Origin of the sequence: Citrobacter werkmanii, from assembly GCF_008693645.1 — a bacterium.
Lineage (GTDB): Bacteria > Pseudomonadota > Gammaproteobacteria > Enterobacterales > Enterobacteriaceae > Citrobacter > Citrobacter werkmanii.
Window position 1 is genome coordinate 346029 of record NZ_CP044101.1, and the last position, 55700, is coordinate 401728.

Annotated in this window: 60 protein-coding genes (2 of these 60 cut by a window edge); 23 read left to right on the forward strand and 37 right to left on the reverse strand. The window is 52.1% G+C overall.

Annotated elements, in window-relative coordinates:
- Positions 1-547, reverse strand: partial view of an alpha/beta hydrolase gene (locus tag FOB24_RS02345; RefSeq protein WP_150344467.1) — the 5' portion only. 362 nt of this gene lie to the left of the window's left edge; only the first 547 of its 909 coding nucleotides appear in the window; the start codon lies at positions 545-547; the stop codon falls past the left edge of the window.
- Between the two features lie 203 nt (positions 548-750).
- Here FOB24_RS02345 and FOB24_RS02350 point away from each other — a divergent pair, with 203 nt between their 5' ends.
- Together FOB24_RS02350 and FOB24_RS02355 are read left to right on the forward strand one after the other, a co-directional pair.
- Complete coding sequence (locus FOB24_RS02350; protein WP_001523745.1) at positions 751-993, forward strand: ribbon-helix-helix domain-containing protein; 243 nt, start codon at positions 751-753, stop codon at positions 991-993.
- Positions 993-1367 (forward strand): type II toxin-antitoxin system VapC family toxin, encoded by a 375-nt coding sequence (locus tag FOB24_RS02355; RefSeq protein ID WP_085049711.1) that lies wholly within the window; start codon positions 993-995, stop codon positions 1365-1367. Before FOB24_RS02350 ends, FOB24_RS02355 begins: the two co-directional genes overlap by 1 nt.
- Positions 1368-1403: 36 nt before the next feature.
- On the opposite strand, the gene fdhE is transcribed toward FOB24_RS02355, so the two are convergent.
- Genes fdhE through fdnG form a run of 4 tightly spaced genes read right to left on the reverse strand, consistent with a single transcriptional unit; the run spans position 1404 to position 6927 of the window.
- Positions 1404-2333 carry a formate dehydrogenase accessory protein FdhE gene (gene fdhE / locus FOB24_RS02360; RefSeq protein WP_006686145.1) on the reverse strand — a complete coding sequence of 310 codons (930 nt, stop codon included), beginning with the start codon at positions 2331-2333 and terminating at the stop codon, positions 1404-1406.
- A complete protein-coding gene (fdoI, locus tag FOB24_RS02365; RefSeq protein WP_038635897.1) occupies positions 2330-2965 on the reverse strand; it encodes a formate dehydrogenase cytochrome b556 subunit in 636 nt (211 codons plus the stop codon). Before fdoI ends, fdhE begins: the two co-directional genes overlap by 4 nt.
- On the reverse strand, positions 2962-3864 hold the full coding sequence (gene fdoH, locus FOB24_RS02370) for a formate dehydrogenase O subunit beta (RefSeq protein ID WP_003028691.1): 903 nt from the start codon (positions 3862-3864) through the stop codon (positions 2962-2964). Before fdoH ends, fdoI begins: the two co-directional genes overlap by 4 nt.
- A gap of 12 nt (positions 3865-3876) precedes the next feature.
- Positions 3877-6927, reverse strand: coding sequence for a formate dehydrogenase-N subunit alpha (fdnG, locus tag FOB24_RS02375; protein ID WP_137350704.1), 3051 nt, complete (start codon positions 6925-6927; stop codon positions 3877-3879).
- 194 nt (positions 6928-7121) lie between these two features.
- Here fdnG and fdhD point away from each other — a divergent pair, with 194 nt between their 5' ends.
- Positions 7122-7958, forward strand: coding sequence for a formate dehydrogenase accessory sulfurtransferase FdhD (gene fdhD, locus FOB24_RS02380; RefSeq protein ID WP_110496328.1), 837 nt, complete (start codon positions 7122-7124; stop codon positions 7956-7958).
- On the opposite strand, the gene FOB24_RS02385 is transcribed toward fdhD, so the two are convergent.
- Both FOB24_RS02385 and FOB24_RS02390 read right to left on the reverse strand, forming a co-directional pair.
- Positions 7925-8431 carry a YgjV family protein gene (locus FOB24_RS02385; protein WP_085049713.1) on the reverse strand — a complete coding sequence of 169 codons (507 nt, stop codon included), beginning with the start codon at positions 8429-8431 and terminating at the stop codon, positions 7925-7927. The genes fdhD and FOB24_RS02385 overlap by 34 nt on opposite strands.
- 58 nt (positions 8432-8489) lie before the next feature.
- Positions 8490-9011, reverse strand: coding sequence for a Crp/Fnr family transcriptional regulator (locus tag FOB24_RS02390; RefSeq protein WP_150344468.1), 522 nt, complete (start codon positions 9009-9011; stop codon positions 8490-8492).
- A 129-nt stretch (positions 9012-9140) separates the two neighbouring features.
- On the opposite strand from FOB24_RS02390, the gene FOB24_RS02395 reads away from it, so the two are divergent.
- Complete coding sequence (locus FOB24_RS02395; protein WP_038635907.1) at positions 9141-9353, forward strand: YdgH/BhsA/McbA family protein; 213 nt, start codon at positions 9141-9143, stop codon at positions 9351-9353.
- A 42-nt stretch (positions 9354-9395) separates the two neighbouring features.
- On the opposite strand, the gene FOB24_RS02400 is transcribed toward FOB24_RS02395, so the two are convergent.
- On the reverse strand, positions 9396-9719 hold the full coding sequence (locus FOB24_RS02400; RefSeq protein WP_038635909.1) for an AzlD domain-containing protein: 324 nt from the start codon (positions 9717-9719) through the stop codon (positions 9396-9398).
- Positions 9719-10378: an AzlC family ABC transporter permease gene (locus FOB24_RS02405; protein ID WP_038635911.1), complete on the reverse strand. Its 660-nt coding sequence runs from the start codon at positions 10376-10378 to the stop codon at positions 9719-9721. Before FOB24_RS02405 ends, FOB24_RS02400 begins: the two co-directional genes overlap by 1 nt.
- 101 nt (positions 10379-10479) lie before the next feature.
- On the opposite strand from FOB24_RS02405, the gene FOB24_RS02410 reads away from it, so the two are divergent.
- Complete coding sequence (locus tag FOB24_RS02410; RefSeq protein ID WP_003825255.1) at positions 10480-11028, forward strand: helix-turn-helix domain-containing protein; 549 nt, start codon at positions 10480-10482, stop codon at positions 11026-11028.
- 57 nt (positions 11029-11085) lie between these two features.
- On the opposite strand, the gene rhaM is transcribed toward FOB24_RS02410, so the two are convergent.
- From rhaM to rhaB, 5 genes are all read right to left on the reverse strand, one after another.
- Positions 11086-11400 (reverse strand): L-rhamnose mutarotase, encoded by a 315-nt coding sequence (gene rhaM / locus FOB24_RS02415; RefSeq protein WP_087856650.1) that lies wholly within the window; start codon positions 11398-11400, stop codon positions 11086-11088.
- Positions 11397-12545 carry a lactaldehyde reductase gene (fucO, locus tag FOB24_RS02420; protein ID WP_038635920.1) on the reverse strand — a complete coding sequence of 383 codons (1149 nt, stop codon included), beginning with the start codon at positions 12543-12545 and terminating at the stop codon, positions 11397-11399. The genes rhaM and fucO overlap by 4 nt, the downstream gene beginning before the upstream one ends.
- Before the next feature lie 11 nt (positions 12546-12556).
- On the reverse strand, positions 12557-13381 hold the full coding sequence (gene rhaD / locus FOB24_RS02425; protein ID WP_137347092.1) for a rhamnulose-1-phosphate aldolase: 825 nt from the start codon (positions 13379-13381) through the stop codon (positions 12557-12559).
- A gap of 143 nt (positions 13382-13524) precedes the next feature.
- Entirely contained in the window at positions 13525-14784 is a 1260-nt protein-coding gene (gene rhaA, locus FOB24_RS02430; protein WP_150344469.1) for an L-rhamnose isomerase, read from the reverse strand.
- A complete protein-coding gene (rhaB, locus tag FOB24_RS02435) occupies positions 14781-16250 on the reverse strand; it encodes a rhamnulokinase (RefSeq protein WP_150344470.1) in 1470 nt (489 codons plus the stop codon). Before rhaB ends, rhaA begins: the two co-directional genes overlap by 4 nt.
- Positions 16251-16550: 300 nt before the next feature.
- On the opposite strand from rhaB, the gene rhaS reads away from it, so the two are divergent.
- Together rhaS and rhaR are read left to right on the forward strand one after the other, a co-directional pair.
- Positions 16551-17399, forward strand: a complete 849-nt coding sequence (gene rhaS / locus FOB24_RS02440) for an HTH-type transcriptional activator RhaS (protein WP_038635932.1) — start codon at positions 16551-16553, stop codon at positions 17397-17399.
- Between the two features lie 79 nt (positions 17400-17478).
- On the forward strand, positions 17479-18327 hold the full coding sequence (rhaR, locus tag FOB24_RS02445) for an HTH-type transcriptional activator RhaR (protein WP_069324871.1): 849 nt from the start codon (positions 17479-17481) through the stop codon (positions 18325-18327).
- Here the strand turns inward: rhaR and rhaT are convergent.
- Positions 18324-19358: an L-rhamnose/proton symporter RhaT gene (rhaT, locus tag FOB24_RS02450; protein WP_042313441.1), complete on the reverse strand. Its 1035-nt coding sequence runs from the start codon at positions 19356-19358 to the stop codon at positions 18324-18326. The genes rhaR and rhaT overlap by 4 nt on opposite strands.
- Before the next feature lie 288 nt (positions 19359-19646).
- On the opposite strand from rhaT, the gene sodA reads away from it, so the two are divergent.
- Complete coding sequence (gene sodA / locus FOB24_RS02455; protein WP_038635943.1) at positions 19647-20267, forward strand: superoxide dismutase [Mn]; 621 nt, start codon at positions 19647-19649, stop codon at positions 20265-20267.
- 236 nt (positions 20268-20503) lie between these two features.
- A complete protein-coding gene (gene kdgT, locus FOB24_RS02460; RefSeq protein WP_038635946.1) occupies positions 20504-21487 on the forward strand; it encodes a 2-keto-3-deoxygluconate transporter in 984 nt (327 codons plus the stop codon).
- A 41-nt stretch (positions 21488-21528) separates the two neighbouring features.
- On the opposite strand, the gene FOB24_RS02465 is transcribed toward kdgT, so the two are convergent.
- A complete protein-coding gene (locus FOB24_RS02465) occupies positions 21529-22425 on the reverse strand; it encodes a dihydrodipicolinate synthase family protein (protein WP_085049718.1) in 897 nt (298 codons plus the stop codon).
- A 152-nt stretch (positions 22426-22577) separates the two neighbouring features.
- Here FOB24_RS02465 and yiiM point away from each other — a divergent pair, with 152 nt between their 5' ends.
- The 4 genes from yiiM to FOB24_RS02485 all read left to right on the forward strand — a co-directional run bounded on the left by yiiM (position 22578) and on the right by FOB24_RS02485 (position 26507).
- Positions 22578-23252, forward strand: coding sequence for a 6-hydroxyaminopurine reductase (gene yiiM, locus FOB24_RS02470; RefSeq protein WP_150344471.1), 675 nt, complete (start codon positions 22578-22580; stop codon positions 23250-23252).
- Positions 23253-23470: 218 nt separating this feature from the next.
- On the forward strand, positions 23471-24175 hold the full coding sequence (locus FOB24_RS02475) for a GntR family transcriptional regulator (RefSeq protein ID WP_060683053.1): 705 nt from the start codon (positions 23471-23473) through the stop codon (positions 24173-24175).
- 7 nt (positions 24176-24182) lie between these two features.
- Positions 24183-25139 (forward strand): sugar phosphate isomerase/epimerase family protein, encoded by a 957-nt coding sequence (locus tag FOB24_RS02480; RefSeq protein ID WP_060683767.1) that lies wholly within the window; start codon positions 24183-24185, stop codon positions 25137-25139.
- 117 nt (positions 25140-25256) lie between these two features.
- On the forward strand, positions 25257-26507 hold the full coding sequence (locus tag FOB24_RS02485) for an MFS transporter (protein ID WP_087856673.1): 1251 nt from the start codon (positions 25257-25259) through the stop codon (positions 26505-26507).
- 40 nt (positions 26508-26547) lie between these two features.
- Here FOB24_RS02485 and cpxA read toward each other — a convergent pair whose 3' ends face one another.
- Positions 26548-27921, reverse strand: a complete 1374-nt coding sequence (gene cpxA, locus FOB24_RS02490; RefSeq protein WP_042313425.1) for an envelope stress sensor histidine kinase CpxA — start codon at positions 27919-27921, stop codon at positions 26548-26550.
- Positions 27918-28616: an envelope stress response regulator transcription factor CpxR gene (cpxR, locus tag FOB24_RS02495; protein WP_038635960.1), complete on the reverse strand. Its 699-nt coding sequence runs from the start codon at positions 28614-28616 to the stop codon at positions 27918-27920. Before cpxR ends, cpxA begins: the two co-directional genes overlap by 4 nt.
- 150 nt (positions 28617-28766) lie before the next feature.
- On the opposite strand from cpxR, the gene cpxP reads away from it, so the two are divergent.
- On the forward strand, positions 28767-29267 hold the full coding sequence (gene cpxP, locus FOB24_RS02500) for a cell-envelope stress modulator CpxP (RefSeq protein WP_069324867.1): 501 nt from the start codon (positions 28767-28769) through the stop codon (positions 29265-29267).
- Between the two features lie 123 nt (positions 29268-29390).
- On the opposite strand, the gene FOB24_RS02505 is transcribed toward cpxP, so the two are convergent.
- A complete protein-coding gene (locus FOB24_RS02505) occupies positions 29391-29849 on the reverse strand; it encodes a DUF3757 domain-containing protein (protein ID WP_150344472.1) in 459 nt (152 codons plus the stop codon).
- Positions 29850-30174: 325 nt separating this feature from the next.
- Here FOB24_RS02505 and fieF point away from each other — a divergent pair, with 325 nt between their 5' ends.
- The 6 genes from fieF to FOB24_RS02535 all read left to right on the forward strand — a co-directional run bounded on the left by fieF (position 30175) and on the right by FOB24_RS02535 (position 37238).
- Positions 30175-31077: a CDF family cation-efflux transporter FieF gene (fieF, locus tag FOB24_RS02510; protein ID WP_038635968.1), complete on the forward strand. Its 903-nt coding sequence runs from the start codon at positions 30175-30177 to the stop codon at positions 31075-31077.
- Between the two features lie 185 nt (positions 31078-31262).
- Positions 31263-32225: a 6-phosphofructokinase gene (pfkA, locus tag FOB24_RS02515; protein WP_006686196.1), complete on the forward strand. Its 963-nt coding sequence runs from the start codon at positions 31263-31265 to the stop codon at positions 32223-32225.
- Between the two features lie 205 nt (positions 32226-32430).
- Positions 32431-33420 (forward strand): sulfate/thiosulfate ABC transporter substrate-binding protein Sbp, encoded by a 990-nt coding sequence (gene sbp / locus FOB24_RS02520; protein ID WP_085049739.1) that lies wholly within the window; start codon positions 32431-32433, stop codon positions 33418-33420.
- Positions 33421-33524: 104 nt separating this feature from the next.
- Positions 33525-34274: a CDP-diacylglycerol diphosphatase gene (locus tag FOB24_RS02525; RefSeq protein WP_038635973.1), complete on the forward strand. Its 750-nt coding sequence runs from the start codon at positions 33525-33527 to the stop codon at positions 34272-34274.
- Between the two features lie 73 nt (positions 34275-34347).
- Positions 34348-35652 (forward strand): SLC13 family permease, encoded by a 1305-nt coding sequence (locus tag FOB24_RS02530; protein WP_150344473.1) that lies wholly within the window; start codon positions 34348-34350, stop codon positions 35650-35652.
- Positions 35653-35765: 113 nt separating this feature from the next.
- A complete protein-coding gene (locus FOB24_RS02535; protein WP_038635979.1) occupies positions 35766-37238 on the forward strand; it encodes a DASS family sodium-coupled anion symporter in 1473 nt (490 codons plus the stop codon).
- A gap of 40 nt (positions 37239-37278) precedes the next feature.
- Here the strand turns inward: FOB24_RS02535 and tpiA are convergent, their stop codons facing one another.
- Positions 37279-38046 (reverse strand): triose-phosphate isomerase, encoded by a 768-nt coding sequence (tpiA, locus tag FOB24_RS02540; RefSeq protein WP_038635981.1) that lies wholly within the window; start codon positions 38044-38046, stop codon positions 37279-37281.
- A gap of 111 nt (positions 38047-38157) precedes the next feature.
- Positions 38158-38754, reverse strand: a complete 597-nt coding sequence (locus tag FOB24_RS02545; protein ID WP_150344474.1) for a YiiQ family protein — start codon at positions 38752-38754, stop codon at positions 38158-38160.
- A gap of 100 nt (positions 38755-38854) precedes the next feature.
- Between FOB24_RS02545 and FOB24_RS02550 the strand changes: the two genes are divergently transcribed.
- Complete coding sequence (locus FOB24_RS02550) at positions 38855-39283, forward strand: DUF805 domain-containing protein (RefSeq protein WP_038635986.1); 429 nt, start codon at positions 38855-38857, stop codon at positions 39281-39283.
- Positions 39284-39353: 70 nt separating this feature from the next.
- On the opposite strand, the gene fpr is transcribed toward FOB24_RS02550, so the two are convergent.
- The 4 genes from fpr to FOB24_RS02570 all read right to left on the reverse strand — a co-directional run bounded on the left by fpr (position 39354) and on the right by FOB24_RS02570 (position 43723).
- Positions 39354-40100 carry a ferredoxin--NADP(+) reductase gene (fpr, locus tag FOB24_RS02555; RefSeq protein ID WP_038635988.1) on the reverse strand — a complete coding sequence of 249 codons (747 nt, stop codon included), beginning with the start codon at positions 40098-40100 and terminating at the stop codon, positions 39354-39356.
- A 95-nt stretch (positions 40101-40195) separates the two neighbouring features.
- Positions 40196-41206 carry a class II fructose-bisphosphatase gene (gene glpX / locus FOB24_RS02560; protein WP_038635990.1) on the reverse strand — a complete coding sequence of 337 codons (1011 nt, stop codon included), beginning with the start codon at positions 41204-41206 and terminating at the stop codon, positions 40196-40198.
- 140 nt (positions 41207-41346) lie between these two features.
- Positions 41347-42855, reverse strand: coding sequence for a glycerol kinase GlpK (gene glpK, locus FOB24_RS02565; protein WP_085049741.1), 1509 nt, complete (start codon positions 42853-42855; stop codon positions 41347-41349).
- Positions 42856-42877: 22 nt separating this feature from the next.
- Entirely contained in the window at positions 42878-43723 is an 846-nt protein-coding gene (locus tag FOB24_RS02570) for an MIP/aquaporin family protein (protein WP_038635996.1), read from the reverse strand.
- Between the two features lie 428 nt (positions 43724-44151).
- Between FOB24_RS02570 and zapB the strand changes: the two genes are divergently transcribed.
- Positions 44152-44397 (forward strand): septal ring assembly protein ZapB, encoded by a 246-nt coding sequence (zapB, locus tag FOB24_RS02575; RefSeq protein WP_019077914.1) that lies wholly within the window; start codon positions 44152-44154, stop codon positions 44395-44397.
- A 206-nt stretch (positions 44398-44603) separates the two neighbouring features.
- On the opposite strand, the gene FOB24_RS02580 is transcribed toward zapB, so the two are convergent.
- From FOB24_RS02580 to rraA, 5 genes are all read right to left on the reverse strand, one after another.
- Entirely contained in the window at positions 44604-46535 is a 1932-nt protein-coding gene (locus FOB24_RS02580) for a sigma 54-interacting transcriptional regulator (protein WP_137347083.1), read from the reverse strand.
- Between the two features lie 159 nt (positions 46536-46694).
- On the reverse strand, positions 46695-47654 hold the full coding sequence (locus tag FOB24_RS02585) for a 2-keto-3-deoxygluconate permease (RefSeq protein ID WP_038636001.1): 960 nt from the start codon (positions 47652-47654) through the stop codon (positions 46695-46697).
- A gap of 86 nt (positions 47655-47740) precedes the next feature.
- Positions 47741-48904 carry a UxaA family hydrolase gene (locus tag FOB24_RS02590; RefSeq protein ID WP_085049743.1) on the reverse strand — a complete coding sequence of 388 codons (1164 nt, stop codon included), beginning with the start codon at positions 48902-48904 and terminating at the stop codon, positions 47741-47743.
- Between the two features lie 21 nt (positions 48905-48925).
- The gene (locus tag FOB24_RS02595; protein WP_038636007.1) at positions 48926-49216 is read right to left on the reverse strand and encodes a UxaA family hydrolase; all 291 of its coding nucleotides are present in this window, start codon (positions 49214-49216) and stop codon (positions 48926-48928) included.
- 227 nt (positions 49217-49443) lie between these two features.
- Entirely contained in the window at positions 49444-49929 is a 486-nt protein-coding gene (gene rraA / locus FOB24_RS02600) for a ribonuclease E activity regulator RraA (RefSeq protein ID WP_008787034.1), read from the reverse strand.
- A gap of 270 nt (positions 49930-50199) precedes the next feature.
- On the opposite strand from rraA, the gene FOB24_RS02605 reads away from it, so the two are divergent.
- Positions 50200-50550 (forward strand): Arm DNA-binding domain-containing protein, encoded by a 351-nt coding sequence (locus FOB24_RS02605; RefSeq protein ID WP_223851229.1) that lies wholly within the window; start codon positions 50200-50202, stop codon positions 50548-50550.
- 346 nt (positions 50551-50896) lie between these two features.
- Here FOB24_RS02605 and FOB24_RS02610 read toward each other — a convergent pair whose 3' ends face one another.
- The 7 genes from FOB24_RS02610 to ftsN all read right to left on the reverse strand — a co-directional run.
- Positions 50897-51397, reverse strand: coding sequence for an Hcp family type VI secretion system effector (locus FOB24_RS02610; protein ID WP_150344476.1), 501 nt, complete (start codon positions 51395-51397; stop codon positions 50897-50899).
- Positions 51398-51409: 12 nt separating this feature from the next.
- Positions 51410-51751, reverse strand: a complete 342-nt coding sequence (locus FOB24_RS24615) for a putative T6SS immunity periplasmic lipoprotein (RefSeq protein ID WP_220137863.1) — start codon at positions 51749-51751, stop codon at positions 51410-51412.
- Positions 51748-52299, reverse strand: coding sequence for a type IV secretion protein Rhs (locus FOB24_RS02620; protein ID WP_150344477.1), 552 nt, complete (start codon positions 52297-52299; stop codon positions 51748-51750). Before FOB24_RS02620 ends, FOB24_RS24615 begins: the two co-directional genes overlap by 4 nt.
- A gap of 358 nt (positions 52300-52657) precedes the next feature.
- Positions 52658-53587, reverse strand: coding sequence for a 1,4-dihydroxy-2-naphthoate polyprenyltransferase (menA, locus tag FOB24_RS02625; protein ID WP_038636012.1), 930 nt, complete (start codon positions 53585-53587; stop codon positions 52658-52660).
- Positions 53588-53654: 67 nt separating this feature from the next.
- Positions 53655-54986 carry an HslU--HslV peptidase ATPase subunit gene (gene hslU / locus FOB24_RS02630; protein WP_038636017.1) on the reverse strand — a complete coding sequence of 444 codons (1332 nt, stop codon included), beginning with the start codon at positions 54984-54986 and terminating at the stop codon, positions 53655-53657.
- 9 nt (positions 54987-54995) lie between these two features.
- A complete protein-coding gene (hslV, locus tag FOB24_RS02635; RefSeq protein ID WP_003028805.1) occupies positions 54996-55526 on the reverse strand; it encodes an ATP-dependent protease subunit HslV in 531 nt (176 codons plus the stop codon).
- Positions 55527-55617: 91 nt separating this feature from the next.
- Positions 55618-55700, reverse strand: partial view of a cell division protein FtsN gene (gene ftsN, locus FOB24_RS02640; protein WP_074458535.1) — the 3' portion only. 892 nt of this gene lie beyond the right edge of the window; the window shows 83 of its 975 coding nt (coding positions 893-975); its start codon lies off the right edge, out of view — the gene reads right to left on this strand; its stop codon occupies positions 55618-55620.

Consider the following 55700-nt stretch of genomic DNA (forward strand, 5'->3'; position numbering starts at 1 on the left):
AGGGATAGATCAGCATCAGCTGTGCAGGTTGCCATTGACGGGCGGCTTTCAGGCGTAGCGCGGTGACCAGCGCCAGATGCCCGCCCGCGCTGTCACCGGCAAGCGTAATGTTCGCGCGGTCTATCCCCAGTTTATGGGCATATTTCCAGATAGTATTGGCTCCGGCTTCGGCATCGTTATGTGCTGCCGGGAAGGTGTGCTCTGGCGCAAGGCGGTACTGCACCGCAATTACGCGACAGCCGCTGTAAAAAGCTAACTGCCTTAGCTGGTTATCGTGAGTAGCAAAACCACCGCTGACAAAGCAGCCGCCGTGATAATAGATAACACAGGGTAGCTTCCCCATGGTGTCCCGTGGCGAAACCACGCGAAACGTCATGGCATCAAGTTCAATATCTTCAACCTGGACGCAGGTTTCTGTTTCCCCTGCCAGCATCGTACTGGCGATGTAGCCTGCTCTCCGGTCATCAATATTCTGCTCGCGAGAAGAGGGGCGCCCCACCGCGATAAATTCCTCCACTAACTGCGCAATCCCGCTTTCCAGTGTCATTTTTATTCCCTTTCTCTGTATAGATATACAGTGTTATAGCCTGGTTTGGTACGAATGGAAATGGGAAAAGTGGGCTGCGTACGATTCTGGAAAGCGGCTCGCAAAAATAGAAATCGTTCGCGTAATAACTATTTTCTCGTCAGTCTCAGGTGTATGTTGTTTGAAAAATAAGCGCGAATGATATACTGGAGGTATATGTGAGTATGATGGCTGGGATGGATATGGGCAGAATTTTACTCGATTTATCAGACGACGTGATTAAACGGCTTGACGATCTCAAGGTGCAACGCAACCTACCTCGTGCAGAACTCTTGCGGGAGGCCGTTGAGCAGTATCTGGAAAGACAGGATCGGGCTGAAACCACAATTTCGAAAGCATTGGGGCTCTGGCAAGGCTGTGAGGAAGATGGTGTTGAATACCAACGTAAACTTCGTGAGGAATGGTAATGGTCAAAGGGGCTGCGCTTTTTGATACCAATATCCTCATCGACCTGTTTAGCGGGCGAAGTGAAGCAAAACTGGCGATAGAAACATGGCCGCCACAGAACGCAATCAGTCTCATTACATGGATGGAGGTGATGGTAGGCGCAAAAAAATACCATCAGGAGGCCCGTACTCGCATTGCGCTAGGCGCTTTTAACATTATTGGTGTTTCACAGGATATTGCTGAGCGAAGCGTGAATATCAGGCAAGAATACGGGATGAAATTGCCGGATGCCATTATCCTGGCTACTGCGCAGATTCATCATCTGACACTGGTTACGCGTAATACCAAAGATTTTGCAAGCATATCCGGTGTGGTCACACCGTATACGTTATAGTCCGGGCGACCAGCGTCGCCCGGCAGTACTGGGGTTTTACTCCCCTTCACCCGGGAATAAGAACGGGTTGATGGAGCTGCGGGCAAAGCCTTCTTGCTCCATGTGTGCATCCAACATCAGGGAAGCGAGGTCGTCGGCCACGGCCTCGACTTTCGGGTCTTTTTCCTGGTAGAGAATCTTCAGGTAAGTCCCGCAGTCGCCGCAGCTTTCCGCTTTAATTGCCGCCTGCTCGTTATCCAGCGACCAGTAGTTCAAATCGCGGCTCTGTTCGCAGTTGCTGCACTTCACGCGCACCACGTGCCATTCGGTTTCGCACAGGTTGCAGTGCAAATAACGTAGTCCCTGCGTTGTGCCGATTTGCACCACGCTGGAGACCGGCATCGAACCGCATACCGGACAGAACTGGCGTTGTTCGCCGTACTCAGCGCGCGCTTTGCCGGGGATCAGGCTTGCCATCTGTGCCCAGTAGAGCGACAGCGCAGCCCAAATAAACGGGGCTTTGTCGCTGCTGACGGAGGCAAAATCTGAGGCAAATAACGCGCTGGCCATCAGCTCCAGTTCCTGCTCAGAGGCTTTTTCCAGATTCTCGATTACGGCCAGTGCAGGGCCGCTCATCTCCGGCTTCAGCTCAGCAATTAGCGATTGCAGCAGTTTTTGCCAATGTTTGTCGCGTGGCAGGACGTGGATATCCAGCGGCGGCTTGCCCTGATCGTTCGCTTCTTTGATACGAGCGGTCAGATCCATCTGCAGCGGATGATCGTACAGCACCACTTCTTGTGCGTGGGCGATCAGCGCGGCAAAGCGCAGATAATCGCCCAGCGGGTTGTTTTCGGCCAGCTCGCGCAGACGTTCAGCACGGCGGTTATACAAATTTTTGAGTCTGGGGAACAATAACGGCGGAATCATATCCGCCGTGCGTTTCTCGCTCGAACCCAGCTCATCTTGCGGGATTATGCGAATACTCATTCAGATGATTTTTCCTGTTTCTGGCGGACTTCACGGTACCAGCGCGGATGATGTTTCTTCGCCCACGATTTAGTAACCCATCCCTCCACCATCGCGGTAATGGTGCCTTTCACCCAAAGGGCGGCGTAAATGTGCACCATGATAACCACAATTAACGCTACTGCGGCAAATGAATGCAGCATTAACGCGAATCGGATCACCGGGATTGAGAAAGCAGGCGCAAAATACGGACGCCAGATGATCACTCCGCTCACCAGTAACAGCACCAGGAAGATAATCGCCGCCCAGAATACGCATTTCTGGCCGAAGTTATAACGTCCCGTGTCACCTACTTCCTCGTTGACGACAATCTTACGAATATTCTTCGCCCAAAAGATATCATCCCGATTGATTAGATTGTGGTGCCAGTAACGGAAAAACATGATGATAAACGAGGCAAACATGATCACGCCGACAAACGGGTGCACAATTCGCGCCAGTTGCGGCGTGCCCATGATGTGCATCAGCCAGTTAAAAGACGGGAAGAGAAAACCCATCCCGCTCACTGCCGCCAGAATAAAGCAGAAGGCGGTTACCCAGTGGTTGATGCGTTCCGGCGCCGTGTAGCGCACGATGGTGTCACGTCGTTTCATTTGCGCACCTCGTCTTTCTCTTCATGCAGATTGTCTTCTTCCTCTTCCGCACGGTTTGGACCCACACCGACGTAGTGGAAGATACTGGCCGCAAACGTCGCTGCGAAGCCGACCGCTGCCAACGGTTTCCAGATGCCTTTCCAGAACTTCACGGTGGCGCTGATTTCCGGGTTCTCCGGCAGACCGTGGTACAGATTCGGCTTGTCGGCATGGTGCAATACGTACATCACATGCGTACCGCCAACGCCCGCTGGATCGTACAGGCCCGCGTTTTCGTAGCCACGCGTTTTCAGTTCCGCCACGCGCTCACCAGCCAGCGTTTTCATCGACTCTTTGGTGCCGAAATGAATCGCCCCGGTTGGGCAAGTTTTCACGCAGGCCGGTTCTTGCCCGACCACCACACGGTCGACGCACAGCGTACATTTGTAGACGCGGTTGTCTTCCGGGTTGAGGCGCGGCACATCGAACGGACAGCCAGCAATGCAGTAGCCGCAGCCGATGCACTGCTCGGACTGGAAGTCGACGATGCCGTTGGCATACTGAATGATTGCGCCTTCAGCCGGGCATGCCTTCAGGCAGCCTGGATCGGCGCAGTGCATACAGCCATCCTTGCGGATCAGCCACTCAAGTTTGTCGTTCTGTTCCACTTCCGAGAAGCGCATCACCGTCCAGGATTTGGCGGTCAAATCAGCCGGGTTATCGTACACCCCAACGTTGTTGCCCACTTCATCACGGATGTCGTTCCACTCGGAACACGCAACCTGACAGGCTTTACAGCCGATGCAGGTCGTGACGTCGATAAGTTTCGCCACCTCTTCCTGGTGATCCCGCGCCTGAGGCGCGGGGGTGAAACCGTTAGTGGCGGATCGACGAATGATGTCTTGCGATTGATAAGCCATAGGTCGTCTCCGTTACACCTTTTCCACGTTCACGAGGAAGGACTTAAATTCCGGCGTCTGCGTGTTCGCATCACCGACGAATGGCGTTAACGTGTTAGCGATAAAGCCTTTTTTCGCCACACCTTCGTAGCCCCAGTGAATCGGAATACCGATGGTATCGATATCCTTACCGTTGGCCTGTAGCGTACGAATACGTTTGGTCACCACTGCTTTGGCCTTGATGTAGCCGCGGTTAGAGGAAACTTTAACGGTATCGCCATGGGAGATGCCGAGCTTATTCGCCAGCTTCTCGCCAATTTCCACAAACTGCTCCGGCTGGGCGATGGCGTTTAGCAACGCATGCTTGGTCCAGTAGTGGAAGTGCTCGGTCAGACGATAGGTTGTACCGACATACGGGAACTTATCCGCTTTACCCAGCGCTTCCGCGTCACCCTTAAAGATACGCGCGGCAGGGTTAGAGATAACGTTCGGGTGCAGCGGGTTAGTGCCGAGCGGCGTTTCAAACGGCTCGTAGTGTTCCGGGAACGGTCCTTCCGCCATCTTATCAATAGCAAACAGGCGTCCCATCCCTTCCGGCTGCATGATGAACGGCCCGACGTCAGTACCCGGTGCGGCGGCGCTATAGTCTGGAATATCCATCCCGCTCCATTTCGCGCCATCCCATTTCAGGATCTGACGTTTTGGATCCCACGGATTTCCCTGCGGGTCTGCGGAAGCACGGTTATAAAGAATGCGGCGGTTAAGCGGCCATGCCCAGGCCCAACCCAGCGTATTGCCAAGGCCCGACGGGTCGGCGTTATCGCGTCGCGCCATCATATTACCTTCCGGCGTCCAGCTACCGGCAAAAATCCAGCAGCCGCTGGAGGTCGTGCCGTCATCGCGCAGTTGGGCGAACGAGCTGAGCTGTTGGCCTTTCTTGACGATTACCGCGCCGGTTGCCGGGTCGATAATATCAGCCAGCGCTTTCCCGTTGCTCTCCATCGCCACTTCTTCCGAAGCCGGTTCATGCGGTGTGGAGTAGTTCCAGGTCATGCTCAGCACCTGTTCCGGGTTCGCGCCACCTTGTTCGGCATACATCTTGCGCAGACGCAGGAAGATACCGGCGAGGATTTCGCCATCGGTTGCGGCAATCCCTGGGGCATCCGCGCCTTTCCAGTGCCACTGCAGCCAGCGACCAGAGTTGACGATCGAACCGTTCTCTTCGGCAAAGCAGGTGGACGGCAGACGGAATACTTCGGTCTGGATTTTCGACGGATCAACATCGTTCGACTCACCATGGTTCTGCCAGAAGGTGGAGGTTTCCGTGTTGAGCGGGTCGATAGTGATCAGATACTTCAGTTTGGACAGTGAAGCCACGACCTTGTTTTTGTTCGGGAATGAGGCGACCGGGTTAAAGCCCTGGCAGATATAGCCATTCACTTTGCCCTGGTTCATCATCTCGAAGTACTGCAGGACGTCGTACCCTTTATCCCACTTCGGCAGCCAGTCGAAGCCCCAGCTGTTTTCCGCTGTCGCTTTATCGCCAAAGAAGGCTTTCATCATCGAAACGAAGAATTTCGGGTAATTGCCCCAATAGTTTACCTGGCCTTCCAGCAGCGGTTTTGGCGTGTTGGCGGCAAGGTAGGTTTGCAGGTCGGTCTGTTTTTCGCTTGGCAGCGTCAGATAACCCGGCAGGCTCTGTGACAGCAGACCAAGGTCGGTCAGTCCCTGAATGTTGGAGTGACCACGCAGGGCGTTAACGCCACCGCCGGCCATGCCCATGTTGCCGAGGAGCAACTGGATCATCGCCATCGTACGGATGTTTTGCGCCCCCACGGAGTGTTGCGTCCAGCCCAGCGCGTACAGGAATGATGCGGTTTTGTCTTTGGCGCTGGTTTCTGCGATGTATTCACAGACCTTCAGGAAATCGGCCTTCGGCGTACCGCAGATATTCTCTACGACCTCCGGCGTATAGCGGGAGACGTGCTGTTTGAGCAGGTTCCATACACAGCGCGGATGTTGCAGAGTCACATCGCGTTTGGCGAAGCCGTTTTCATCCAGCTCATAGTTCCAACTGGTTTTGTCATACTTGCGTTTGTCCGCGTCGTAGCCGGTAAACAGGCCATCTTCGAAGCCATAATCCTCACGCACGATCAGACTGGCGTTGGTATAGGCCTCGGTATATTCGCGGTTGAATTTTTCGTTATTCAGCAGGTACAGCATGACGCCTGACAGGAAGGCAATGTCAGTACCGGAACGAATTGGGGCATAGAAATCAGCCACCGCTGCGGTGCGCGTAAAGCGAGGGTCAATGACAATCAGCTTGGCGCCGTTGTGAATTTTCGCTTCCATCGCCCAGCGGAACCCGACCGGGTGAGCTTCAGCGGCGTTACCGCCCATCACCACAACGAGGTTGGCGTTTTTAATGTCGACCCAGTGGTTGGTCATCGCACCGCGACCAAATGTTGGAGCAAGACTTGCTACCGTTGGTCCGTGTCAGACACGCGCCTGGTTGTCGACCGCGAGCATACCCAGCGCGCGGGAGAATTTTTGCGTCAAATAGCCGGTTTCGTTACTGGAAGCGGATGCACACAGCATCCCGGTGGAAAGCCAGCGGTTAACGGTTACGCCTTCGGCGTTTTGTGCAACGTAGTTAGCGTCGCGGTCTTCTTTCATCAGCTTAGCGATGCGGTCGAATGCTTCATCCCAGCTAATTTGCTGCCACTTATCTGAGCCTGGTGCGCGGTATTCCGGGAATTTCAAACGGCTTTCAGAGTGGATGAAGTCCACAAGACCTGCGCCTTTCGGGCACAGCGCGCCGCGGTTCACCGGGTGATCCGGGTCCCCTTCAATATGGAAGATGGATGCTTTGGCGTTTTTTGCTCCGTCACCGAGGCTGTACATTAACAGCCCACAGCCAACGGAACAGTAGGTGCAGGTGTTACGGGTTTCGCGGGTGCGCAGCAGTTTATATTGCCGTGTTTCCGCGAGCGCTACACCGGGTGCAAAGCCCAGTGCCGCTGCCGTGGTGCCTGCCATACCGCCAGCGCAGATCTTAAAGAACTGCCTTCTGCTGACCTGCATGGTTTGCTCCTTGTTTCGACATTGTCACATTCCCTTCGCATTTCTGCCATGCCAACGCGTGGGAAGTGGTTGTTATTTTTCTTTGCGGACGGGACCGCAAAGGTCCAGAATTGGGTGAATTTCCCTCCGTCCAGGAGGGATTTGTAAAGAATACCACAATGTTGGTATGCGTGTTCCAATATGGTTAAAAGAAAGTGAATAAGATTATTCAAGAAAACATTAAGAATGTGACATCTCCGACAGGATCGCGCCAATTGACGCTCTGGAAGCGCGAGGATTTGCAACATCCTCAGCCTGATGAAGTCGCTGAAGAAGTGCCTGTTGCGCTGGTCTATAACGGAATTTCACATGTGGTGATGATGGCGTCACCGAAAGATCTTGAGCATTTCGCGATGGGTTTTTCACTTTCTGAAGGCATTATTGAGTCCCCGCAAGATATTTACGGGATGGACGTGGTTCCTTCCTGCAACGGATTAGAAGTTCAGATTGAGCTATCCAGCCGCCGTTTTATGGGGTTGAAAGAGCGTCGTCGCGCACTGGCTGGTCGCACCGGTTGTGGCGTTTGCGGCGTGGAGCAGCTCAATGACATCGGCAAACCGGTCCAGCCTCTGGCATTTACCCAGACATTTGATCTGACGCTCCTCGATAACGCCTTAAGGCATCTCCATGATTACCAGCCCGTGGGGCAACTGACCGGCTGTACGCACGCGGCGGCATGGGTACAGCTTTCAGGTCATCTGGCAGGTGGACATGAAGACGTTGGGCGTCATGTCGCGCTGGATAAACTGCTGGGGCGTCGGGCGCTCGAAGGGGAAACCTGGCAACAGGGCGCGGTATTAGTTTCCAGCCGCGCCAGCTACGAGATGGTGCAGAAGTCGGCAATGTGCGGCGTGGAGATCCTGTTTGCCGTTTCTGCGGCGACAACGCTCGCTGTGGAAGTTGCCGAACGCTGTAACCTGACGCTGGTGGGTTTTTGTAAACCGGGCAGGGCGACAATCTATACGCATCCGGAGCGTCTGATCGCGAAGTGACGCCACCAGGCGGCCAGGATACTGCCTGAAAATGCCAGTTCCATTATTACGGCAACGGGCGAGCCGACAATCACATTGTTCAGTAGCCAACACAGACTGCCGCACAATGTGTATCCGCGTAGTTTCCCACTGCGTTTTTGAAACGACGCAAAGGTCATCAGCAGGCTTCCCATCAGCGGCAAAATGCTTGACAGATTTTGCCAAAGATAAACGCTACACAGCAGCGACCCCAGCATAAATCCCCACATAGCCCAGCGGTGAAACGTGACGATGGCCGTCGCGTAGCGGCATGCGGCGATGACCATTAACCCAGCCGCAGCATCTTGATCCAAAAGGGAGAAATGGATAGCGAGCAGGGAAGTGGAGGTGGTGAGCAGAGATAAGGTGATGGCCCGGCGTTGAAAATGAAAAGCGGAAATATCCAGCAAGAAGCTGATACCGGCCAGAATCTGAGAGAGAAGAAATGCGTTCATAATGTGCGCCAACCGTTGCAGAGTGGCGGGACAATACTCGACGCATTCACATAAGGCGTTAGCTTTTGTTAAGACGCTGGCGAATACGAGACAGGCTAACGGGATTAATACCGATATAGTTGGCGAGATCGCGCTGAGTGAGCTGCGACTCCCAGTCCGGGAAGTGTGTTTGTACATACCGGTAGCGCTGCTCTGGGGTATTGAGCAGCAGCATTTGCTCTTTTTTCTCTTTGTAGATCAATTGCTGAATCAGTAGCTGGGTCTTAATATCCTGATTTTCCGGCGCATCCAGCAAAGCCAAAGAAATTTCACTGGTTTCTCCTGCGGTAATCATTTGCAGACTGTAATCAGCAGGCGTTTTGGTCAGCCAGTTCAGGTACAGAAAGCAGTACTCCCCGGCAAAGTAGAACTCTTTAACCCGTTCTGAGCCATGTGGAGAGTGGTACACCGCACGTGCAACGCCATGATGCAGAAAGTATATCTTGTTTTGAGGCTCACCCTGGCGATGCAACCAGGCACCCGCAGGTTGTGGCTTTTTTCGATGGCCTGGCAACAATGTTTGCTTGTGTTCAATTGACATTTTATCACTCAAATAATTTGAATAAGACAGGCAAATCCTTCCGCTTTTAGTTGTGTGATGAGATGGCTATTATTTATCACATCAAGGCACGGTGCCTTACTCAAACAACTAAGTTAAAGGGTTTATATCATGAAAAGCATCAAAACTTTTGTCGCAGTTATCGCTCTGGCTACTTCTTTCGGTTCATTCGCTGCTCAGACTGTTACCGCAACGGGTTCTACGCTGGAAAGTGCTGAAGCAAGCATTGCCGCTCAGGCTGAACGTGCAGGCGCCAGCGATTATAAAATCACCCAGGCTTACACCGGTAACCGCGTGCACATGACCGCTGAACTGCTGAAATAAGATACCTAAGTACTGTAGAAAGAGCGCCTTTGAGGCGCTTTTTTAGTTTATGCCCGCCATCCTCAACAGCGCGGTCACCACAGCGGCGGCAACGATCACCACGATCAGCGGCATTTTGCGCCAGGCGAGAAAGACCGCGAAGCCAACCCCAAGAACACGCGCCATTCCAGCAAAGTGTTCACCTTCATAAAAGGTGGTTGCCAGCGCGACGGAAAACAGCAATACCGTTGCGGCATCAGAAAGCAGGGCCTGCGAGCGTTCCGAGAACGCTAAACGACTCCCCAGTTTTGCTCCGCCTAAACGCATTAAATACGTTCCCAGAGATAATATGGCGATACCAACGATAAACAGCGTCATGTTGCCCATTATTTTTTCCTCGTCAGTAAACCAAACAGTGAGAGCAGTACCGGCAGGCCCACCGGCGCGAAAGGTATAGATGCGAGCGACAGCGCGGCACCGCTACAGGCGCGGATCAGCGTGGTCCGATTTTTAAAGGCCGGAACCACTAACGCCAGCAAAATGGCCGGGAAAACGGCATCCAGACCGATGGTTTCCGGGGCCGGGAGCAGTTTGCCGACACCTGCGCCAATCAGCGTGCCAATCGGCCAGAAAATGGCGACGCCCAGGCCGCATAGCCAGTAGGCGGCTTTACGCTGTTCCGGTGTTTTTTGCGACAGGCCGAACACTACGCTTTCGTCGTTCATGATATGGCAACCGAGGAAACTGGCGGCCCGGGAGCCCACCAGGTCACGCACCGTGACGCCAAACGGCACGTGCCGGGCGTTCACCAGTAAACCGGCAGCCGCAGCCGCCAGGGGGTTACCGCCGCTGGCGACGATGCCGATAAACATAAACTCGGACGCGCCGGCCAGTACCGTAATAGAAAGCACAAACGGTACCCACAGCGGGAAACCGTAAGCCATCGCCAGCGAGCCATATGACATGCCGACAACGCCGACGGCCAGACAGACGAGAAATATTGCTTTCAGCGTGTCGCCTTTGAGACAGGAAAAATAATGTTTCATACCATTTTAGCCATATCGAACGAATTTCCATTATAATGAACGCAACCATTTAGCTTTACAAGTCGAACGATTTGTTCGATATAAAAAACATGGAGTCGTGAATGACCCAGCCCATCAGTATGATCGCGAAAAGCTTGGTGCGTGAACGTCAGCGCACCGGTTTGTCACTGGCAGAGATTGCCCGCCGCGCGGGGATTGCAAAATCGACGCTCTCACAGTTGGAAGCAGGAAATGGCAACCCTAGCCTGGAAACGCTGTGGTCGCTGTGTGTGGCGTTGGATATCCCTTTTGCGCGCCTGCTGGAGCCGCAGGAGCAAAAAACGCAGGTGATTCGCCGCGGCGAAGGGACAAAAGTGGTGGCGGAACAGGCCCACTACCAGGCTATTTTACTGGCCGCCTGCCCACCGGGCGCGCGGCGGGATATCTATTTGCTGCTGACGCAGCCGGGCGCGGATCGTATTTCACAGCCGCATCCACCGGGATCGGTTGAACATATTATCGTGACGCAAGGTAAGGCGATGGTGGGATTGACGGAAGCGCCGGAAGAGTTAGGTGAGGGCGACTACATTTGTTACCCCGCCGATCGGGCGCATATCTTTAAAGCGCTGGAGCCGGATACTCAGGCGATTCTGGTTTCTGAGCAGAACTAACTGCTATGTTGCGTTGTGCCGGATGCGGCGCGTTAGCGCCTTATCCGGCCTACAAGATTATTGCAGATAAAACACTTCTTTTAGCTCTGTGCTGACCGGGCTGTTGTCTGGGTTGGCTGGCATAACGTCGCGCATATGTTTCCACCAACGCTGGCAAACGTCGGTGTTGGCAACGGCATTCCAGCGCTCCTCGGACTCTATCTCAACGGTGGCGAACAGCAGATTACGCTCCTGATCAAGATAAATCGCGTAGTGATGCGCGCCGTGTTCTTTCAGTACTGATTCCAGTTCTGGCCAGATGGGATTGTGCCGACGTTGGTACTCAACGTGCGCGTCGGCGTTTACCTGCATCACAAACGCTTTGCGGATCATAACGCCTCCAGATACAACTCGCGGACTTCATCGCGGCTGGCGATGCGCGGGTTACACGGCGCGCATGGATCGGCCAACGCTTTATCTAACCAGCCTTCAATATCCTCTTTGGTCACGCCAAGCTGGCTGAAACCGGCTGGAATACCTACCCGCTTGCTCAGGGCGCGAATGGCGTTGATGGCTTCCATGCTTGCCGCTTTATCGCTCATGCCGCGGGTATCGACGCCCATCGCCTGCGCCACGCGGGCAAAGCGAGCCTCGGCGTTCGGTCGGTTAAAATTTTCGATTATCGGCAGCAGGATGGCGTTGCAGACGCCGTGCGGCAGGTTGTGGGTTGCGCCCGGCTGGTGCGCCAGCGCATGCACCAGACCAAGACCGGCGCTGTTAAATGCCATACCCGCCAGATACTGACCAAATGCCATTTGCTCACGGGCTTCGAGGTTGTGGCCATCATCGACCGCTTTCGGTAGCCACAGATTAATCAGGCGAATGGCCTCCAGCGCATTGGCGTCAGTGAGTGGGTGCGCGCCGACGGAAACATAGGCTTCCACCGCGTGAGTCAGGGCGTCCATGCCGGTTGCGGCGGTAACGGAAGCCGGGATTTCCAGCATCACGCTGGCATCATCCACGGCGATATCCGGGATGATGTTCGGGTCGATGATCACCTCTTTAACCTTGCGAGCAGAGTCGATAATCACCGCATTGCTGGTCATTTCTGCAGCAGTGCCGGCGGTGGTATTGATGGCGACCAGCGGAACGCCGGCATTTTTCACTTTGCCCACGCCGGAGTATGCGGTAGAAGGGCCTGGGTTGGCGGTCAGGATTTTCACCGCTTTAGCGGTATCGATCGGACTGCCGCCGCCGAAGGCGATAATGTAGTCACATTCTGCGCTCTGATACGTCGCAAAACCTTTCTGCACCAGCTCTTCTGTCGGGTTTGGGAACACCTCATCAAACAGGTGGTAAGACATTTGATGTTCATCCAGCGCGCTAAACAGGCTATCCAGCAGGCCCAGCTTTACCAGTTGACCATCGGTAACGATCAGCGCTTTGCCCCATTGCTTATTCGCCACGAGGTTCACCATATCGGCAATCGCTCCAGCGCCATGCAGGCTAATTTTGGGTAGTGCCAACATAAAGCTCATTACTATTCTCCTTATAATGCTAGTGCGCTTGCCAGCGGAGTCACGCCAAAACGTTTGCCGAGTGCGACCAGTTCTTCACGCGTGATGGTCTGCTTCATACCGCCCATCGAATAGATTTTGACTAAAACCTCAGCGGATTTCTCAGCGGTATCGATCAAACCGAATGCTTCATCGAGGGAGGGGCCGCTGCCGAACACACCATGGAACGGCCACAGAACAAGCGAATGCTTCTGCATTTCCTGCGCGGTCGCCTGGCCGATTTCATCCGTACCCGGCACCATCCACGGCAAAATGCCGACGCCATCCGGGAACACCACCAGGCACTCGGTGCTGCCTTCCCACAGTTTGCGGGTGATCAGCGCGGTGTTGTTTTCCAGCACATAGGTCAGGGCGATCAGGTTGGTGGCGTGGCAGTGCATGATCACGCGATCTTTGCCGTTCGTCGCTTTAATGCGTTCGCAGTGAGAGAGGAAGTGGGCTGGCAATTCGGAGGTTGGCACCGCTTCGTGGGTCAGGCCCCAAAGGATGTGATAGCCCGCACCGTCGCTGTCCACTTTCACTACGCCTAAATTTGCCGCCGGATCGAGCTGAACGTTACGGAAAAATTTACCCGAGCCGGTGACGATAAATGGCGTATTCGCCAGCAATGGCATGGGTTGACTCAGCGCAATATAGCGCGGTTTGTCGTGGAAATCGCCGCTAAATGGCGCGATGTCTGCTTCATCCAGGCGCAGCGTCAGGTTGCCGCCGTTACGTTCATCCCAGCCTTTCAGCCACGCATCGGATGTGGCTTTGATCATTCCCTGGACAAACCAGGAATGAGTAATGTTCTGCATGTTCGGTGCTCCCATTTATTGCCCGAAGATTATCGGGTCTTACGTAGGCCGGATAAGCGCAGCGCCATCCGGCAATCGTGTTTTATTTATTGCCGGATGGCGACGCGGGGCGTCTTATCCGGCCTACAGATCAGGTGTCGCTATCAGCTACGTTTGCTCAGGATCTCTTTTTCATAGGCGCGAACGCTATCCAGCCACTGGCTGCCCGCTGGCGTGTCGTGGCGCTGACAATACATTTCCCAGACGGCCTGCCACGGCAGTGATTTTTGTTCTTCCAGCAGGGCCAGACGTGCGGTGTAGTCGCCGCTGGTTTCGAGCTGACGCAGTTGCTCGGTTGGTTCTAACAGCGCGCGCAGCAGGGCTTTTTTCATATTGCGGGTGCCGATAACCCATGCCGCGATGCGGTTAATGGAAGCGTCGAAGAAGTCGAGACCGATGTGTACGCGATCAAACAGGTTGTGGCGGACGATTTCGCTGGCAATAGCCTGAGTTTCATCATCCAGCAGCACCACGTGATCGCTGTCCCAGCGCACCGGACGACTGACGTGCAGCAGCAGGCGCGGTACATACAGCATGGCGGCGGAGATTTTGTCGGAAATCACTTCAGTCGGATGGAAGTGTCCCGCATCCAGGCACAGCGCGGTCTGGCGGCTGGTGGCGTAGCCCATATAGAACTCGTTGGAGCCGACGGTGTAGCTTTCGGCGCCGATGCCAAACAGCTTGCTCTCAACGGCGTCAATATGGTGCGCCGGGTCGAGTTGCTCGCTGATCACTTCGTCCAGTGCTTCCAGCAGTCGCTGGCGCGGCGCTAAACGGTCAACGGTGATATCTTTCATACCGTCCGGGATCCAGATATTCATTACCGACGGCGTACCCAACTGTTCGCCAAAATACGCCGAGACGCGACGGCTGGCTTTGCAGTGGTCAATCCAGAACTGGCGAATGTGGTCATCGGCATGGGCCAGCGTGAAGCCGTCGGCGCTCAGCGGATGAGAAAAGCAGGACGGGTTGAAATCCAGCCCTAACTGGTTTGCTTTCGCCCACTCAACCCAGTTTTTGAAGTGTTCCGGTTTGATTTGGTCGCGGGCAACCGGCGTATCGGATTCCAGATAGATCGCATGCAGATTCAGGCGTTTTGGACCCGGTATCAGGCTCAGCGCCTGCTCCAGATCGGCACGCAGTTCGGTCGCGTTGCGCGCTTTGCCCGGATAGTTGCCGGTAGCCTGAATTCCGCCTGTGAGCGAGCCTTCCGGGTTTTCGAAACCGGCGACGTCATCGCCCTGCCAGCAGTGCATGGAGACCGGCAGACGATCGAGCTGGCGTAAGGCCGCCTCGACATCAATGCCTACTGCGGCGAAACGCAATTTTGCCAGTTCCCAGGCTTGTTCAAGTTGAGTAGTCATGCGCAAAGCTCCTTTGTCTGTCGTAGTGATTGAAACTGCGCCTGGTAGCGGGCAATTTCACTTTCCGGATTAGGAATGAAGGTGGTCAGGTCGTAGTTGGCGCGCACTACCTGACGGAAATCATCGACGTTGTTAAGCTCGTCCAGCGTCATCAACTGGATGCCGATGTTGCCGAGCGTGGAGGCCTCAATCGGCCCGGACATAACGCGAATACCGCAGGCATCCGCGCACAGCTGATTCAGTAACGCGTTCTGGCAACCGCCACCAACAATGTGCAATTGGCTAAACGCTGCACCACGCAGGTCCGCCAGCTCTTGCAGAATGTCGGCATACAGCAGCGCCAGGCTGTCGAAGATACAGCGCGCCAGTTCGGCGTTTTGCAGAGGAACAGGTTGGCCCGATTCACGACAGGCCGCCTGAATTTCCGCACTCATATCGTCGGGGTTGATAAAGCGATCGTCGTTCGGGTTTATCAGGAACTGGCAAGCCGGCAGCGCTTGCGTTTCGGTGATAAGCGTTGGCAGGTCGTCGATCTGACGCTCTTTTAATACGCGCTGGAGCAGCCATAGTCCCATGATATTTTTCAGTACCCGGTAGCGCCCTTCCGCGCCGCCTTCGTTGGTAATATTCGCCGTCAACGCCGCATCGTTGGTATACGGCGTTCTGCTCTCAAACCCCATCAGCGACCAGGTGCCGGAAGAGAGATACGCGCTGTTTTTATCGGCGAGCGGCGAAGCAATGACCGCGCTGGCCGTGTCGTGACTGGCAACCGCCACGACCGGAATTTGATTTTTCTGCGGGCAAATCCAGTGGCCAATGACGTTCCCCGGATGCGTCGGGCGACCAAACCAGGCTTTGTCTGCCCCGGTCCACGCCAGCAGCGTGTCGTCCCAGTCGTCGGTATTGATATTGACTAACTGGGTGGTGGTGGCATTGGTGTATTCCCAGTTCATTTCACCGGTCAGGCGAAAACTGAAGTAGTCGGGGATCAGCAGGGCATGCGCCACCTGCGGGAGCAATTCTGGTTGCTGTTCAACCAGCGCGCGCAACTGATACAGGGTGTTAAAGGGGAGAAATTGAATACCGCTACGCCGGTAAATCTCGTTTTTACCCGGTTGCACCATCGCCTGCGACATAATGCCTGTCGTGCGATTATCACGGTAAGAGATCGGCAGACCGACGCGCTGACCGGCGTTATCGACCAGCACGTAATCCACACCCCAGGTATCAATGCCGATGCTGTCTATCAGAATGCCTTCATCGCAGACTTTCTTCAGACCCAGACGAATGTCGTTTTCCAGGCTGTCGATGTCCCAGGTGTCAAAACCGTCCGTTTTTTGTAGGCAGTTAACGAAGCGGTGGATTTCACGCAGCGTCAGGGTGCGGTGTTTACTGTCGTAACGCGCCAGCATTACGCGCCCGCTGGATGCGCCGAGATCGACAGCGACACAATGGCGAAAAGTCATAGCGAGGTCCTTCTGAGTTTTATTGCACTCAGTCTAAGAACCCCCGATAAGACGTACCTTCTTAACAGTGACAGGCACAATTAGCGGCTGGCAACATGGCAAAGGTGAACGTGATGATGTTCACAGTTTCTACTCATGGGGCGGATTCGGGCAGATGTGACGCCTTCCGCAATTCCCGATCTTTCCCACCGTATCTTGAAGAATTGACCATGTTTACGCACTTTGGCGTCAAAAATTTAAGGTGAGGGTAGTAACCCTTAATTACTATTCAGCCATATTCGCTAAACAGGGGGAGCCGTCATGACTGTACTGCATTGCGTAGACTTTTTTCCGACAGGTAAAGCGCCAGTGGCTATTGAACCGCGGCTTCCTCAACCCGCGTTTCCTGAACATCATCATGATTTTCATGAAATTGTGGTGGTCGAGCATGGTACGGGGATCCACGTGTTCAACGGGCAACCGTATGCCATCAGCGGTGGTACGGTGTGTTTCGTCCGCGATCATGACCGGCATTTATATGAACATACTGACAATTTGTGTCTGACCAATGTCCTGTATCGCTCCCCGGATGCGTTTCAATTTTTAGCCGGGCTGAATCAGCTTTTACCTCAGGAACAGAATGGGCAGTATCCATCCCATTGGCGGGTAAACCAGGGGGTATTACAGCAGGTCCGACAGTTGGTGGGGCAAATGGAAGCGCTCGGTGAAGGAATGGATACGCCGACGGCGGCAAATCGTGAAATTCTGTTTATGCAGCTACTGGTCGTGTTGCGTAAAAGCAGCCTGATGGCAGCGGCAACCGATAACGACGCGCGGCTTAACCTTCTGATGGCGTGGCTGGAAGATAACTTTGCTGACGAGGTGTGTTGGGAGGCGCTGGCCGAAAAGTTTTCGCTCTCTTTGCGTACACTGCACCGCCAGCTTAAACAACAAACGGGATTGACGCCCCAGCGCTACCTTAACCGCCTGAGGCTTATTAAAGCGAGACATCTGCTTCGTCATAGTGAGGACAGCGTGACGGATATCGCGTATCTCTGCGGTTTCGGCGACAGTAATCACTTTTCGACGCTTTTTCGCCGGGAGTTTAATTGGTCGCCACGCGATATTCGTCAGGGGCGCGATCTCATTGCGGGAAGCAGCCTGCAGTAACGCGAAAGCTATCAACGTTTTTTACCGCCGAATCTCAGATAATCATGTTCCTTAACGCCGGATGGCAGGGAATATTGTGATGGCGAATCAGCTAATCCTTCTGACATCAGACTTTTTCGCGCATGAACAGCAGGCTGTCGCCGTGGCTGACCGTTATCCGCAGGATGTCTTTGCGGAACATACCCATGAATTTTGCGAGCTGGTCCTGGTCTGGCGCGGCAATGGTCTGCATGTTCTTAACGATCGTCCGTACCGGATAACCCGTGGCGATCTGTTTTACATTCGCGCTGAAGACAAACATTCCTACACTTCCGTAAATGACCTAGTTTTGCAAAATATCATCTACTGCCCGGAGCGGTTAACGCTGAATGTTGACTGGGAAGGGGCGATCCCCGGATTTAACGGTACGCCACGGCAGCCGCACTGGCGACTCGGCAGCGTTGGCATGACTCAGGCCAGGCAGGTGATAAGCCAGCTTGAGCATGAAAGCAATCAACGCGATGCGCAGGCTTTTAACATGGCGGAACTGCTGTTCGGGCAACTGGTGACCCTCCTTAAACGCCATCGTTATGCGACAGATACGCTCCCGGCAACGTCGAGTGAAACACTGTTGGATAAACTCATTACCGCATTAGCCGGGAGTCATGAGCATGCTTTCGAACTGGATAAATTTTGCGAGCGCGAACAGTGCAGCGAACGCGTTTTGCGCCAGCAGTTTCGCAGCCAGACCGGGATGACCATCAACCAGTATCTCCGCCAGGTGCGGGTTTGCCATGCTCAGTATCTGCTCAAGCACAGCCGGTTAATGATTAGTGAGATTTCCATGCGCTGTGGCTTTGAGGACAGTAACTACTTTTCGGTGGTGTTTACGCGGGAAACCGGGATGACGCCGAGCCAGTGGCGTCATCTCAGTACCCAGCATGCTTAGCTGGCCATTCCCAGACCAACAATGTTTGCCGCGACAATAATTACCACGCAGCCAAGACTCAGTACGCTGACCGGACGTCGACCCGCATTTTTCCACTCTTTCAATACCAGACCAACAATCCCGCCGCACAGGACATAGAAACTCATGTGCAGCATCCAGCTTACATAGTCATACTGTGCCGGAATACGCGCGTGACCCCAGGCGTAGAAGAAAAATTGCAGATACCACATCAAGCCACCGAGCGCGGAGAGTAGCACGTTGCTGATGATCAGCGGTTTTGCCAGCGAGAAGTCGGCTTTTATCGACAAGTTCTTCACTTTTGCCAGACGAATAAAGCAAAAACCCAGGTTAACCAGCGCACCACCGCCCATGATAACCACATAGCTGGGCAGAGCGACATACAGCGGGTCCACACCCAATGCGGCGGCGGCATCGTGCATCGGTTTCGCGGCGTTCATCGCAAATGACATCCCCGCGGAGAAAATGCCGCACATGACCGCCAGAACCAACCCTTTTTTCAGGTTGAACTCTTCGGCTTTGATGCCCATTTTGCGTTCTTTTAATTGACCCGCACGGGTAACAATGCCCACGCCAATCAGTGCGACCAACACGCCAAGCAGCGTCATGCGTCCGCCGGAGGTGTTGATCAGCACATCAAAGTTGCCGTTGATAATCGGGGTCATCAGCGTGCCGACAATCAGCGTAATACCTATCGCAATGCCGATACCCATCGACATACCGAGATAGCGCATGGTCAGGCCATAGTTAATGTTGCCAATCCCCCACATCGCCCCGAAAAGAAATACCGGGGCTAGTGTGGAAAGGCTGAAGGAGCTGAAGTAGGCCCAGAAATTGGGAAGTAACATAGCGCTGATAGTCCACGGAAGGATAAGCCAGGAGACGATCCCGCCTACCGACCACATCGTTTCCCATGACCAATGTTTGACCTGCTTGAACGGGGCATAGAAACAAGCTGCACTGGCTGCGCCTATCAAATGCCAAAAGATACCCATCGTAATCGCGTTACTCATGACTTAATCCTCGTTATTTTTTATCGTCGGTAATGACCCCTCCGACCTGACGAGTTTAAAAATTACGCAGGGTATTAACCTTTTAACGCTTGCCGCCATTTTGCGCATGTTGGCAATCATCACGTTAAGTGGGTGATTCGGTTCACATCTTTTACAATAAACTGATCGATTAAAACCTTGTAAAAAGTACGGCATTGATAATCATTTTCAATATCATTTAATTAACTATAATGACCCAACTGCTTACGCGGCGTTAACACTGGCCGCCCGACAACACTGGAGATGATTATGAGTTATACACTGCCATCCCTGCCGTACGCTTATGATGCCCTTGAACCGCACTTCGATAAGCAGACGATGGAAATTCACCATACCAAACACCACCAGACTTACGTAAACAACGCAAACGCTGCGCTGGAAAGTCTGCCTGAATTCGCCAGCCTGTCGGCTGAAGAGCTGATCACCAAACTGGATCAACTGCCAGCGGACAAGAAAACCGTACTGCGTAACAACGCCGGCGGCCACGCTAACCACAGCCTGTTCTGGAAAGGCCTGAAAACCGGCACTACGCTGCAGGGCGATCTGAAAGCGGCTATCGAACGTGACTTCGGCTCTGTTGACAACTTCAAAGCTGAATTTGAAAAAGCAGCGGCCACCCGTTTCGGCTCCGGCTGGGCGTGGCTGGTTCTGCAAGGTGACAAACTGGCTGTTGTTTCCACCGCTAACCAGGATTCCCCGCTGATGGGTGAAGCAATTTCTGGCGCTTCTGGCTTCCCTATCGTCGGTCTGGACGTTTGGGAACACGCTTACTACCTGAAATTCCAGAACCGTCGTCCGGACTACATTAAAGAGTTCTGGAACGTGGTGAACTGGGACGAAGCAGCAGCGCGTTTCGCCGCTAAAAAATAAGTTCTACGCTTAAATAATGCCCCTGCAAGCGCTGCTTGTGGGGGCTTTTTTGTGATCAAAATCAACATGGGAACGATGATCCATTTAAATTGAAACAATGTTTTATTGTGCGGGTGGGATCACTTTTATAATTCCTCTGAATGTCTATCTTCTGTTCATCAAGACGGGCGCATCTCAAAAGCAAGATGCAATCGCCCATAAAAATTGCCCCATTTTTATGTCTACAGGTGATGGAAATGCAGATCAAACGAACGATAGAGAGAATCCCTGGCGGGATGATGCTGGTGCCGCTTTTCCTCGGCGCGTTATGTCACACCTTTTCACCCGGCGCCGGGAAATATTTCGGCTCATTTACCAACGGTATGATCACCGGTACGGTGCCTATTCTGGCGGTCTGGTTTTTTTGTATGGGCGCGTCGATTAAGCTAAGTGCAACCGGCACCGTGCTGCGTAAATCCGGCACGCTGGTCATCACCAAAATTTTGGTGGCGTGGGTGGTGGCGGCAATTGCCTCACGCATTCTGCCGGAACACGGTGTGGAAGTCGGGTTCTTCGCCGGGTTGTCCACGTTGGCGCTGGTGGCCGCCATGGATATGACTAACGGTGGGCTGTACGCCTCGATTATGCAACAGTATGGCACCAAAGAAGAGGCCGGGGCATTTGTCCTGATGTCTCTGGAATCAGGCCCGCTGATGACCATGGTTATTCTGGGAACCGCCGGGATTGCTTCGTTTGAACCGCACGTGTTTGTGGGGGCTGTATTACCATTCCTGATTGGCTTTGCGCTGGGTAATCTGGACCCTGAACTGCGGGAGTTCTTCAGCAAAGCGGTGCAGACGCTGATCCCGTTCTTCGCCTTCGCGCTGGGTAACACCATTGATTTGAGCGTGATTGCGCAGACCGGCGTGCTGGGGATTCTGCTGGGCGTGGCGGTGATTATCATCACCGGGATCCCATTGATTATCGCCGATAAACTGATTGGCGGCGGCGATGGAACGGCGGGGATTGCCGCTTCCAGCTCAGCGGGTGCGGCGGTTGCCACGCCGGTACTGATTGCTGAAATGGTTCCGGCATTTAAACCGATGGCGCCAGCGGCAACCTCTCTGGTGGCGACCTCGGTGATTGTGACCTCCATTCTGGTACCGATTATCACGTCCATCTGGTCGAAAAAGGTCAAAGCCAGGGCGGCGGAAATTGATCTTCGTGGTACGGTGAAGTAAGCCTCTTTTGCCGGATGGTCTGCGCCATCCGGCTTAGTCAGTTAACCTTTGACGACGAACACCTCATCAATAGTCCGACATTCCCCCTCATTCAACTCTCCGCCAGCATTACGTGACACGCCGGTGCAGTAGCCAAACTTACGCGATACCACGGTTTTGATGGTGGTGACAAAATCTTCGCCAATGGCGTAGATGGACATATAGGTGCCAATCTGGTCCTGAATATCGCGAAGCATCGACAGGTCGCCCTGCTTAAACGCCTCCCGCGCGCTGACAAACAGTTCCGGCATAACGTTGTTCAACCCTGAAATAATCCCCGCCCCGCCTGCCAGCAGGTTAGGAATGTAGTATTCGTCATAACCGGACAGTACGGCAAAATCTTCCCGCACGGCGCGCGTTGTCTGAATCATACTGCGGGTATGTGACTGACAGTCGACGGTATCTTTGATGCCTGCGAAATCTGGGAACTCGGCAGCGAGAGTGGCAACCAGCTCCGGCGTTAAATCACAGCCGGTACGCGCCGGGAAATTATAGGCAAACCATTTACCGCTGAGTTTCTGTCCCAACTGGCGGAAGTAGCTCAGCAGCTGTTTCGCCGTTTGTCCGTAGTAGTAAGGCGGCAGGATCATCACGGCATCATAACCTGCGCGATACGCTTCCTGCGCCATCAACAGAACATCATTCTGGCAGGTGGATGAGACGTTGGCGACCATCTTCAGCGAGCTCATAGCCCGGGCTTCACGGATCAGCAGCAGTCGTTCTTCGAGCGTAAAAGAAGCAAACTCCCCGATGCTGCCCATCAGCAAAATCACGTCGATTTTGGCCTCGGTTAAACGTTTGAGATGCTGGCTCAGACCGTTGAGATCGATCTTGCCGTCATTATCCATTGGCGTAATGGAAGGGCACCAGACGCCAGCAAATTGCGATTGACCAGTCACGTAGTCGACTCCTTATTTGAAATGATGTTTCAAAACCAGCTTACATTGATAGCATGTGTCCCTAAGCTTCATGTGAACCGTGCTCTCATTTTGAGCGACTGGGATAAAATAAATATGGTGTAATGGGGGAAATTTATCGGGAGAGGGAACAGATGCGATATCCGGTCGATGTTTTTACAGGCAAGATTCGGGACTACACGGGAAGCCGTCCCAGCGCGATTGCTAAAGTTCAGGTCGATGGTGAGCTGATGCTGACCGAACTGGGCCTGACGGGGGATGAACAGGCGGAAACGAAAATTCACGGTGGGCCGGATCGTGCGCTGTGCCACTATCCGCGTGAACACTATCAGCACTGGAGACAAGAGTTTCCGGAGCAGGCGGAGTTATTTGTCGCGCCCGCTTTTGGCGAAAACCTCTCCACTGAGGGGCTGATGGAAGAGAATGTGTATATTGGCGACATTTTCCAGTGGGGAGACGCGCTGATTCAGGTCACCCAGCCGCGCTCGCCGTGCTTTAAGCTGAATTTCCATTTTGGCATTAGTGATATGGCCAGCCAGATGCAGAATGCGGGCAAGACGGGCTGGCTATGCAGCGTCATCGCTCCCGGTCAGGTTTCGACGGACGCGCCGTTGATCCTGGCGTCACGCGTCAGCGACGTCAGCGTGCGCGAGGCGATTGCCATTGCCTGGCATATGCCGTTTGATGACTCGCAGTATCGCCGTTTACTGTCGGCTGCCGGGTTATCGAAGAGCTGGACCAGAACGATGCAAAAGCGCCGTTTAAGCGGCAAGATCGAAGATAATTCCCGCCGTTTGTGGGGGAAATAACGCTCACCTTAAGCTTGCGATTAAATCAGGTGTCGCCACCTGATTTATCGTCCTCATGGTTCATCTCCTCACGTACTAAAACCTGCCTGTCGCGCCATGTGTCCAGGCCATTCTTGATACCTGGCCCACAAAAAGAAACGATGCGTTGAAAAAAAACTTGAGTATTTCGTGCACTCAAATATCTTAGCTTCAAATTGGTTTAAACCAGATTGAGTGAGATGAAAAAGAAAAACAATGTTGATGTGCTCAGAGAGCGCTTTGAAAGCTGGTTAAACGAGAATAATTTGCCAGCGGGCTCCAAATTGCCTTCGGAGAGAGAGCTATGTGAGCTGCTGGATGCAAAGCGCATGACCTTACGTCAGGTTCTGATCGAGCTGGAGATTGATGCACGTATTTTCCGCAAGAACCGTAGCGGGTGGTTTATTTCATCGAAGCGATTCATTTATAACCCGAAATCACTTTCCAGCTTTAATGCCGAGGCCTGTGCCCAGGGGCGTAAACCTTTTTGGGATTATTTGACCAAGGAAACGATTGAGACGGTTCCGCACCATGTTGAGGATGTTTTTCTCTCCTCCGGCGATCGCTATTTAGTTACCGGCTGGTGTGGTCTTGATTCGCATAAAGTGTTTTATCATGAATCCTATATTGATGCCGATGTTGCGCCAGGATTCATAAACAAACTTGGCAATCAGTCTTTTGCCAGCGTCTGGGAAGATGCGTTTGGTCATGTATTAAATATCAAAGAAATGATTTTTAAACCGGTCAACATGCCGGAAGTGGCCTGTAAAGAACTGGGCGTTGCGCCAAATACTTATGGAATTTTAGTAGAAAAACATCGGGCAACCCGAGATAAAAAAGTGGTTCAGGTTGATTTTGAATACTGGCGACTTGAATCAGTGGAACTTGTTATTCGTGATGAATGAGAAAACTATGGGAAAATATAACCAGGAACTTCTCGCTGAACGCGCGAGAAATATACCGCTGTACCTACATGCTTATGCCTTTCATCTGAATATGCGCTATGAGAGAGTCCTTCCTGGCGATCTTCTGGATATTGCATATCAGCAAAAATTAAAAGGTGTAAAAATACATGTTGAGGATGGTGAATCCCAGTCACTGCAGAAACTAAACGATCGACAGTTACACGATTTTAAAGAAAAGGCCAAAAAATATAATTTGGATGTGCATATCGAAACGAGCGCATCAGACAAGGCGACGTTGACTGATGCGATCCGTATTGCCGTGGCAACTGGCGCAACGTCAGTTCGTTTCTACCCGCGCTATGAAGGGCATCTCAACGATGTTATGGCGAAGATCGCCAATGATATTGCGTGGTTGTCTCAGTATGATGATTGCGGCCTAAGCTTTACCATCGAACAGCATGAAGATCTGCAAGGCCATGAGCTGGTGACGCTGGTTAAGAATAGTGGAATGAAGAATCTCTCTATTCTGTTTGATTTTGGCAACATGATTAATGCCAATGAGCAGCCGCTTTCTGCGTTAGAGGTTATGTCTCCTCTGATCACTCAGGTACATATCAAAGACGCTAAAATTATTAAAGAAGGTAAAGGCTGGGGGCATGAGGCTTGTCGTTCTGGATACGGCGACTTACCCATGGAAGAGATGCTCAAAGCATTATTACTCTTAGGTGAAGATAAACCGCAAGTACATGCATTTGGTCTGGAAGAAGAGGTTGAATATTATGCACCGGCATTTCGTTTCGATGATGAAGGTGATAATCCCTGGATCCCATGGCGCGATGCAAGTTATACGCCGCTACCTGACGCTGACATGATTGATGCGCGACTGGCGCAGGAAAAAGAACATGCTCTGGCTCAAATAAAATATATTCGTGACTTGTGTAATAAATTTATAGGTAATCAATAACTTTTTAAAATTTTACTAAATGCGCAAAGGGTTATGAAAATAACTCTACAATTTTATTAATTATATAATTTAATCTGGATATTTCTCTCAACAAGCAATGAGGGTTTACTCATGTTCATGAATAAGTGGGCAAGGCTTTGTTTTTTGATTTTAGGCGGTGGCACAATATTCAAACTTTCAAGTATGAAAGATGTTTTCTATGTGCCAATGCAAAATGACTGGGGTTTAACCAATACGCAGATTGGCTTAAGCTTTACGGTTTATACGATTGTTCAGACAACCGGACTGTTTCTTTCGCTCTATATTGCAGACCGTTATTCTAAGAAAATATTATTACCCTTTGGTCTGATCGGCGTAGGGCTTTGCGGTTTATATCTGGCAACGCTACCGTCATTTACCGGTTATCTCATTTGCTTTGCCGCAATGGCGTTCTTTGCCGATGTGGTGTATTGGCCGGTATTGCTGAAAGCCGTACGTCTGCTGGGTACGAAAGAAGAACAAGGCCGCATGTTTGGCTTTTTAGAAGCCGGACGCGGCGTGGTGGATGTCATCGTCGCTTCTGGCGCCCTGTTTGTTTTTGTTCAGTTTGGTGAAGGCAAAGCGGGCATGCAGGCGGGTCTGTTGTTTTATACGGTCATTACGCTTGCGGCAGGTATTGTGACGTACTTTATTGTCGATGACGACAAAGTGAAAGGCGGCGAGAATACCAGTGCCAATATGGAAGTGTTAAAGGGTATTAAACATGTTTTGTCCTGCCCTAACGTCTGGTTGGCTTCTTTAGGGATTTTCTTCGTTTACGCCGCATATTGTGGGCTGACTTACTTTATCCCCTTCTTAAAAGACATCTACATGTTGCCGGTAGCACTGGTCGGCGCGTACGGCATCATCAACCAGTATGCGTTAAAAATGGTAGGAGGGCCGATTGGTGGACTGCTGGCGGATAAGGTTGCTAAATCGCCGACGGTGTACCTGAAATGGACCTTTCTGATCTCTGCCGTTGCGATGCTTGTTTTCATGCAGTTGCCGCATCAAACAATGAACGTGTATATCGGTATGGCCGCAACATTAGGATTCGGGGCGATTATCTTCTCACAGCGTGCGATTTTCTTCGCGCCAATGGATGAGATTGGTACGCCACGTGAGTATGCCGGTTCGGCAATGGCGTTTGGTTGCATCATCGGTTATATGCCAGCCATGTTTGCGTACACGTTATACGGCTATTTGCTGGACACCAATAGCGGCATCACGGGCTACAACTATGTCTTTAGCGTGATGATTGCGTTCAGCTTAATGGGCTTTATCTGTTCGACAATCCTGGTGAAGCGGATTAAAAAGCAAAAGCTAGCGGCTGCGACCGCAACTGCATAATGTGAGTGCTTCCCCGGCAATACGTGACCGGGGAAGTCTGTTAAGCGCGTTTGTACAGCGGTAACCAAATCACCAGCCGTAAACCACCCAGCGGGCTGTCTTCGGCCTTCACCCAGCCACGATGCTGCTGGATTGCGGTTTCCACAATCGCCAGACCCAGCCCCGTTCCGCCAGACTCGCGATCGCGCGCCTCATCGGTACGATAGAACGGACGGAAAATCTGCTCCCGGTCTTCAGGGCTAACACCCGGACCATCGTCGTCCACGGTGATGGTGATCCCGTCTTTATCCACCGCGAAGCCCACTTCAATCTGCGTGTGTGAATAGCGCAGGGCGTTGCGCACAATGTTTTCCAGTGCGCTTTCCAGCGCATTTGGGTTACCGTACAGCGGCCACGGACCCGGCGGGAAATTCACCGTGAGCGATTTACCCATTTGCTCGGCTTCAAAGGCGGCGTTATCCAGCACTTCGCCCCATAGCTGATTGGCTTTCACCGTTTCACTGACCAGCGCGTTTTTCTGCTGATTACGTGACATCACCAGCAGGTCGTTGATCATGCTGTCCAGCCGATGCGCTTCTGTTTCAATGCGCTCCAGCTCCTTGCTCTCGCCACTACGACGACGCAGCAGGGCAGTGCCCAGTTGCAGACGCGTCAACGGCGTTCTCAACTCATGAGAGATGTCCGACAGCAGGCGTTGCTGCGTGGTCATCATCCGCTCCAGCGCCGTCACCATCTGGTTAAAGCTGGCGCCCGCCGCCAGAAACTCCTGCGGACCGGCTTCCAGTTCCGGATGCTGGCGCAGGTTGCCCTGGGCCACTTCATCTGCCGCGTTTTTCAACTTACGCGCCGGTTTCGCCAGACTCCAGGCAAGCCAGAGCAATAACGGAGAGCTGACTAACATGGTGACGATCAGCAACAACAGCGGTCGGTCGAACAGCAGGTTGATAAAGTCAGATTGCGAGCTGCTGGCAGGTCGAATGAGATACAGCTGGTAGTTATCTTCACCGTCTCTGACGGAAAAAGGCCCGACCATCTCAACGCGACCGTATTTTTTCTTTTGCGGATGGTCGGCGTTATCGGCCTGACCAATAAAGTTACGAATGATCTGCATTTCGTTGCGTTCTGCGCCGATCACGCGTCCTTCCGTGGTAACAAGTAATAACCGCTGTCCTGGCGGCGCCCACTTGTCTATCGCCCGAAACAAGCGACGCCACCACATCAAATCGTTGGGTGGATCGTTCGCCAGTTCAGCTTCAACGTGTTGCTCAATCATCAACCCCTGGCGCTGCTCGCTGTCCAGTAGCTCGGTCATCTGACGTGAGTCGAGCTTGGGTAGCATCAGTACCAACATCAACACCAGTGCCAGCGTCAACCAGAAGATAGCAAAGATGCGTGCGGTTAAACTCCCTATCATGAAGCGGAGACCATCAGGTAGCCGCGACCACGCAGCGTTTTAAACCACGGATGCCCATCTTTACGCTCTGGCAGCTTACGACGCAGGTTCGAGATATGCATGTCGATCGCGCGATCGAAAGGCGTCAGGCGTTTGCCCAGCACTTCCTGGCTTAGATGTTCACGCGAAACCACCTGGCCGAGATGCTGCGCCAGCAAATAGAGCAGGGTGAATTCGGTGCCGGTTAGCTCCAGAGTTTGCCCGTCGAAGCTGGCTTCCTGGCGACCAGGGTTGAGGCTTAACGCATCCACTTCCAGAGTCGGCGAACCGTTGTCGCTGCTCTGCTGCTGTTCGCTCCAGTGCGAGCGACGCAGAATAGCGCGGATGCGCGCGACCAGTTCGCGGTCGTTAAACGGTTTCGGTAAATAGTCGTCCGCGCCCAGTTCAAGGCCGAGAACGCGATCCAATTCACTGCCGCGAGCGGTCAGCATGATTACGGGGGTCTGGTGTGTCTGGCGAAGCGCTTTCAGTGTATCGATGCCGTTTTTCTTCGGCATCATGACGTCGAGCAAAAGTAAATCGATGCTGTCATCCAGAAGCTCGAGCGCCTGTTCCCCATCATGGGCAACCAGCACATCGAAACCTTCCATTTCGAGCAACTCCTTTAACAGGGAAGTCAGCTCTCGGTCATCATCAACTAACAGGATTTTATTCATTGTTTACGTACCTCCGAGGCAGAAATTACGTCATCAGGCGTCGCTAATCTATGACTTTACGTTGTTTTACACCCCCTGACGCATGTTTGCAGCCCGAATCGTAAACTGTCTCTCGTTGAATCGCGACAGAAAAGATTTTGGGAGCAAGTGATGGGCAAAGTTACCGCTGCCGTCATGGCCTCAACGCTGGCATTCAGTACCTTAAGCCATGCAGCTGAAGTCGTCACAGGCGATCACTGGCACCTGGGTGAAGGCTCCGCGCAACGCAGCGTACAGAGCCACATGTTTGACGGTATCAGTTTAACCGAACATCAACGTCAACAGATGCGAGATTTAATGCAGCAGGCAAGACACGAACAGCCTCCTGTTAATGTTAGCGAAATGGAGACAATGCATCGCCTTGTCACCGCAGAGAAATTTGACGAAAGCGCTGTGCGCGCTCAGGCAGAAAGAATGGCGCAAGAACAGGTTGCCCGCCAGGTTGAAATAGCCAGGATTCGCAACCAGATGTATCGCCTGTTAACGCCCGAGCAGCAAGCGGTTTTAAATGAGAAACATGAACAACGAATGGAGCAACTGCGCGACGTCGCGCACTGGCAAAAAAGCTCATCGTTGAATTTATTGAGTAGTAGCAACTCACGTTCCCAGTAGTAACCCTGTTTTCCTTGCCATAGACACCATCCCTGTCTTCCCCCACATGATGTGGGGGTTTTTTTTGCCCAAAAAACGGTCTCTGATGGGGTGTGCTTGGGTGGCAGGCGAAGGGAGAAGGGATCAGTTATAGACTGTCTGCAGTGGTTCGAATCCGCAGGCGTCTGCTGACTTGTCGCAATCATAAAAACGTTCGGTTTTCGCGGCCGATTCAGGATACCAGTTATCGTTTCCTTCAATCGACACAATCAGATTGCTGAGTATATTCTCTTTCCCTTTACGGCTATACGTCAGGTCAATTTCCTGGCCGTTTGCCAGTTCGTAAGTGCAGTTGACTAATACGCCTTCAGCCAGTTTATTTTTTGCAAAATAAAGTGCAGTGACGAAGCGTTTAATCTCCTTCTGTTGGTGTACTTGAGAATTCCAGCTCCCTTCCCATCCGGATAAGGTAACGGGAGAGGTATAAATATGGTTTTCATAAGTGATGTTTTCTGGCGCTGGGCATTGCATGCTTTCCGTCGCGGCTGCCGCAGAGCCTGAAAGCAGGGCGAGCGTAAGCGCAGTACATATACTATGTTTCATTATTTTTTCCTTTATATTCGCTTGGCTTATCTATTACTGAGTGAATAAGTGACCTGCAAGGAAAATATAATGAAAAAAGAGTGGTAAAGGCAATATTAATTATGAGTAATTCAGAGGTTGTGCCGATTTTTATTATTATTTAGGTCGTTTGATTTTTAATTGATGCTAAATGATATATATATAAAATGTTTTCTATTATTCACTTTGTTGATAATTGTTTACTCAGGCTGGTGCTAAACGGTTATATCTCATTTTCTACACTTCGCTGTCGTCAGACGATCATCGCTATGAGTTATACTACGCCAAGATGATGGCAGGAGTGTTTATGAATCAAACCTATGGGCGGCTGGTTAGCCGGGCGGCAATCGCGGCGACCGTGATGGCATCGCTGTTACTTTTGATCAAAATTTTTGCGTGGTGGTACACCGGATCGGTCAGTATTCTGGCTGCACTGGTGGATTCTTTGGTGGATATCGCGGCGTCGTTAACCAACCTGTTGGTGGTGCGCTATTCTTTGCAGCCGGCCGATGATGAACATACCTTCGGACATGGTAAAGCGGAATCGCTGGCGGCGCTGGCGCAAAGCATGTTTATTTCCGGTTCGGCGCTGTTTTTATTCCTGACCGGGATTCAGCATCTTATCCAACCCACGCCGATGAAAGATCCCGGTGTCGGGGTGATTGTCACCATCATTGCGTTAGTGTGCACAATCATACTGGTCTCGTTTCAGCGCTGGGTGGTAAAGCGTACGCAAAGTCAGGCAGTTCGGGCGGATATGCTTCATTATCAGTCTGATGTTATGATGAACGGTGCGATTCTCATTGCGCTTGGGCTGGCATGGTACGGCTGGCATCGCGCAGATGCCTTGTTTGCGCTCGGGATTGGCATCTATATTTTATATAGCGCATTACGCATGGGGTATGAGGCGGTACAGTCATTGCTGGATCGCGCTTTACCCGATGAAGAACGTCAGGAAATTATTGATATCGTGACGTCATGGCCGGGAGTCAGCGGCGCTCACGATCTTCGTACGCGGCAGTCAGGGCCGACCCGCTTTATTCAGATTCATTTGGAAATGGAAGATAATCTGCCGCTCGTTCAGGCGCATGTAGTGGCTGAGCAGGTCGAGCAGGCAATTTTGCGACGTTTCCCGGGATCGGATGTCATCATTCATCAGGATCCCTGTTCGGTCGTACCCAAGGAAGGCAAGATGTTTGAGCTTTCATAATTCGTTGTAAAAAAAGTGAACCAGGCCAGCATTTTGTGTATAAATTACCACCATTTGGCCTGACCTGAATCAATTCAGCAGGAAGTGATTGTTATACTATCTGCATATTCGTTGGATCGTTTCGATATGCGGAATCGACTTCCGGCAGCAGATTTCATTTTGCATTCCAAAGTTCAGAGGTAGTCATGATTAAGAAAATCGGTGTGTTGACAAGCGGCGGTGATGCGCCGGGCATGAACGCAGCAATCCGTGGTGTTGTGCGTGCAGCGTTGACGGAAGGGCTGGAAGTCATGGGGATCCATGATGGCTACCTGGGTTTGTATGAAGACCGTATGGTCCAGCTTGACCGCTATAGCGTGTCCGACATGATCAACCGTGGCGGTACCTTCCTCGGTTCTGCCCGCTTCCCGGAATTCCGCGACGAAAACGTGCGTGCGGTGGCTATCGAAAACCTGAAGAAGCGTGGCATCGACGCCCTGGTTGTTATCGGCGGTGACGGTTCTTACATGGGTGCGAAACGCCTGACTGAAATGGGCTTCCCGTGCATCGGTCTGCCGGGCACTATCGACAACGATATCAAGGGTACCGACTACACCATCGGTTATTTCACCGCGCTGGGTACTGTCGTCGAAGCGATTGACCGTCTGCGTGATACCTCTTCTTCTCACCAGCGTATCTCTATCGTTGAAGTGATGGGCCGCTACTGTGGCGATCTGACCCTGGCGGCAGCGATTGCCGGCGGTTGTGAGTTCGTAGTGGTTCCGGAAGTAGAATTCAGCCGTGACGATCTGGTTGCTGAAATCAAAGCCGGTATCGCGAAAGGTAAAAAGCACGCGATTGTAGCGATCACTGAGCACATGTGCGACGTTGACGAACTGGCGCATTACATCGAGAAAGAAACGGGCCGTGAAACGCGTTCAACCGTACTGGGTCACATCCAGCGTGGTGGTTCTCCGGTTCCTTATGACCGTATTCTGGCGTCCCGTATGGGCGCGTATGCCATTGAATTGCTGCTCGAAGGTCACGGTGGCCGTTGCGTAGGTATTCAGAACGAAAAACTGGTTCACCATGACATCATCGACGCTATCGAAAACATGAAGCGTCCGTTCAAAGGTGACTGGCTGGACTGCGCGAAAAAACTGTACTGATTGTTTTTTAGCGCGCCTGATGGCGCTACGTTTATCCGGCCTTCAGGTTGCTGAGACTTGCAGGCCGGATTAGGCGCTAGCCGCCATCCGGCAATCCCTCAGATTTATTCCTCGAAGTTATAGCAAATCTTTTTTTATTCTTTAATGTTTGGATCGCTTTCTGGCACGCTTTGCTCATCACAACACCACATAAGAGAGCTGGGCGATGAACAAATGGGGCGTAGGGTTAACATTATTGCTGGCATCGACCAGCGTTCTGGCAAAGGACATTCAGTTACTTAACGTATCGTACGATCCAACGCGTGAACTGTACGAGCAGTACAACAAAGCTTTTAGCGCGCACTGGAAGCAGGAAACTGGCGACAACGTCGTGATCCGCCAATCGCACGGCGGTTCGGGTAAACAGGCGACTTCCGTCATTAATGGTATTGAAGCCGATGTCGTGACGCTGGCGCTGGCTTACGATGTGGACGCTATTGCTGAACGTGGTCGTATCGATAAAAACTGGATCAAGCGTCTGCCGGATAACTCAGCACCTTACACCTCCACCATCGTTTTCCTGGTCCGCAAAGGCAATCCAAAACAAATTCATGACTGGAACGATCTTGTCAAACCGGGTGTGTCCGTCATTACGCCAAACCCGAAAAGCTCAGGCGGCGCACGCTGGAACTATCTGGCGGCATGGGGCTACGCCCTGCATCACAACAATAACGATCAGGCCAAAGCCCAGGACTTTGTCAAAGCCCTGTTTAAAAACGTTGAAGTGCTGGACTCTGGTGCGCGTGGCTCAACCAATACCTTCGTTGAACGCGGTATCGGTGATGTGCTGATTGCCTGGGAAAACGAAGCGCTACTGGCGACGAACGAACTGGGTAAAGATAAATTCGAGATAGTGACCCCGAGCGAATCGATTCTCGCGGAGCCGACCGTTTCCGTGGTCGACAAAGTGGTGGAAAAGAAAGACACCAAAGCGGTAGCGGAAGCCTACCTGAAGTATCTCTACTCGCCGGAAGGTCAGGAGATAGCAGCGAAAAACTTCTACCGTCCGCGTGATGCTGAAGTGGCGAAGAAATACGAAAATGTCTTTCCGAAGCTGAAGCTGTTCACCATTGACGAAGAGTTTGGCGGCTGGACGAAAGCACAGAAAGAGCACTTTTCTAACGGCGGTACGTTCGACCAGATCAGCAAGCGTTAAATAAATCTGTGAGTTACCAACCCGGTGGCATAACGCGACCGGGTTTTTTATTTGTCATGGTTTTGCGTTACTCTTGCCCCTCAATAGGATACAGGGAACGCGTAATGAAAAAAGCAGGTTATCTTTTACTGGCGGTGATTGTGGTGGCTGCCGCTGCTGGCATTGGTTACTGGAAATTCACCGGCAACCCGGACGCGTTACGCCAGATTGTTCTCCAGCAATGCTTGCCGCACCAGTTGCAGCAGCAGGATCCCGCACCGTGCGTGGAAGTGAAACCAGACGCCGGATATGTGGTGTTCAAAGATCGTAACGGTCCGCTGCAATATCTCTTGATGCCTGGTTACCGTATCAATGGTACGGAAAGCCCGTTGCTGTTGGAATCAGGCACGCCGAACTTTTTCTGGCTGGCCTGGCAGGCGCGTAGCTTTATGAGCCAAAAATACGGTCAGGAGATCCCTGACAAAGCGGTATCGCTGACCATTAACTCGCGTAGCGGTCGTACGCAAAATCACCTACACATTCATATCTCCTGCCTGCGGACCGATGTCAGAAAACAGCTGGATGACAACATGGCGAAAATCAGCACCCGCTGGTTGCCTTTGCCGGGTGGATTACGTGGGCATGAATATCTGGCGCGTCGCGTCACGGAGAATGAACTAGCGCAACGCAGCCCGTTTATTATGCTGGCGGAAGAAGTACCGGATGCGCGAGAACATATGGGCAGCTATGCGCTGGCGATGGTGCGCCAGAGCGATGAGTCCTTTGTCCTGCTGGCGACTCAGCGTAACTTGCTGTCGCTGAATCTCGCCTCTGCTGAGGAAATTCAGGATCATCAATGTGATATTCTGCGCTAACCCTACCTAATCTGGCGTTTACTCCGTATGCCTGTCCCCGTATTCTTGTTGAAAAAAACAACAGGAGACAGGCATGTCGCTCTGGCTTTCGCACCCTCTGTTTATCCCTTCTCTGGTGGTTGGCATCACCATTCTTCTCTGGGCGACGTCGCTGCTGCCGGAATTTATAACGGCGCTGCTGTTCTTTGCCGTGGCGATGGTGGCCAAAATCGCGCCACCGGATGTGATTTTTGGCGGCTTTGCGTCGTCGGCGTTCTGGCTGGTCTTCAGTGGATTCGTGCTGGGTATCGCGATTCGTAAAACGGGATTGGCGGACAGGGCGGCGAGGGCGCTGTCATCGCGATTGACCGACTCCTGGCCGTTAATGGTAGCGAGTGTGGTACTGCTAAGTTATGCGCTGGCGTTTGTAATGCCGTCCAACATGGGGCGCATTGCGCTACTGATGCCGATTGTTGCCGCGATGGCGAAACGGGCGGGAATTAACGACGGCACGCGAGCCTGGTATGGTCTGGCGCTGGCCGTCGGGTTTGGGACGTTCCAGCTTTCCGCGACGATTTTACCCGCTAACGTGCCGAATCTGGTGATGAGCGGCGCAGCGGAAGGTTCTTACGGTATCCACCTGAATTATCTGCCTTATTTACTACTGCATACGCCGGTTCTGGGCTGGCTCAAAGGCGCGATACTCATCGTACTTATCTGCTGGCTGTTTCCTGGTAAGCCCCATGCGCCGCGAGATTTGACGCCGCCTGAGCCGATGAGCCGGGATGAAAAACGTCTGGCATGGATGTTAGCGGTGGTGTTGTTTTTGTGGGTAAGCGAAAGCTGGCACGGCATTGGTCCAGCGTGGACCGGACTGGCGGCGGCGGTTATCACGCTGCTACCTCGGGTTGGCTTTATTAATGGCGAGGAGTTTTCCAGTGGGGTCAATATCCGTACCTGTATCTACGTGGCTGGTATTCTGGGGCTGGCGATCACCGTCACGCAGACCGGTATTGGCAGTGCGGTGGGCGAGGCGCTGTTACAGGTGATGCCGCTGGACGCGGAAAAACCGTTCACCAGCTTCCTCGCGCTGACCGGCATTACCACCGCACTCAATTTTATTATGACGGCAAACGGTGTTCCGGCGCTGTATACCACGCTGGCGCAAAGCTTTGCCGATGCCACAGGATTCCCGCTGCTGTCGGTGATTATGATTCAGGTTCTGGGGTATTCCACACCGCTGCTGCCGTATCAGGCTTCACCCATTGTTGTGGCGATGGCGCTTGGGAAAGTGCCTGCGAGGGCGGGGATGCTGCTGTGTATAGCGCTGGCGGCGGCAACGTATCTGTTGCTTCTGCCGTTGGATTACCTCTGGTTCAGTATACTGGGTAAATTATAACTGTATCTAAATGTTAATTTTTTGTTTTGTGAGATGATGAATTGTTTTATTTGGGCTGATGGCGGTTAATACCGGGGCGCAGATTTGCGCACTGGAAACTCAAGGATTGATTCATGGACAGTTTGACCCCTATCCGCTGTTGGCCTGCCATCATTTCGCTCGCGATCACGCTGACCATCTGGTTTGTTATCCCGTGTCCGCCTGACGTCACTCCGCAAGCGTGGCATCTGCTGGCGTTGTTCATTGGTACGATCGCAGCGATTATCGGTAAAGCCATGCCCATTGGCGCCATTGCGGTTGTGGCGATTATGCTGGTGGCGATGACCGGCGTCACTAACCCCGGTAAACCCTCGGCCGCGCTGAACGATGCCTTGAGCGGCTTCTCTAATCAACTGATTTGGCTGATTGGTTTATCCATCATGCTGTCGCAAAGCCTGTTAAAGACCGGGTTGGGCGCGCGTATTGGCTACGGGTTTATTGCGCTGTTTGGTAAAAGAACGCTGGGTATTGCGTGGGCATTAACCCTTGCGGAAACCCTGATTGCGCCGGTTACGCCAAGCAACACGGCGCGTGGCGGCGGTATTATTCACCCGGTAATGCGGGCGATTGCGGAAAGCCTCGGATCGCAGCCGGGCAACAACGAGAATGGCTCAACGGGCCGCTATCTGGCGCTGGTGAATTACAACATTAACCCCATCAGCTCGGCAATGTTCATCACCGCGACCGCGCCTAACCCCTTAATCGTTAGCTTTTTAACGAAGGGAACCGATGGTGTGCTGAATATGACCTGGGGAATGTGGGCTATCGCCGCGCTGCTTCCCGCGGTGGTCTCACTGGTCGTTATGCCGATTGTTATCTGGTGGCTCTACCCGCCAGCCATCACACGCACGCCAAATGCGCCTCAGTTCGCACGACAAAAACTGGATGCGCTAGGTCCGCTTTCACTGGCAGAGAAAATTACCCTGGCCGTCTTCATTTTGCTGCTCTGCCTGTGGGCGGGAGTGCCCGCGATGTTGATGGGCAGTGGCTGGAGTGTAAACCCTACCAGCGCCGCGTTAATTGGTTTGTCGATTCTGTTGATGGCGGGCGTATTAAGTTGGGATGACATTCTTAAGTGCCGTGGCGCGTGGGATACCATAGTCTGGTTCGCGGCGCTGGTAATGATGGCGGATTTTCTCAGCAAGTTGGGGCTGGTGGGGTGGCTGGCAACCAGCGTGGGTAGCGCAATCGACCATCTTGGTGTGCACTGGAGCATCGCGACGCTATTGCTGATCCTGCTTTACGTCTACTCGCACTACTTTTTCGCCAGTACAACCGCGCATATTACGGCGATGTTCGCTGCATTCTTCGCCGCAGGATTAGGTCTGGGCGCGCCGCCGGCGCTACTTGGGTTGATGCTCGGCTTCTCCTCCTCACTAATGATGTCGCTCACGCACTATGGCACGGGTACTGCGCCTATCATCTTTGGTTCAGGCTATGTCACGCTGGCGGAGTGGTGGAAAACGGGGCTGGTAATGAGTGTGGTCAACCTGACCATTTGGGGGATAACCGGCGCCTTCTGGTGGCACTGGCTGGGATACTGGTAAACCTGATGCGACGGGAGGAGTGCTCCTCCCGCCATACAACTTAAGCCTGTTTAGCGGCTTCTGCTGCTTTAACGATGACTGCGAAGGCGTCTGCTTTCAGAGAAGCACCGCCAACCAGCGCGCCGTCGATGTCCGGCTGAGCGAACAGTTCTGCCGCGTTGCCCGCGTTTACGGAACCGCCGTACTGGATGATAACCTGTTCAGCGATTTTCGCGTCAGCTTTAGCAATGTGGTCACGGATGAATTTGTGAACAGCCTGAGCCTGAGCCGGAGTTGCAGATTTACCGGTACCGATAGCCCATACTGGTTCGTAAGCGATAACTACGCCTTCGAATGCCGCAGCGCCCTGAGTTTTCAGAACGGCGTCGATCTGACGTGCGCAGACTTCTTCAGTTTTGCCTGCTTCGTTTTCTGCTTCGGTTTCACCGATGCACAGAACTGGAGTCAGACCCTGCTCTTTCAGCACAGCAAATTTCTTCGCGATCAGTTCGTCAGACTCTTTGTGGTAAGTACGGCGCTCAGAGTGACCGATAATGATGTACTGCGCGCCGATATCTTTCAGCATTTCAGCGCTTGTTTCACCGGTGAATGCGCCAGACAGGTTCAGGTCAACGTTCTGCGCGCCCAGGATGATGTGGCTACCGGCAGCGGCGTGTTTCGCCAGGTCGATATACATTTCCGGCGGAGCAATCGCTACAGCACAGCCAGCAACGCCAGCCAGTTCTTTACGCAGATTAGCAACCAGTTCGTTTACCATATGGCGGCTGCCGTTCAGTTTCCAGTTACCCATCACTAAAGGATGTCGCATTTCATTTCTCCACGCTTGTCAGCGAATTAAGGAATATGGCCGCCCGTCAGGGCAGCATGGTCTGTGAAACAGTATAGAGATTCGTCTGCGGAAAGGCTTTGCTTTTTGTCATCAATTCGCCTTCTCAAGACTTTCTGATAGTGTCAGCTTAATCGGTTCAACAGCGAAGGTCAGCCCCTTTTCACCGTTATCTGCTATGACATAGCGAATAGCGCCTTCTGTTTCGGCGTAATAGTGCTTACCTTTACCGGCGGCGAGCAATTTTTGCAGCTTTTTCTGACTTTGTTCTTTTGTCAGCAGCGGCGCGACGGTGTGAATGACGGCGGTCATGTATTCCAGCGCTTTCGCTTTCGCCGCCTTTTGTTCAGGCCCCTGAATCGGTAGCCAGGTGATCTGCATACTTTTGATTTTCAATGTACCGCGTTCAAGCGCGGATGACGCATACAGATTTTCGTTGATTTTGCTGGCGGCGCGGGTGAGATTCGCCCGGTCGCGGCTGCTGTCGATGGCACGGAATTCATTGAGGATAAGCTTTGGATTCTGTGTATTAAAGTTTTCACGAAACTGGCTAATCGATAGATCAAAAGTCGGCGCGCCCGCCAGCAAATAGGGGGCCGTGATTGCCGTCGATGGCTCTTCCGCCTGCGCCATAGCGCTTACGGTTAAGGCTGAAAACAGTAATAAAAACAGTGTAAATCCTTGCTTCATCAATTGTACCTTTCATTCTCACTGCTCACGATTAAAACGGTAACCGTCCGGCTTGTCAAAAGGGTAAACTGTCCTGGAAGGTAATAATAAAGGAACCTACATGACCATACAGCAGTGGTTATTCTCATTTAAAGGGCGTATTGGACGCCGTGATTTCTGGATTTGGATAGGTCTGTGGATCGTCAGTATGCTGGCGTTGTTCTCCCTGGCAAGTAAGCAATTACTCGATATTCAAACCGCAGCATTTTGTCTGGTGTGTCTGTTATGGCCGACGGCGGCGGTGACGGTAAAGCGTCTGCATGACCGAGGGCGTTCAGGAGCGTGGGCGTTGCTGATGATTCTGGCGTGGATGCTGCTGGCCGGAAACTGGGCGATGTTACCTGGCGTCTGGCAATGGGCGGTAGGCCGTTTTCTTCCGACGCTGATTTTGGTCGGCATGCTTATCGATCTGGGCGCGTTTGTCGGCACCCAGGACGAAAATAAATACGGTAAAGATACGCAGGACGTAAAGTACAGAGCTGACTCGTAGGCCGGATAAGACGCGTTAGCGTCGCCATCCGGCAAAATGCCCGGGACGCTTACCGGGCAGTAAAACGTTCTTACCAGTAGTGTTCAGCGGTCATATGGCCTGGTCGACGGCGCAGGTGTTTGGTCATCTGCCGGGTCTCTTTCAACAGTTGCTGCGTGTCGCGCACCATTTGTGGATTTCCACACAGCATTACGTGGCTGGTTTCTTTATCCATTGGCAGACCTACCGCTTTTTCCAGCTCACCGCTTTCAATCAGCGCCGGCACTCGCCCGGTCAACGAATTTGCCGCAGTTTCACGGCTAACAACGGTCTGGATACGCAATTTACCTTCGTAGCGCTTTTCCAGCGCCTGCATCAACGGCAGATAGCTCAAATCGGCGGCATAGCGCGCGGCGTGGACCAGCACCAGATTTTTAAAGCGATCCAGATCTTTGCCTAACTGCAGAATCGACAAATACGGGCCGATAGCCGTGCCGGTCGCCAGCATCCATAGCGTGTCGCAATCGGGGACCTCATCCAGCACGAAGAAGCCAGCGGCTTCACTGACCACCTGAACGTCATCGCCAGGCTTCAGCGCGGCCAAACGAGGGCTGAGTTTGCCGTCGGGAACCGTCACCAGATAAAACTCTAAATCGGGATTGTCGGGCGCATTCACGTAGGAATAGGCGCGCTGGACACGCTCGCCGTCGATTTCCAGGCCAAGCTTGGTAAACTGGCCAGCAGTAAAAGGAAGAACCGGAGCTCGCACGGTCAAACTAAATAAGGCATCGGTCCAGTTCTGCACCTTTGTGACTTTGCCTGTTACCCAATCTGCCATGGTTTTCTCCTGTCTGCTTTGATTGCCTTATCTTCGTTCGTTGGACGAAAGATTTCCAGCCCGGATGGGCTGGAAGGCTCTATTGATCAAATCAATTACAGGATGTGCGCCTGCACATCGGGATCTTTGCGATCGAGATAGTGAATCGACTGAATGCGGCGGATTGTGCGCGATTTGCCGCGGATCAGCAGCGTTTCGGTGGTCGCGATATTGCCTTTGCGGCTAATGCCTTCCAGCAGATCGCCTTTGGTGATGCCGGTGGCAGAGAAAATGACGTTGTCGCTGCGCGCCATTTCGTCCAGACGCAGCGCTTTGCCCGCTTCAATGCCCATCGCGGTACAGCGGGCCAGTTCCTGTTCGCCAATGCGGCGGTTTTCTTCGCTGTCGCCTTTGACGTCATGACGCGCCAGGAGACGGCCCTGCATATCGCCATCCAGCGCGCGGATAACGGCGGCGGAGACCACACCTTCCGGTGCGCCGCCAATGCCGTACAGCACGTCAACTTCGCTGTCAGGCATGCAGGTCAGAATTGAAGCCGCAACGTCGCCGTCGGGAATAGCGAATACGCGCACGCCCAGTTTCGTCATCTCTGCAATAACGTCATCATGGCGAGGTTTTGCCAGGATAGTGACGGTCAGGTCACTCAGGGGTTTGTTCAGCGCGGCGGCAATGTTACGCAGGTTGGCTTCCAGCGACAGATTCAGGTCAATGGACCCTTTTGCGCCTGGGCCGACAATCAGCTTTTCCATATACATGTCCGGCGCGTTCAGGAAGCAGCCTTTATCGCCCACGGCCAGTACCGCCAGCGCATTTGCCTGGCCCATTGCCGTCATACGCGTGCCTTCGATAGGATCGACGGCGATGTCTACCGCATCGCCAAGACCCGTACCGACTTTCTCACCGATAAACAGCATCGGCGCTTCATCGATTTCACCTTCGCCAATCACGATGGTGCCGTCGATGTTGACCTGGTTGAGCATAATACGCATGGCGTTCACCGCCGCGCCGTCAGCGGTATTTTTATCGCCGCGGCCCAGCCATTTATAGCCAGCCAGCGCGGCCGCTTCGGTTACGCGTGAAAATTCAATGGCAAGTTCTCGTCTCATTGCAAACTCGTAGCTGAAAGGAATGGCGCGAAGTGTAGCACAGGGGAGGGGGCGAGATTATTGATGTGTGTGCGGGGTTGTCCCCGCACGAAGATATTGCCGGATAAGACACCTTAGCGTCGCCATCCGGCAATGACGTATTACTCGTCGTGATCTTCCCACGCCATGGCGCGTTTGACTGCTTTTTTCCAGCCGCTGTAACGGAAGTTACGTTCGGTGGTTTCGATGCCAGGACGGAATTCACGCTCGATGACCGCTTTTTCCTGCAGCTCATCCAGGTTTTGCCAGAAGCCGACCGCCAGACCGGCCAGGTACGCCGCACCCAGCGCAGTGACTTCGCGGACTTCCGGGCGCTCAACGCGTGTGCCGAGAATGTCCGACTGGAACTGCATCAGGAAGTTGTTGGCGACCGCACCGCCATCGACGCGCAGGGCGTGCAAGCGAATGCCGGAGTCAGCCTGCATCGCTTCCAGTACGTCACGGGTCTGGTAAGCGATAGACTCAAGCGTTGCGCGAATGATGTGGTTGGAGTTTACGCCACGGGTCAGACCGAAGATGGCGCCACGCGCATACGGGTCCCAGTACGGTGCGCCCAGACCGGTGAATGCCGGAACGACGTACACGCCGTTGGTGTCTTTCACTTTAGTCGCGAAATACTCAGAGTCGAATGCATCGCTGATGAGTTTCATTTCATCACGCAGCCACTGGATAGAGGCACCCGCCATAAACACCGCGCCTTCCAGGGCGTAGTTCACTTCCCCGGTCGGTCCGCAGGCGATGGTGGTCAGCAGCCCGTTTTCGGACTTAACGGCTTTCTCGCCAGTGTTCATCAGCATGAAGCAGCCGGTACCGTAAGTGTTTTTCGCCATCCCTTCTTTCACGCACAGCTGGCCGAACAGCGCCGCCTGCTGGTCACCGGCGATACCGGAGATAGGAATACGAATGCCGCCTTTACCACCGATGTTGGTTTGGCCGTACACTTCAGAAGAACGACGCACTTCCGGCAGCATGGCGCGCGGAATATCCAGCGCATCCAGCATCTTGTCGTCCCAGTCCAGGGAGTGAATGTTGAACAGCATGGTACGTGAGGCGTTGGTGTAATCGGTGACGTGTACACGCCCCTGCGTCATTTTCCAGATAAGCCAGGTATCTACGGTACCAAACAGCAGTTCACCGCGACGGGCGCGCTCACGCGAACCTTCTACGTGGTCGAGGATCCACTTCACTTTGGTACCGGAGAAGTACGGGTCAATCACCAGGCCGGTGTTATTGCGGATGTACTCTTCCATACCGTCGCGCTTGAGCTTCTCGCAGATATCCGCGGTACGACGACACTGCCATACAATGGCGTTATAGATTGGTTTACCGGTCTCACGTTCCCAGACGATGGTGGTTTCACGCTGGTTGGTAATACCGATCGCGGCAATTTCATCGGAACTGATATCGGCTTTCGCCAGCACTTCAACCAGCGTGGAGCTTTGGGTTGCCCAAATTTCCATTGGGTCGTGTTCTACCCAACCTGCTTTCGGGTAGATTTGCTCGAATTCGCGCTGTGAAACGGCAACGATATTCGCATCGTGGTCCATTACGACCGCGCGGGAGCTGGTGGTGCCCTGGTCGAGCGCAACGATATATTTTTTTTCAGTCATAATTTTTTGTCCCGTAGTCACATTACTGCGAAGCTTTTTGTTGAGTGTTGGCCGCAACGTCTTTCTCTTCAATCGCGCAGACATCGCACGGTAAATGACGACCAATCAGTTTGCGATAGGCCCATGCGCCCAAAATTGCGCCGGTAATCGGGCCAAACACCGGCACCAGGAAGTAAGGGATATCACGACCACCCGTGAAGGCAATCTCACCCCATCCGGCCAGTCCGGCGAACAGTTTCGGTCCGAAGTCACGTGCCGGGTTCATCGCAAAACCTGTTAGCGGACCCATGGAAGCACCAATAACGGCAATCAGTAAGCCGATCAGCAGTGGCGCCAGCGGACCACGAGGTACACCGTTACCATCGTCGGTCAGGGCCAGAATCAGCCCCATTAGAATAGCGGTAATGACCATTTCAACCGCGAAGGCCTGCACAAAATTGATATGCGGGTTCGGATAGGTGGAGAAAGTACCTGCCAGACCCAGGCTCTCGGTACTGCCGCGCACGATATGGTTGGTTTGTTCGAAATCGAGGAAAAGATTGTAATAAAGCCCGTAAACCAATGCCGCTGCGCAAAAGGCGCCGGCAATTTGCGAAATAATAAAAGGGACGACTTTGCGTTTATCAAAACAGGCAAACAGCCAGAGTGCGATGGTGACCGCTGGATTCAGGTGTGCGCCAGAAACGCCTGCGGTCAGATAGATAGCCATCGCTACCCCCAGACCCCAGATGATGCTGATTTCCCACTGACCAAAAGTAGCCCCGGCCACTTTGAGTGCAGCGACACAGCCCACACCGAAGAAAATCAACAACCCGGTACCGAGGAATTCAGCAATGCACTGGCCTTTTAAGGTTGATGTTTGACTCATAATCGGATCCTGAAGAGAGTTTAATGTTTATTGTGTGCGAGAAGGTCACTGACATCCCCGGAGCCGGTAGGCACACTGTTAATTTATCGTTAACGCTCAAAAACGAGAAATATCGAAATTAAAATGTGTGTACTGCATCAACAAAATGAGCGTTTTCGCGCCATTGCGCGGTATTTGTTATACAAAAATAGTGTGAGCTGAATCATTTCACCGATCAATCTCTTAACACTTAAGCGTTATGACAGTCATGTCACCAGGAGAAAGACTAAAAGTGTTGCAAACCGCAATCTGCGCGGGATGCCGCTGGACAGGGATGACGCGGCTTCATACAATCGGTGTTAAGTAGAGTGCGCTCGTTTTTATTAAGGCGTCGCCGGTTATCGGGACGAGGATTTTTATCCATCAACGCCTTGCAATTCAGGAGAGGTATGACGATGTCATTAGAAGTGTTTGAGAAACTGGAAGCAAAAGTACAGCAGGCGATTGATACCATCACGCTGTTGCAGATGGAAATCGAAGAGCTGAAAGAAAAGAACAACTCACTGTCGCAGGAAGTTCAGTCTGCACAGCAGCAGCGTGAAGAACTGGAGCGTGAGAACAACAATCTGAAAGAACAGCAGAACGGCTGGCAGGATCGTCTGCATGCTCTGCTGGGTCGTATGGAAGAAGTCTAATCCTCGTCATATTTCACGTTATGGCGGCGTTGGCTGCGTGCGTTCACCCCAGTCACATAGTGGCCTATGCTCCTGGGGATTCACTTACTTGCCGCCTTGCCCTGACGCGAAATCTATAGAGGATTTAGTTTGTAGGCCGGATAAGGTGTAAGCCGACATCCGGCAATACTTATCTTTGATAACGGCCTTGCTTGCGGGCTTTCCCATCAATCACCAAGCCAACGGGTGAACGAGCTACGGTCAATATCCAGTTGCTTCGCTGCACGGCTTTTGTTGTTTTGCTGTCGTAGTAGCACCCCTTTGAGAATACGGCTACGGATCCGTTTATACGGCCCTTCGAGCAACTGGCAGTCCGGGCAGTGATGGCGAGGTTGTTGGGGGGAAGACGCTTTATCGGCTTGTAAATCCTCAATCAGTAACGTGGCGGCAGAAAGAGACACCACGCCGGATGAAAACGATAACGCCAGGCGCTCCATAATATTATTCAACTGACGTACGTTACCCGGCCATAAATATTTTTTCAGCTCACTCCATAAACTTTCGCTCAATGCAATGGGAGGCAACTGATAGGACTTTCTCAGCGCATCTAAAGTTGTTTGCCCAATAAGTTGGATATCGTCCGGGCGTTCACGTAACGGTAATGTGGTGACCTTGAGCACATTCAAGCGATAAAAAAGGTCTTCTCTAAAATCACCGGCTGCAATCATTGCCGGTAAGTTTCGGTTTGTGGCCGCAATAACGCGGACGTTAACCGGAATCATGTGATCTGCGCCCAGGCGCATCAGTTGGCGCTCTTGCAGAATGCGTAAGAGTTTTGCTTGTAAGAACTTATCCAGTTCGCTGATTTCATCAAGGAAGATGGTGCCGTTATGCGCCAGTTCAAACATCCCGGCGCGGCCTTTTTTAGAGGCACCGGAAAACGCGCCATCGACATATCCAAAGAGTTCGCTTTCCATAATTGAAGCGGGGATTGCGCCGCAGTTAACTGCAACAAATGGCCCATTGCGATGTGAACTGGCGTTATGAATGCTCTGCGCCAGAACCTCTTTGCCGGTACCATTTTCACCGAGTAGCAGTATTGTTGCTTCGGTTTCCGCATATATCCTGGCTAACCTTAAGCGATCCTGCATTTCACGGTTGCAGGTAATAAAATCTTCGAAGTGATACCTGGCGTGAAATCCTAACTTTTTCGCTTCTTTGATTCTTATCTTCTGCTCAGCATTCTGTAAGTTAGATGATGTCTGGAGGGTGATCACCACGCGGTTGAGATTTTCGTTTTCTACAATGGGGAACTGGTTAACCACAAATTCGCCATAGGGTGTGTTGATTAACTCATTTTCTATCGGGATATTATTTTGCAGATCTTCCCAGTTTAGCGTTAAGGAAGGTATTTTTTTACTGATTAAATCATGTTTACTGAGTTGTAAAAGCTCGACGGCTTTATGATTACAGTGAATGACCTTACCGCAATTATCAATGAGAAGAATGAATTTATTGGTGTGGTCAAGTAACAGGTTTAGCTGGTTTTGCTCAATGCGCTCATTAGCGAGCGCCTGATACAGCTGAATTGCCTCATGTAATGCCAGTTCTATGGACTCGACACCTGAATGGAAAGGGATGAAATGTTCCATGCTGTGTGTGCCAAAATAAAGCGGGCAAATGGCATCGCCAATAATAAGATCTATCTGGTTATTTTGTGTGTAATTGACAAAGTCATTTCTGACATTCTCAATGCAAGGGTTGGCCATTTCGTCAATGATAAACTCAGTGAGTTGCAGATTAAGCATCCTGGCTATTTTCATACAACCGTCGATAACGCTGCGAAACCCAATAACCCCAATATTTTTATTGAGCCCAAGATATGGCCTGAGGGCATCGATAATATCATAAGCGGATGTTTTTATTTCAATGACAGGCTGCGGTATTTTTTGTTTAAGCATCCATGCCATGCCACCGCGACTAATCACAAGATCAGGGGAGTTCGTGCGCAATATCGGGATCACGGAATCAACATCGTCAAGGGTGGCATTTAATATCGTTATATTTGCGATGTGCTTATATCGGATAGACAGGCGTTCAGCTTCGAGAGAGAGCGCTTGTAAAGGAGAAACGATGTAAATATTAGGTAATTTTAACATGTTGAATCCAGCATGATCATGATGTGAAGTCGATAACGGTGGAAACAGTTGTCGGCATTATTGTAGAAACAGTAATCCATTCACGACTTACTGTTTCTGCAATCTTTTTGTCACATAAATGGTGAACAGCGGAATTGTTTTCGATCAACTCTGTGGAATTTATGTTTTTGATAACTGCTGGCGTTGGGCGATTCTCCTTTGTTCGCGGCGAGCAACCCAGGCGGTTATAAACGGTACAACTAAGGAGGTGACGATCGTAGAGGCGGCAATCTGCGGCGTCGCTACGGCGATTAATGCTGACACGCTGGGGTCAACCGCGGCGATGGCTGCGGGGGTCGCAACGGCGTTACCGGCCGTCGTGGAGACTGCCGCTCCGGCGATGCCTGAACCTCCGACAAAACGGGAGACGGCAACATTAATCAGCGCGCCAATGAATGCGGTCATGAGACCCAGAATAACCCCTGCGAATCCGGCCATCAGCAGGGTGCTGAAATCGATTCCGGTACCCAGACCAAAAGAGAAGAAGGGGATCAGCATCGCGCCGCCGCTTTTCAGGAACGAACGCATATCCTCATCCAGATTTCCGAGCAGCATACCAATAAGTATTGGTAAAACAACGGCGAACAGCTCCATTATTGGGATCGACACCAGCCCAGCGGCACCCATCGCCACCATCGTCAGAAAGGGGCCTTCAAGTACGGAAAGCACAGCGATAGCGCCCGCATCGGTTTCATTACCAAACTGTTTGGTCAGTGCAGCGTAGAGGCCCATATTCGCATTGGTCATAGCCGCGATAATGGCGAGTGCAGACAAACCAAAGAAGCCGTTGGCGCCGCAAAACTTTGCGACCAGTAAGCCAATTGCTGTCCCGACAACCAACTTGGACAGCATAATGGCGAACCCTTTTTTCAGGGCGACCGGCGCGGCCTGTAGGCGGATTTCAGCGCCCATACAGACAAAAAATACGCCCAGGATAGCGAGAGCGCCATGAGCTACCGCCGTCGAAAAGCTCCCTATTTCTAAAGCACCAGGACAAAATGTCTTTAATAATGCTCCGATCAATAACGGGATTACCATCATCCCGCCTGGGAATTTCTCAATTGTTTGTTTTATTTTCATGAGGAGACTTCCGTGTTTTCGTAACGGATATAAATGATGGGAATATGTTATTTATTCCCACCGTATAGGGTTATATTTCTATCGTCTTAAAATGTTGGTGCGATCTTGTAAATAGAGAATTCCTTATGCCCAAGATCTTCAGCTTTGGTTGTTTTACCATTAGAAACCTTAATGATTTCCTGATAAATCACCTCGCCCATCTCATTAATAGAAGATTCTCCCCGCATAATCGATGAAACATCAATATCAATGTTGTCGCGCATTTTGGTAAATGTTTCTTCGTTGGCGGTGATTTTGATCACTGGCGCAATCGGGTTTCCCGTGGGGGTTCCGCGCCCGGTAGTAAAGATAATAATTTGTGCGCCGCCGGCCACCATCCCGGAGATGGATTCGATATCTTGTCCAGGGGAGTCCATCACCCACAGTCCACGACCGCCAGGGAAATCTGCGTATTGCAGGACGCCCTGTAGCGGTGAATGACCCGCTTTGTGCATGCAGCCCAGAGATTTTTCCTCAATGGTGGTGATACCGCCCTGGATATTACCTGGCGTCGGTTGCCCGCCCCTAATATCTGCGCCCAGGGCTTTCGCTCTTTCTTCACACCCCACAACCAGCTTGATTAAATCGTCTGCGACTTGTGAATTAATGGCCCGACGAGCAACAACGTGTTCTGCGCCAATGAATTCGGTGGTTTCTGAAAGAATCGATGTGCCACCATCGTTAACTAACAAATCAGATGCAACACCGCAGGCAGGGTTGGAGGCGAGGCCAGAGGTGGTATCAGAACCTCCGCATTCCATTCCGAGGATCAACTCGCTGACGTTTATTTCTTCGTAGTCTTGCTGGGACAAATCCTGCGCATACTGACGTGCGATTGAAATTCCGCGTGCCTGACACTGCAAGGTCCCCCCTTCATTCTGAATTGTGATGCAGGAAACCGGCTTACCAAATTTCGTGATTTCTTGCGCAATGTGAGTAGGTTCAGCGCCTTCACAACCCAATCCGACAACGAGTATGGCGCCAACGTTGCCGTTCCTGGCAACGTTGATCAGTGTTTTTTCGGTTAATGCAGCATCACCAGCAATCTGGCAGCAACCAAAATCATTATTAAGCCAGGTTGAGCCATGAACCTGAGCGGAGATGTCCTGAGCCACTTTATTGGCGCAAACGCTGGTAGGTAAAATTAAGACGTAGTTGCGAATACCCACGCTGCCATCCGGACGACGATAACCTTTGATTGTTTTTTTCATTTTCACTTGTTCCTTCAGCCTTTATTTCCAATCCCCACGGCCACGTTCACTTTCAACATTATGAACATGAACATAATCTCCGGTCTGGATAGGCTTTGTTGCCCGACCAATGGATTCACCGTATTTGTAAACTTCGCCATGAAGCGCAACGGCTTTAATGGCAAATTTATGACCGTAAGGGATGTCATCCCGTAAGGTGATGGTCAGATTTTCATTGCCAACAAACATGTTGGCGACGTCTCCGGCCTTGAGGGGCTGGATAGCAGTAGCAACGCTATCTTGCGGGTTAATAACCACTGCATTTTTCTTCATAAAAAATCCTTATGCGCTTTGATTGGATACAGTGGTATAAAGCATAAGGCGTGCCATGTTTTTAACTTGTTGTTTATTAAGACAAATAACACGCAGAGTGGGAAGGGGGAGATAGAGCCGCTGTAAGTAGCTTCATCAGTTGCGGCAAATAGCTACAGTTGCAAGGCGTGCAAAAGGTGGGTACGACGGAAACGCATAAAAAAAGGCACCTTGCGGTGCCTTTTTGATCACTCGATATCGAGCGGGTCTTCGGAGAGGATTATCCCGGTGTTGTCGGCGTAAAGGTGGTCGCCGGAGAAGAAGGTCACGCCGCCAAAGTTGACGCGCACATCGCTTTCCCCAATGCCTTCACCTGAAGCGCCCACCGGAATTGCGGCAATTGCCTGAATGCCGATATCCAGTTCTTCCAGATCGTCTACCTGGCGTACTGAGCCGTAGATGACCAGACCTTCCCATTCATTCTGTACGGCCAGCCGCGCCAGTTCGGCATCGACCAGCGCGCGGCGAACAGAACCGCCGCCATCGACCAGCAGAATGCGACCACGGCCGTTCTGTTCGAGCAGATCGTACAGCAACCCGTTGTCCTCGAAACATTTTACCGTGATGATTTGTCCGCCAAACGACGACCGTCCCCCAAAGTTAGAGAACAGCGGTTCCACGACGTTGACATCTTCCTGATAGATGTCACAAAGCTCGGATGTATCGTATTTCATAGGCTTAACGTTTAGTTGCTGCGAGAATTTTTAGTATATCGCGCTATGTGTACTGTTGGCAAAATCATCAATTGTTAATTAGTGTCTAGATCAATAGCTATTCGTATTTTTCATTGAAAAACAGTTGATTACTGATTTTTAAAACAGCCGATAATGACCTACAATTACCCGTATTTCCCTCTGTAAAGTATCCCCGAGGTATCTCCGGAAGATTGCTGGAGCATAAAAGCAAGCCCTATAAGAACGATCAGCTTCACCAAAGCCGAGCTGATGGAACTCCCCGTTCCTGATGCCGGCAAACGCCTTGAATATGCTGACAGTGTCGTTAATGGGTTGCGGCTGCGCGTTACGTCTAGTGGCAGCAAAAGTTTTTGTGTGTCCCGAAAGCGCGACGGAAAATTTTACCGTGTGACGTTGGGCAAGTTCCCGGATATGACTATTGAGCAGGCCAGAGAGCGGGCATATGGTTTGGTGGCCCGTTCAGGCGTGAAGAAAAAAGCAGTAAAGCCCAGGCTGATTTATGGGCACGTGTTCTGCGTACTGTCTATCGCTATGCATATGATAGCTACCGTGATAAGGATGGCGGGAGATTGTTACCGGATCCGCCCACAACCATTTTAAGTATAAAAATGCTTTGGAATGGAAATACACGGAGAACAACTAAAATCAGAAATAATGATTTAGGCAACTGGCTCACGGCCCTTGATACCGTAAGACAATGGGCTATAGCAGGCTATAAAACTGATGTGTTGATGGGGGGTGAAGCCCAACCGTACGGAAATGTACGCAAAGAACGTAACCTTATGATTTTAATCCTATAAAGTTGTTGCATTATTGGTTTGATTTACGTTGATTTGATGATCTGGTACGCTCGTATTGCAAGTAAGCGTGTTCGGGAATAGCGACGAGTATTGCAGGCAGTCTGCTAAGTGGTCTTTATTTCAGCAGATCTGCCAGCCAATTCGATTTACCTCTGCTGCTGGTTGTAACCAACCGGGCGGCTCCAGTCATCGTCGTATTTGATATTCCCTTCGATATAAAACCACTCAATGCCTGAGTAGGTGATGGCGATATTTTCCATCATGCCCGGAGTGTGGGAACCCGGCATATAAGCATGAGCAGCATTGACGGACATGATTACGATGTTGTTAAGCGTAATTTGGTAAATCTCGTATTCGACACCCGCCTCGTTGATGTCGTAATAGTGGATTACTGCCTTTTGCAGCCGCTTACTTTGGCAGACTGCAACCGCAAAATATGGCGAGGTCTTATCGATCTCTTTGTGCAGGGTAAAAGCGTTGTGTTCGCGCGAACCCATCAGCTTACCAGTGTTGCGGCATGTGTTTTGGTACACACCGTAACTGCTGTTCATGATTTCAATTGCACCCTCACGGCCCAGCGCCATGCAACTGCCTTTGATCAACTGTCCATTTTCATCATAAATATACATATAAGCTGGTAATGACATTTATAGATCTCCTTATTTTGTGCTTAATATTTGCCCGTTTCTGTCGATAAAAAAGTTGTAACGGTAATTCTTTCCATTCAACGTGTATGAAGCCGCATAGATATATCCCGGCGTTATCGGTATTTTTAAGCACGTTTCAGGATAGGAGAGAGCTACATGCGAATTTTCCGCTAATGTCTTGTATTCATTCCCCTGCTCAGAATAAACGCCGTATCGGCTCAGAACGTCCGATTTATTAACAGAGAAGCAAAGCGAATTATTTATAATAGGGAAACTACGCCATGGGGGAACGCTATCGCCAGCGCCACACCCAGCCAGCGCAAAAAAGGCAGGAATGAGAAAGTAGTGTTTCAATGCGGGAATCTCCCTAATACTTTCTCATAGCGGGATATGAGGCTAAGGGCAGGCTCAGATGGATCGTAATCCTTGAGGCGATACAAATCAGAGCGGTTGCCGAATCCAGACGTTTTAAGCAGCCAATAATCAGCCACCATTGCAGCCTGCTGCTCTAAGCCGTAATCCAAGAGTATAGCCTTATCCAAGGTGTAATAGTAATCAACTGCCCAAGAGAACAGGCCCCGCATCCTTACCATCATCCCGCGCTGATGCTGCCAGACGTGCATCATTTCATGTAAAAAAAGATGCTGCCCACCAACGCGATCGTTATTAACATGCGGCTGTGAAAAGTCAGGCTCATAAGTACCTTCCTGAAAGTACAATTCGCCGTTGGGCGTCATGGCGTAGTCGTTCTTTTGGAGGTTGAAAGGTAGATAGCTGCTGCGGTGGATCCAGACTTCGTTATAGCGGAGGGTGAAAGCGTAGAGGGTACGGGCCAAGTTAATCTCACCAAGCGTTAACAGCCGTAACCCGCCCCGGTCTATATCGTTCATTTCCCTTATCATTGGAGACATCATCCATTGGTAAAAACACCTTAATACGCCTTAAAGTAAATTTTTCCGTGTTAAAAAATGCGGGAAATATCCGAAATTGTCACAAACTGAGGCTACGCCGCTTCTCGCGTTAAGCCCCCTGGTTTGGGGAGCAACCGTACGAGATCGTACGCTTGGGCGTCAGACCCCGTGATCGGTTAAGTAAGCTGTGAAATGCTGATTTTAGTACTTATAGGTCACGGTGTTTACCGTTCGTTGGTATCCCCGGAAAATATAAAAAACATGGAAAAACCTCGCGCCCCTCTATTTGTAAGGGTTGCGAGGCGTTATGCGATTCTAAAAATTGAAATTGTTAATTGATATTTGTCAGTTAAAGAGACCACTGACTTAAGAAAATTCCAACGACAAACAGCAGGTTAGTTAATAGTGCCGCTTTTACGGTGCGTTCCAGCATCGGGCGCATTGCCTCAGGGTTCATCTCACGCATCACGTAACGCGCCTGTTTGAAAAGCAGCGGAGCGGCGAGAATAAACAGCCATCCCCACAGGCTTTGCAGCGAGAACAGGTTAAACAGTGCCAGACAGACCAGCGTACCCATCAGCAGGCAGGCATGGTAGCGGCGGGCATTGACGGCGCCTAAACGCACGACCAGCGTGTTCTTGCCATTCTCTCTGTCGCTGTTGATATCGCGCAGATTGTTGACGTTGAGCACAGCGGTTGCCAGCAGGCCGCAGGCGGTGGCAGGCAGAATCAGCGCCGGAATCAGCGTATGGGCCTGTAAATACCAGCTTCCCATCACGCTGAGCCAGCCGAAGAATACCAGCACGGAAATATCGCCCAGACCGATATATCCGTAAGGGCGATTACCCACGGTGTAAGTGATCGCGGCGATAATTGACAGGCCCCCGAGCACCAGGAAACCGACAAAATCCGCCAGCGTGTGACAGGCCACGGCAACCAGGGCCAGACCAGACAGACAGATCAACACTACGGTGACGATCAGCGCGCGCTTCATCTGCTCTTGGGTGATAACCCCTTTTTGCATCCCGCGCAGCGGTCCAATGCGATCGGGCTTGTCGCTGCCTTTGACGGCATCGCCATAGTCGTTAGCGAGATTGGACAGAATTTGCAGCAGTCCCGCCGTAATCAATGCCAGCAGAGCAACCAGCGGATCGAAGTATCCTTGCCACCATGCTAATGCCGTACCGACGATGATCGCCGCGAAGGCGAGCGGTAAGGTCTTAGGTCGTAAACTTTCCAGCCAGGCTTGTGAGCGGCTAATTTGTTGTTGTTCAGTCATATTTAGCGCCAATAAAAATGGGGCTTTATCAGCCCCATCAACAGTGATGAAAATGCATTGAACGCGATTATAGGATAAAACGGCTCAGATCTTCATCTGCGACCAGCGCATCCAGATGTTTGCTCACATAATCGGCATCAATTGTGATGCTTTGGCCGTTCAAATCGCTCGCATCATAGGAAATATCTTCCATCAGACGTTCCAGAACGGTGTGCAGACGACGCGCACCGATGTTTTCGGTGGTTTCGTTAACCTGCCAGGCCGCTTCGGCAATGCGTTTAATGCCCGATTCGGTGAAGTTAATGTCCACACCTTCGGTCGCCATCAGCGCTTTGTACTGAACGGTGATGGAGGCATTCGGTTCGGTCAGGATACGCTCAAAATCGCTGGTGGTCAGCGCCTGTAGTTCAACGCGAATCGGTAGACGACCCTGCAGTTCCGGGATCAGGTCCGACGGTTTCGCGACCTGGAATGCGCCAGAAGCGATAAACAGAATGTGATCGGTTTTCACCATGCCGTGCTTGGTGGAGACCGTGCAGCCTTCAACCAGCGGCAGCAGGTCGCGCTGTACGCCTTCACGGGACACGTCCGGACCAGAGGATTCGCCGCGCTTACAGATTTTGTCGATTTCGTCGATAAACACGATCCCGTGCTGCTCAACGGCGTCGATAGCTTCCTGTTTCAGCTCTTCCGGGTTCACCAGTTTGGCCGCTTCTTCTTCAATCAGCAGCTTCATCGCGTCTTTGATTTTCAGCTTACGCGGTTTTTGCTTCTGACCGCCCAGGTTCTGGAACATGGACTGCAACTGGCTGGTCATCTCTTCCATGCCCGGAGGCGCCATGATTTCAACGCCCATCGGTGCGGCGGCGAGATCGATTTCGATCTCTTTATCGTCGAGCTGGCCTTCGCGCAGTTTTTTACGGAACGCCTGACGCGCGGCAGAAGGTTCCTGCGGCTGCTCAGACTGTCCCCAGTTATTTTTAGCCGGTGGGATCAGTACGTCGAGAATGCGCTCTTCCGCCATCTCTTCAGCGCGGAAGCGGTTTTTCTCGATGGCCTGAACGCGAACCATCTTAATGGCTGCGTCAGTCAGATCGCGGATGATCGAGTCAACTTCCTTACCAACATAGCCAACTTCGGTGAATTTGGTTGCTTCAACCTTGATGAACGGCGCGTTGGCCAGTTTTGCCAGGCGACGGGCGATTTCGGTTTTACCGACGCCGGTCGGGCCAATCATCAGAATATTTTTCGGCGTCACTTCATGGCGCAGCTCTTCGTTGAGCTGCATACGGCGCCAGCGGTTACGCAGGGCAATCGCCACGGAACGCTTAGCGTTATCCTGGCCGATGATGTGTTTGTTCAGTTCGCTGACAATTTCGCGTGGGGTCATTTCAGACATGGGGGATCCTTACGCTTTGGAGTTCAATTCTTCGATGGTATGGAAGTGGTTGGTATAAATGCAGATATCCCCTGCAATATCCAACGCTTTCTCAGCAATCTCGCGCGCGCCAAGCTCGGTGTTTTCCAGCAGAGCGCGTGCAGCAGCCTGGGCGTAGGGACCGCCGGAGCCGATGGCAATCAGATCGTTTTCTGGCTGGATGACGTCGCCGTTACCGGTGATGATGAGTGATGCCGTTTCATCTGCGACGGCCAGCAGCGCTTCGAGTTTGCGCAGCATACGGTCGGTACGCCAGTCTTTTGCCAGTTCAACGGCCGCTTTCACCAGGTGACCCTGGTGCATTTCCAGCTTGCGTTCGAACAGTTCAAACAGCGTGAATGCATCCGCAGTACCGCCCGCAAAGCCCGCAATGACTTTGTCGTTATACAGACGGCGGACTTTCTTCACGTTGCCTTTCATTACGGTGTTACCCAGTGTGGCCTGACCATCACCGGCGATTACCACATGGCCGTTACGGCGTACGCTTACTATTGTTGTCACGAGCAGACCCCTTGGTTACAAATGCAGAATACAGGCCCCGCACAGGATGCGGGGCGTAATGCAAGTATAGATGGGGGGGATTTTGGGGGTTTCAACCCCCAGTAGCGAGTCGAATGCAGTTTGTGTGACCAGCAACCTTCAGGCGGCTGATGGTGTTGTCGGCATTCTCTTTGC

Coding starts and splice junctions, on each gene's coding strand:
- FOB24_RS02530 (WP_150344473.1), top strand. CDS start 34,348: ATGTCGCTCTGGCTTTCGCACCCTCTGTTTATCCCTTCTCTGGTGGTT.
- FOB24_RS02390 (WP_150344468.1), bottom strand. CDS start 9,011: ATGTCAATTGAACACAAGCAAACATTGTTGCCAGGCCATCGAAAAAAG.
- cpxA (WP_042313425.1), bottom strand. CDS start 27,921: ATGATAGGGAGTTTAACCGCACGCATCTTTGCTATCTTCTGGTTGACG.
- fpr (WP_038635988.1), bottom strand. CDS start 40,100: ATGGCAGATTGGGTAACAGGCAAAGTCACAAAGGTGCAGAACTGGACC.
- fucO (WP_038635920.1), bottom strand. CDS start 12,545: ATGAGCTTTATGTTGGCACTACCCAAAATTAGCCTGCATGGCGCTGGA.
- fdoH (WP_003028691.1), bottom strand. CDS start 3,864: ATGGCTTATCAATCGCAAGACATCATTCGTCGATCCGCCACTAACGGT.
- kdgT (WP_038635946.1), top strand. CDS start 20,504: ATGCAGATCAAACGAACGATAGAGAGAATCCCTGGCGGGATGATGCTG.
- FOB24_RS02535 (WP_038635979.1), top strand. CDS start 35,766: ATGGACAGTTTGACCCCTATCCGCTGTTGGCCTGCCATCATTTCGCTC.
- cpxR (WP_038635960.1), bottom strand. CDS start 28,616: ATGAATAAAATCCTGTTAGTTGATGATGACCGAGAGCTGACTTCCCTG.
- zapB (WP_019077914.1), top strand. CDS start 44,152: ATGACGATGTCATTAGAAGTGTTTGAGAAACTGGAAGCAAAAGTACAG.
- FOB24_RS02355 (WP_085049711.1), top strand. CDS start 993: ATGGTCAAAGGGGCTGCGCTTTTTGATACCAATATCCTCATCGACCTG.
- sbp (WP_085049739.1), top strand. CDS start 32,431: ATGAACAAATGGGGCGTAGGGTTAACATTATTGCTGGCATCGACCAGC.
- rhaS (WP_038635932.1), top strand. CDS start 16,551: ATGACTGTACTGCATTGCGTAGACTTTTTTCCGACAGGTAAAGCGCCA.
- fieF (WP_038635968.1), top strand. CDS start 30,175: ATGAATCAAACCTATGGGCGGCTGGTTAGCCGGGCGGCAATCGCGGCG.
- FOB24_RS02580 (WP_137347083.1), bottom strand. CDS start 46,535: ATGTTAAAATTACCTAATATTTACATCGTTTCTCCTTTACAAGCGCTC.
- FOB24_RS02480 (WP_060683767.1), top strand. CDS start 24,183: ATGGGAAAATATAACCAGGAACTTCTCGCTGAACGCGCGAGAAATATA.
- FOB24_RS02545 (WP_150344474.1), bottom strand. CDS start 38,754: ATGAAGCAAGGATTTACACTGTTTTTATTACTGTTTTCAGCCTTAACC.
- FOB24_RS02395 (WP_038635907.1), top strand. CDS start 9,141: ATGAAAAGCATCAAAACTTTTGTCGCAGTTATCGCTCTGGCTACTTCT.
- FOB24_RS02475 (WP_060683053.1), top strand. CDS start 23,471: ATGAAAAAGAAAAACAATGTTGATGTGCTCAGAGAGCGCTTTGAAAGC.
- pfkA (WP_006686196.1), top strand. CDS start 31,263: ATGATTAAGAAAATCGGTGTGTTGACAAGCGGCGGTGATGCGCCGGGC.
- rhaD (WP_137347092.1), bottom strand. CDS start 13,381: ATGCAGAACATTACTCATTCCTGGTTTGTCCAGGGAATGATCAAAGCC.
- FOB24_RS02385 (WP_085049713.1), bottom strand. CDS start 8,431: ATGAACGCATTTCTTCTCTCTCAGATTCTGGCCGGTATCAGCTTCTTG.
- FOB24_RS02570 (WP_038635996.1), bottom strand. CDS start 43,723: ATGAGTCAAACATCAACCTTAAAAGGCCAGTGCATTGCTGAATTCCTC.
- rhaA (WP_150344469.1), bottom strand. CDS start 14,784: ATGACTACTCAACTTGAACAAGCCTGGGAACTGGCAAAATTGCGTTTC.
- FOB24_RS02400 (WP_038635909.1), bottom strand. CDS start 9,719: ATGGGCAACATGACGCTGTTTATCGTTGGTATCGCCATATTATCTCTG.
- FOB24_RS02350 (WP_001523745.1), top strand. CDS start 751: ATGATGGCTGGGATGGATATGGGCAGAATTTTACTCGATTTATCAGAC.
- FOB24_RS02605 (WP_223851229.1), top strand. CDS start 50,200: ATGGAACTCCCCGTTCCTGATGCCGGCAAACGCCTTGAATATGCTGAC.
- rraA (WP_008787034.1), bottom strand. CDS start 49,929: ATGAAATACGATACATCCGAGCTTTGTGACATCTATCAGGAAGATGTC.
- FOB24_RS02410 (WP_003825255.1), top strand. CDS start 10,480: ATGACCCAGCCCATCAGTATGATCGCGAAAAGCTTGGTGCGTGAACGT.
- FOB24_RS02595 (WP_038636007.1), bottom strand. CDS start 49,216: ATGAAGAAAAATGCAGTGGTTATTAACCCGCAAGATAGCGTTGCTACT.
- FOB24_RS02585 (WP_038636001.1), bottom strand. CDS start 47,654: ATGAAAATAAAACAAACAATTGAGAAATTCCCAGGCGGGATGATGGTA.
- FOB24_RS02485 (WP_087856673.1), top strand. CDS start 25,257: ATGAATAAGTGGGCAAGGCTTTGTTTTTTGATTTTAGGCGGTGGCACA.
- glpX (WP_038635990.1), bottom strand. CDS start 41,206: ATGAGACGAGAACTTGCCATTGAATTTTCACGCGTAACCGAAGCGGCC.
- FOB24_RS02525 (WP_038635973.1), top strand. CDS start 33,525: ATGAAAAAAGCAGGTTATCTTTTACTGGCGGTGATTGTGGTGGCTGCC.
- tpiA (WP_038635981.1), bottom strand. CDS start 38,046: ATGCGACATCCTTTAGTGATGGGTAACTGGAAACTGAACGGCAGCCGC.
- fdhE (WP_006686145.1), bottom strand. CDS start 2,333: ATGAGTATTCGCATAATCCCGCAAGATGAGCTGGGTTCGAGCGAGAAA.
- cpxP (WP_069324867.1), top strand. CDS start 28,767: ATGGGCAAAGTTACCGCTGCCGTCATGGCCTCAACGCTGGCATTCAGT.
- menA (WP_038636012.1), bottom strand. CDS start 53,587: ATGACTGAACAACAACAAATTAGCCGCTCACAAGCCTGGCTGGAAAGT.
- rhaB (WP_150344470.1), bottom strand. CDS start 16,250: ATGACTTTTCGCCATTGTGTCGCTGTCGATCTCGGCGCATCCAGCGGG.
- FOB24_RS02610 (WP_150344476.1), bottom strand. CDS start 51,397: ATGTCATTACCAGCTTATATGTATATTTATGATGAAAATGGACAGTTG.
- FOB24_RS02550 (WP_038635986.1), top strand. CDS start 38,855: ATGACCATACAGCAGTGGTTATTCTCATTTAAAGGGCGTATTGGACGC.
- fdoI (WP_038635897.1), bottom strand. CDS start 2,965: ATGAAACGACGTGACACCATCGTGCGCTACACGGCGCCGGAACGCATC.
- FOB24_RS02590 (WP_085049743.1), bottom strand. CDS start 48,904: ATGAAAAAAACAATCAAAGGTTATCGTCGTCCGGATGGCAGCGTGGGT.
- rhaR (WP_069324871.1), top strand. CDS start 17,479: ATGGCGAATCAGCTAATCCTTCTGACATCAGACTTTTTCGCGCATGAA.
- FOB24_RS02405 (WP_038635911.1), bottom strand. CDS start 10,378: ATGAAACATTATTTTTCCTGTCTCAAAGGCGACACGCTGAAAGCAATA.
- FOB24_RS02505 (WP_150344472.1), bottom strand. CDS start 29,849: ATGAAACATAGTATATGTACTGCGCTTACGCTCGCCCTGCTTTCAGGC.
- FOB24_RS02620 (WP_150344477.1), bottom strand. CDS start 52,299: ATGATAAGGGAAATGAACGATATAGACCGGGGCGGGTTACGGCTGTTA.
- glpK (WP_085049741.1), bottom strand. CDS start 42,855: ATGACTGAAAAAAAATATATCGTTGCGCTCGACCAGGGCACCACCAGC.
- rhaT (WP_042313441.1), bottom strand. CDS start 19,358: ATGAGTAACGCGATTACGATGGGTATCTTTTGGCATTTGATAGGCGCA.
- sodA (WP_038635943.1), top strand. CDS start 19,647: ATGAGTTATACACTGCCATCCCTGCCGTACGCTTATGATGCCCTTGAA.
- yiiM (WP_150344471.1), top strand. CDS start 22,578: ATGCGATATCCGGTCGATGTTTTTACAGGCAAGATTCGGGACTACACG.
- hslU (WP_038636017.1), bottom strand. CDS start 54,986: ATGTCTGAAATGACCCCACGCGAAATTGTCAGCGAACTGAACAAACAC.
- rhaM (WP_087856650.1), bottom strand. CDS start 11,400: ATGATCCGCAAAGCGTTTGTGATGCAGGTAAACGCCGACGCGCACGTT.